The sequence below is a fragment of the Rheinheimera sp. B2H12 genome (genome assembly GCF_059620065.1).
The window spans coordinates 1,382,470-1,440,140 of record NZ_CM184363.1; the positions used below are offsets into that span (position 1 = coordinate 1,382,470).

General features: G+C 46.9%; 48 protein-coding genes and 10 tRNA genes (2 of these 58 only partly in view). 43 read left to right on the forward strand and 15 right to left on the reverse strand.

Annotated elements, in window-relative coordinates; all coding sequences use genetic code 11:
* Together AC53GJ_RS06160 and AC53GJ_RS06165 are read right to left on the reverse strand one after the other, a co-directional pair.
* Positions 1-192: the 5' end (the start) of a UDP-2,3-diacylglucosamine diphosphatase gene (locus AC53GJ_RS06160; RefSeq protein ID WP_496731661.1), read on the reverse strand. 588 nt of this gene lie to the left of the window's left edge; the window shows 192 of its 780 coding nt (coding positions 1-192); the start codon lies at positions 190-192; its stop codon lies beyond the left edge, outside the window.
* On the reverse strand, positions 185-679 hold the full coding sequence (locus AC53GJ_RS06165; protein ID WP_496731662.1) for a peptidylprolyl isomerase: 495 nt from the start codon (positions 677-679) through the stop codon (positions 185-187). Before AC53GJ_RS06165 ends, AC53GJ_RS06160 begins: the two co-directional genes overlap by 8 nt.
* A 187-nt stretch (positions 680-866) precedes the next feature.
* On the opposite strand from AC53GJ_RS06165, the gene cysS reads away from it, so the two are divergent.
* Positions 867-2,246, forward strand: a complete 1,380-nt coding sequence (gene cysS, locus AC53GJ_RS06170) for a cysteine--tRNA ligase (protein WP_496731663.1) — start codon at positions 867-869, stop codon at positions 2,244-2,246.
* A 102-nt stretch (positions 2,247-2,348) separates the two neighbouring features.
* On the opposite strand, the gene folD is transcribed toward cysS, so the two are convergent.
* Positions 2,349-3,209: a bifunctional methylenetetrahydrofolate dehydrogenase/methenyltetrahydrofolate cyclohydrolase FolD gene (gene folD, locus AC53GJ_RS06175; protein ID WP_496731664.1), complete on the reverse strand. Its 861-nt coding sequence runs from the start codon at positions 3,207-3,209 to the stop codon at positions 2,349-2,351.
* Positions 3,210-3,459: 250 nt separating this feature from the next.
* Between folD and AC53GJ_RS06180 the strand changes: the two genes are divergently transcribed.
* The 4 genes from AC53GJ_RS06180 (at position 3,460) to AC53GJ_RS06195 (ending at position 3,882) form a co-directional block, all read left to right on the forward strand.
* Positions 3,460-3,536: transfer RNA gene (locus tag AC53GJ_RS06180), tRNA-Pro, on the forward strand.
* A 38-nt stretch (positions 3,537-3,574) separates the two neighbouring features.
* Positions 3,575-3,651, forward strand: a tRNA-Arg gene (locus AC53GJ_RS06185).
* Positions 3,652-3,685: 34 nt separating this feature from the next.
* Positions 3,686-3,761, forward strand: a tRNA-His gene (locus AC53GJ_RS06190).
* 44 nt (positions 3,762-3,805) lie between these two features.
* A tRNA-Pro gene (locus AC53GJ_RS06195) sits at positions 3,806-3,882 on the forward strand.
* A gap of 160 nt (positions 3,883-4,042) precedes the next feature.
* Here the strand turns inward: AC53GJ_RS06195 and AC53GJ_RS06200 are convergent.
* Both AC53GJ_RS06200 and fadE read right to left on the reverse strand, forming a co-directional pair.
* Positions 4,043-4,408: a 2Fe-2S iron-sulfur cluster-binding protein gene (locus tag AC53GJ_RS06200; protein WP_496731665.1), complete on the reverse strand. Its 366-nt coding sequence runs from the start codon at positions 4,406-4,408 to the stop codon at positions 4,043-4,045.
* 268 nt (positions 4,409-4,676) lie between these two features.
* A complete protein-coding gene (gene fadE, locus AC53GJ_RS06205; protein WP_496731666.1) occupies positions 4,677-7,142 on the reverse strand; it encodes an acyl-CoA dehydrogenase FadE in 2,466 nt (821 codons plus the stop codon).
* Between the two features lie 229 nt (positions 7,143-7,371).
* On the opposite strand from fadE, the gene AC53GJ_RS06210 reads away from it, so the two are divergent.
* Positions 7,372-8,142: a class II glutamine amidotransferase gene (locus AC53GJ_RS06210; protein ID WP_496731667.1), complete on the forward strand. Its 771-nt coding sequence runs from the start codon at positions 7,372-7,374 to the stop codon at positions 8,140-8,142.
* Between the two features lie 67 nt (positions 8,143-8,209).
* Here the strand turns inward: AC53GJ_RS06210 and AC53GJ_RS06215 are convergent, their stop codons facing one another.
* From AC53GJ_RS06215 to AC53GJ_RS06250, 8 genes are all read right to left on the reverse strand, one after another.
* Entirely contained in the window at positions 8,210-8,995 is a 786-nt protein-coding gene (locus AC53GJ_RS06215) for a DUF3108 domain-containing protein (RefSeq protein WP_496731668.1), read from the reverse strand.
* Entirely contained in the window at positions 8,970-9,626 is a 657-nt protein-coding gene (gene purN, locus AC53GJ_RS06220; RefSeq protein ID WP_496732772.1) for a phosphoribosylglycinamide formyltransferase, read from the reverse strand. The genes AC53GJ_RS06215 and purN overlap by 26 nt, the downstream gene beginning before the upstream one ends.
* Positions 9,627-9,630: 4 nt before the next feature.
* Positions 9,631-10,683: a phosphoribosylformylglycinamidine cyclo-ligase gene (gene purM, locus AC53GJ_RS06225; protein WP_496731669.1), complete on the reverse strand. Its 1,053-nt coding sequence runs from the start codon at positions 10,681-10,683 to the stop codon at positions 9,631-9,633.
* Positions 10,684-10,812: 129 nt separating this feature from the next.
* The gene (locus AC53GJ_RS06230) at positions 10,813-11,223 is read right to left on the reverse strand and encodes a hypothetical protein (RefSeq protein ID WP_496731670.1); all 411 of its coding nucleotides are present in this window, start codon (positions 11,221-11,223) and stop codon (positions 10,813-10,815) included.
* The gene (locus AC53GJ_RS06235; RefSeq protein ID WP_496731671.1) at positions 11,223-12,131 is read right to left on the reverse strand and encodes a LysR family transcriptional regulator; all 909 of its coding nucleotides are present in this window, start codon (positions 12,129-12,131) and stop codon (positions 11,223-11,225) included. Before AC53GJ_RS06235 ends, AC53GJ_RS06230 begins: the two co-directional genes overlap by 1 nt.
* A gap of 38 nt (positions 12,132-12,169) precedes the next feature.
* The gene (cmoB, locus tag AC53GJ_RS06240; RefSeq protein WP_496731672.1) at positions 12,170-13,135 is read right to left on the reverse strand and encodes a tRNA 5-methoxyuridine(34)/uridine 5-oxyacetic acid(34) synthase CmoB; all 966 of its coding nucleotides are present in this window, start codon (positions 13,133-13,135) and stop codon (positions 12,170-12,172) included.
* A complete protein-coding gene (cmoA, locus tag AC53GJ_RS06245) occupies positions 13,128-13,898 on the reverse strand; it encodes a carboxy-S-adenosyl-L-methionine synthase CmoA (protein WP_496731673.1) in 771 nt (256 codons plus the stop codon). The genes cmoB and cmoA overlap by 8 nt, the downstream gene beginning before the upstream one ends.
* A 91-nt stretch (positions 13,899-13,989) precedes the next feature.
* A complete protein-coding gene (locus AC53GJ_RS06250; RefSeq protein ID WP_496731675.1) occupies positions 13,990-14,880 on the reverse strand; it encodes a DUF72 domain-containing protein in 891 nt (296 codons plus the stop codon).
* 147 nt (positions 14,881-15,027) lie between these two features.
* On the opposite strand from AC53GJ_RS06250, the gene AC53GJ_RS06255 reads away from it, so the two are divergent.
* From AC53GJ_RS06255 to AC53GJ_RS06355, 21 genes are all read left to right on the forward strand, one after another.
* Complete coding sequence (locus AC53GJ_RS06255) at positions 15,028-17,844, forward strand: transporter substrate-binding domain-containing protein (RefSeq protein WP_496731677.1); 2,817 nt, start codon at positions 15,028-15,030, stop codon at positions 17,842-17,844.
* A 75-nt stretch (positions 17,845-17,919) separates the two neighbouring features.
* A complete protein-coding gene (gene aspS / locus AC53GJ_RS06260) occupies positions 17,920-19,707 on the forward strand; it encodes an aspartate--tRNA ligase (RefSeq protein WP_496731678.1) in 1,788 nt (595 codons plus the stop codon).
* Between the two features lie 134 nt (positions 19,708-19,841).
* Positions 19,842-20,585, forward strand: a complete 744-nt coding sequence (locus tag AC53GJ_RS06265; RefSeq protein ID WP_496731680.1) for a YebC/PmpR family DNA-binding transcriptional regulator — start codon at positions 19,842-19,844, stop codon at positions 20,583-20,585.
* A 3-nt stretch (positions 20,586-20,588) separates the two neighbouring features.
* Complete coding sequence (gene ruvC / locus AC53GJ_RS06270) at positions 20,589-21,110, forward strand: crossover junction endodeoxyribonuclease RuvC (RefSeq protein WP_496731681.1); 522 nt, start codon at positions 20,589-20,591, stop codon at positions 21,108-21,110.
* Between the two features lie 56 nt (positions 21,111-21,166).
* Positions 21,167-21,790: a Holliday junction branch migration protein RuvA gene (gene ruvA, locus AC53GJ_RS06275; protein ID WP_496731683.1), complete on the forward strand. Its 624-nt coding sequence runs from the start codon at positions 21,167-21,169 to the stop codon at positions 21,788-21,790.
* A gap of 34 nt (positions 21,791-21,824) precedes the next feature.
* On the forward strand, positions 21,825-22,841 hold the full coding sequence (ruvB, locus tag AC53GJ_RS06280; protein ID WP_496731685.1) for a Holliday junction branch migration DNA helicase RuvB: 1,017 nt from the start codon (positions 21,825-21,827) through the stop codon (positions 22,839-22,841).
* A 694-nt stretch (positions 22,842-23,535) separates the two neighbouring features.
* Positions 23,536-24,222, forward strand: coding sequence for a protein TolQ (tolQ, locus tag AC53GJ_RS06285; RefSeq protein WP_496731686.1), 687 nt, complete (start codon positions 23,536-23,538; stop codon positions 24,220-24,222).
* The gene (gene tolR, locus AC53GJ_RS06290) at positions 24,222-24,653 is read left to right on the forward strand and encodes a protein TolR (RefSeq protein ID WP_496731688.1); all 432 of its coding nucleotides are present in this window, start codon (positions 24,222-24,224) and stop codon (positions 24,651-24,653) included. The genes tolQ and tolR overlap by 1 nt, the downstream gene beginning before the upstream one ends.
* 1 nt (position 24,654) lies before the next feature.
* On the forward strand, positions 24,655-25,647 hold the full coding sequence (gene tolA / locus AC53GJ_RS06295; RefSeq protein WP_496731689.1) for a cell envelope integrity protein TolA: 993 nt from the start codon (positions 24,655-24,657) through the stop codon (positions 25,645-25,647).
* Between the two features lie 71 nt (positions 25,648-25,718).
* A complete protein-coding gene (gene tolB / locus AC53GJ_RS06300; protein ID WP_496732773.1) occupies positions 25,719-27,017 on the forward strand; it encodes a Tol-Pal system beta propeller repeat protein TolB in 1,299 nt (432 codons plus the stop codon).
* A 41-nt stretch (positions 27,018-27,058) separates the two neighbouring features.
* On the forward strand, positions 27,059-27,568 hold the full coding sequence (pal, locus tag AC53GJ_RS06305) for a peptidoglycan-associated lipoprotein Pal (RefSeq protein ID WP_496731691.1): 510 nt from the start codon (positions 27,059-27,061) through the stop codon (positions 27,566-27,568).
* A gap of 34 nt (positions 27,569-27,602) precedes the next feature.
* Complete coding sequence (ybgF, locus tag AC53GJ_RS06310; RefSeq protein WP_496731693.1) at positions 27,603-28,454, forward strand: tol-pal system protein YbgF; 852 nt, start codon at positions 27,603-27,605, stop codon at positions 28,452-28,454.
* A gap of 249 nt (positions 28,455-28,703) precedes the next feature.
* Positions 28,704-28,779: transfer RNA gene (locus AC53GJ_RS06315), tRNA-Lys, on the forward strand.
* Positions 28,780-28,804: 25 nt separating this feature from the next.
* A tRNA-Lys gene (locus AC53GJ_RS06320) sits at positions 28,805-28,880 on the forward strand.
* Between the two features lie 19 nt (positions 28,881-28,899).
* A tRNA-Lys gene (locus AC53GJ_RS06325) sits at positions 28,900-28,975 on the forward strand.
* A 21-nt stretch (positions 28,976-28,996) separates the two neighbouring features.
* Positions 28,997-29,072, forward strand: a tRNA-Lys gene (locus AC53GJ_RS06330).
* A gap of 21 nt (positions 29,073-29,093) precedes the next feature.
* Positions 29,094-29,169, forward strand: a tRNA-Lys gene (locus AC53GJ_RS06335).
* A 71-nt stretch (positions 29,170-29,240) separates the two neighbouring features.
* Positions 29,241-30,299, forward strand: coding sequence for a quinolinate synthase NadA (gene nadA, locus AC53GJ_RS06340; RefSeq protein WP_496731695.1), 1,059 nt, complete (start codon positions 29,241-29,243; stop codon positions 30,297-30,299).
* Between the two features lie 116 nt (positions 30,300-30,415).
* Positions 30,416-30,505: transfer RNA gene (locus tag AC53GJ_RS06345), tRNA-Ser, on the forward strand.
* A 208-nt stretch (positions 30,506-30,713) separates the two neighbouring features.
* A complete protein-coding gene (locus tag AC53GJ_RS06350) occupies positions 30,714-31,904 on the forward strand; it encodes a tyrosine-type recombinase/integrase (RefSeq protein ID WP_496731696.1) in 1,191 nt (396 codons plus the stop codon).
* An 82-nt stretch (positions 31,905-31,986) separates the two neighbouring features.
* Positions 31,987-32,109: a hypothetical protein gene (locus AC53GJ_RS06355; protein WP_496731698.1), complete on the forward strand. Its 123-nt coding sequence runs from the start codon at positions 31,987-31,989 to the stop codon at positions 32,107-32,109.
* A 1,184-nt stretch (positions 32,110-33,293) separates the two neighbouring features.
* On the opposite strand, the gene AC53GJ_RS06360 is transcribed toward AC53GJ_RS06355, so the two are convergent.
* Entirely contained in the window at positions 33,294-34,199 is a 906-nt protein-coding gene (locus AC53GJ_RS06360; RefSeq protein WP_496731699.1) for a hypothetical protein, read from the reverse strand.
* A 551-nt stretch (positions 34,200-34,750) separates the two neighbouring features.
* Between AC53GJ_RS06360 and AC53GJ_RS06365 the strand changes: the two genes are divergently transcribed.
* The 11 genes from AC53GJ_RS06365 (at position 34,751) to AC53GJ_RS06415 (ending at position 51,119) form a co-directional block, all read left to right on the forward strand.
* Entirely contained in the window at positions 34,751-35,278 is a 528-nt protein-coding gene (locus AC53GJ_RS06365) for a hypothetical protein (RefSeq protein WP_496731701.1), read from the forward strand.
* Between the two features lie 119 nt (positions 35,279-35,397).
* Complete coding sequence (locus AC53GJ_RS06370) at positions 35,398-35,631, forward strand: helix-turn-helix transcriptional regulator (protein WP_496731703.1); 234 nt, start codon at positions 35,398-35,400, stop codon at positions 35,629-35,631.
* Positions 35,632-35,702: 71 nt separating this feature from the next.
* Positions 35,703-37,205 (forward strand): AICE element replication initiation protein, encoded by a 1,503-nt coding sequence (locus AC53GJ_RS06375; RefSeq protein WP_496731704.1) that lies wholly within the window; start codon positions 35,703-35,705, stop codon positions 37,203-37,205.
* Positions 37,206-37,484: 279 nt separating this feature from the next.
* A complete protein-coding gene (locus tag AC53GJ_RS06380) occupies positions 37,485-39,056 on the forward strand; it encodes a class I SAM-dependent DNA methyltransferase (protein ID WP_496731705.1) in 1,572 nt (523 codons plus the stop codon).
* The gene (locus tag AC53GJ_RS06385; RefSeq protein WP_496731706.1) at positions 39,046-40,431 is read left to right on the forward strand and encodes a restriction endonuclease subunit S; all 1,386 of its coding nucleotides are present in this window, start codon (positions 39,046-39,048) and stop codon (positions 40,429-40,431) included. Before AC53GJ_RS06380 ends, AC53GJ_RS06385 begins: the two co-directional genes overlap by 11 nt.
* Positions 40,428-41,639 (forward strand): toll/interleukin-1 receptor domain-containing protein, encoded by a 1,212-nt coding sequence (locus tag AC53GJ_RS06390; protein WP_496731707.1) that lies wholly within the window; start codon positions 40,428-40,430, stop codon positions 41,637-41,639. The genes AC53GJ_RS06385 and AC53GJ_RS06390 overlap by 4 nt, the downstream gene beginning before the upstream one ends.
* Before the next feature lie 141 nt (positions 41,640-41,780).
* Positions 41,781-42,830: a DUF4917 family protein gene (locus tag AC53GJ_RS06395; RefSeq protein WP_496731708.1), complete on the forward strand. Its 1,050-nt coding sequence runs from the start codon at positions 41,781-41,783 to the stop codon at positions 42,828-42,830.
* The gene (locus AC53GJ_RS06400) at positions 42,830-45,544 is read left to right on the forward strand and encodes an McrB family protein (protein WP_496731710.1); all 2,715 of its coding nucleotides are present in this window, start codon (positions 42,830-42,832) and stop codon (positions 45,542-45,544) included. Before AC53GJ_RS06395 ends, AC53GJ_RS06400 begins: the two co-directional genes overlap by 1 nt.
* Entirely contained in the window at positions 45,541-46,872 is a 1,332-nt protein-coding gene (locus tag AC53GJ_RS06405; protein ID WP_496731712.1) for an McrC family protein, read from the forward strand. The genes AC53GJ_RS06400 and AC53GJ_RS06405 overlap by 4 nt, the downstream gene beginning before the upstream one ends.
* Positions 46,873-46,887: 15 nt before the next feature.
* Positions 46,888-50,019, forward strand: coding sequence for a type I restriction endonuclease subunit R (locus AC53GJ_RS06410; RefSeq protein WP_496731713.1), 3,132 nt, complete (start codon positions 46,888-46,890; stop codon positions 50,017-50,019).
* A 104-nt stretch (positions 50,020-50,123) separates the two neighbouring features.
* A complete protein-coding gene (locus tag AC53GJ_RS06415) occupies positions 50,124-51,119 on the forward strand; it encodes a toll/interleukin-1 receptor domain-containing protein (protein ID WP_496731714.1) in 996 nt (331 codons plus the stop codon).
* Positions 51,120-51,431: 312 nt separating this feature from the next.
* On the opposite strand, the gene AC53GJ_RS06420 is transcribed toward AC53GJ_RS06415, so the two are convergent.
* Positions 51,432-52,016, reverse strand: coding sequence for a hypothetical protein (locus tag AC53GJ_RS06420; RefSeq protein ID WP_496731715.1), 585 nt, complete (start codon positions 52,014-52,016; stop codon positions 51,432-51,434).
* A gap of 580 nt (positions 52,017-52,596) precedes the next feature.
* On the opposite strand from AC53GJ_RS06420, the gene AC53GJ_RS06425 reads away from it, so the two are divergent.
* From AC53GJ_RS06425 to AC53GJ_RS06445, 5 genes are all read left to right on the forward strand, one after another.
* Positions 52,597-53,094, forward strand: coding sequence for a TIR domain-containing protein (locus tag AC53GJ_RS06425; protein WP_496731717.1), 498 nt, complete (start codon positions 52,597-52,599; stop codon positions 53,092-53,094).
* 149 nt (positions 53,095-53,243) lie between these two features.
* Entirely contained in the window at positions 53,244-54,410 is a 1,167-nt protein-coding gene (gene thcB4 / locus AC53GJ_RS06430) for a Thoeris type III anti-phage system protein ThcB4 (protein WP_496731718.1), read from the forward strand.
* Positions 54,407-54,994 (forward strand): Thoeris type III anti-phage system protein ThcA, encoded by a 588-nt coding sequence (thcA, locus tag AC53GJ_RS06435; protein ID WP_496731720.1) that lies wholly within the window; start codon positions 54,407-54,409, stop codon positions 54,992-54,994. The genes thcB4 and thcA overlap by 4 nt, the downstream gene beginning before the upstream one ends.
* Positions 54,995-55,260: 266 nt before the next feature.
* A protein-coding gene (locus tag AC53GJ_RS06440) for an IS3 family transposase (protein WP_496732760.1) occupies positions 55,261-56,435 on the forward strand; the annotation gives its coding sequence in 2 pieces (ribosomal slippage) (positions 55,261-55,528 and positions 55,528-56,435; 1,176 coding nt in all).
* A gap of 640 nt (positions 56,436-57,075) precedes the next feature.
* Positions 57,076-57,671 carry the 5' portion of a GGDEF domain-containing protein gene (locus tag AC53GJ_RS06445; RefSeq protein WP_496731722.1) on the forward strand. 619 nt of this gene lie beyond the right edge of the window, so 596 of the gene's 1,215 nt are visible here — the first part of the coding sequence; its start codon is at positions 57,076-57,078; the stop codon falls past the right edge of the window.

Genomic DNA, 57,671 nt, shown 5'->3' on the forward strand with positions numbered 1-57,671 from the left:
AGTTGCCACAGTGTTCAGCAGTGGGGCAGGGTTGTCATCGCCAATCCAGACCTCGAATAAATCGCCGAGAATATAAAGTGCGTCTGCCTGCACAGCATGCTGCTGTAGAAACGCCAGGAAAGCGGCGGTTATATCCGCTCTTTCCTGGCTTAAATGCAGATCAGCAATAACGAGGGTCAGACCCTTAGCCATGCAGTTCAGCTTTTTCGATGATCACGTTTTCAACCGGAACATCAGCGTGACCTGATTTGCGACCGGTTTTGACCGTCCGGATTTTATCCAGCACATCTAAACCTTCCACGACTTCGCCAAACACACAATAGCCCCAGCCAGACGCGTTTTCAGCAGTGAAGTTCAGGAAGCTATTGTCGGCGACGTTAATAAAAAACTGACAAGTGGCAGAATGCGGGTCATTGGTACGAGCCATGGCAATAGTGCCTTTTTTATTGGCAACTTTGTTATTGGCTTCGTTTTTGATTTGCGCTTTAGTTTCTTTTTGTTCCATATCCTGGGTGAAACCGCCACCCTGGATCATAAAACCATCAATCACGCGGTGGAAAATGGTGCCATCGTAAAAACCTTCCGCGACATAACTTTTAAAGTTCTCAACTGTCAGCGGCGCTTTATCAGCAAATAAATTCAGTTTAATCACGCCAAAATTGGTATGTAAGCTAACCATGATGTCTTCCTTCAATGGGGATGCAAAATTGGCGGCTAGTTTAGCGCAAGATCCCCGGAACACAAAGCTGGATCAAAGCAACTGCAAGGCGCAGTTTGCTGCCGAACTCTGTTGAACTGACCATAGCCTGCGCTTAACACCGGTGTTACACTATCGCTTTTTCGATTAGGCCTTGTCAGGGGAAACCATGTTACAGATTTATAATACGTTAAGCCGTCAAAAAGAGACTTTTGTTCCGATGCAACCTGGCAAAGTTGGCCTCTATGTGTGCGGTATTACGATTTATGATTTCTGTCATGTGGGTCATGCCCGGACTTATGTCGCTTTTGATGTGATCAATCGTTATTTACGCTTCAGTGGTTATGAGGTGACTTATGTGCGCAATATCACCGATGTTGACGATAAAATTATTCGTCGCGCCAATGAAAACGGTGAAAGCTGTGACGCATTGACCGCACGTTATACCGAGGCGATGCATGCAGATTTTCAGGCGCTGAATTTATTACCCGCCGATATTGAACCGCGGGTCACCACCCATATGGCGGAAATTATTGCGCTGATTGAGAGCTTACTCAGTAAAAAACATGCCTATGTCGCCGCTGACGGGGATGTGCTGTTTGATGTCAGCACTTATGCCGATTATGGCCAGCTCAGTCAGCAAAATCTGGAAATGTTGCAGGCGGGTGCCCGGGTTGAAGTGGATCAGGCTAAAGATGATCCGCTGGATTTTGTGTTGTGGAAAATGGCCAAACCAGGTGAACCGAGCTGGGATTCGCCTTGGGGCTCAGGCCGGCCGGGCTGGCATATTGAATGTTCTGCTATGAGCGCCAAACATCTGGGCAATCATTTTGATATTCATGGTGGAGGTTCGGATTTGCAATTTCCGCATCATGAAAATGAAATTGCCCAGTCTTGCTGCGCGCATGGCACGCGCTACGTCAATACCTGGATCCACACCGGTATGGTGCAGGTTGATAAAGAAAAAATGTCGAAGTCGCTGGGCAATTTCTTTACAGTGAAAGATGTATTAGCAGAGTACAACCGGGAATCAGTGCGTTATTTCCTGATCTCAAGCCATTATCGCAGCCAGCTGAATTATTCAGCTGAAAACCTGCAACAGGCGCACGCTGCGTTAGGACGGCTTTACACCGCTTTGCGGGGCGTCACGCCCTCGAGTACCGTTTCGTTGGATAACGGCTACGTGACGCAGTTTAAACAAGCGATGGATGATGACTTTAATACTGCACTGGCGTTACCAGTGTTATTTGAACTGGCACGGGATATCAATAAAGAAAAAACCACAGATCCGGTGAAAGCGGCTGAGTTGGCGGCGGTATTGATTGAACTGGGGGCTGTGCTGGGTATTTTACAAGGCGAAGCGGAAGCTTTCCTGCAAGCCGGTGGTTCAGAAGATGACGTGGCTGAAATTGAAGCTTTAATTGCAAAGCGCAACGCTGCTCGTGCTGCAAAAGACTGGCTGGCGGCTGATGCTGCCCGTGCCGCCTTAACGGCAAAAGGCATAGTGGTTGAAGATAAAAATGGCGTGACCAACTGGCGACGTGGTTAAGCGAGCTATTGTCTGGCCTTTATCCCGCTTTTGCGTACTAAAGGCCAAGGATAAAAAAAGCGGCAGTCGCCGCTTTTTTGTTAAATTGCGATAAGCAAAGGATTATTGTCCGTCGTGGAACTGCTCACAGGCTTCTAAGGTATTTTCAATCAGGCAAGCCACTGTCATTGGGCCAACACCGCCAGGGACTGGGGTGATAAAGCGGGCGTGCTCAACGGCTTTGGTAAAATCGACATCGCCAACCAGTTTGCCGGATTCCAGCCGGTTAATCCCAACGTCAATCACCAGCGCACCAGGTTTGACCCAGTCCCCCGGAATAAATTCAGCTTTACCGACCGCGACCACCAGCAAATCAGCCCGTCGCACTTGCTGTTCCAGATTCTTGGTAAATTTGTGGCACACAGTGGTGGTGCAACCGGCCAGTAATAATTCCAGCGCCATAGGCCGGCCGACAATATTCGACGCGCCAACCACCACCGCATCCATGCCACGAATTTGAACGCCAGTGCTTTGCAGCAGTTTAATGATGCCTTTGGGCGTACAAGGCCGCAGGGCTGGCATCCTCTGTGCTAACCGGCCAATGTTGTAAGGATGAAAACCATCGACATCTTTGAGCGGGTTAATCCGTTCCAGAATGGCAGACGCGTCCAGGCCAGCTGGTAAAGGTAGTTGCACCAGAATGCCATCCACCGCAGTGTCCGCGTTCAGTTGGTCAATCAGCTCGATTAACTGCTGCTGGCGGGTGTCGGCCGGTAAATCATAAGAGAAAGAGACAAAACCGACTTCTTCACAAGCTTTGCGTTTGCTACCCACATAAACTTGTGAAGCCGCATCAACGCCAACCAGCACTACCGCCAGGCCTGGGGCTCGTTTGCCGGCGGCCAGTCGTTGTTGTACCCGTGCCGCTACCTGGGATCTGGTTGCCTGTGCAACCGCTTTACCATCAATAATCTGTGCTGCCATCAAAGCGCCTCTGTCTGATTTGAAAAGTTGCGGCATTTTCTCATGGTCGGGCCATAGCGCCAAGCATTAATCAGTAGCCAGTGCAGGGAGTACGAAAACCAGTTAAAAATCAGCCATATTGTTGCCTTTCTGCACAAAAATGCAGTTAAGGGCTCAAATTATAATCAAACGAAATTTTTCGCTAAAAAAATGTTTGACGCATTCAGGGCTGAGTTGTAAGATGCGCCCCGTTGCAGTGATGTAACTCAGTCGGTGATTAGCGCAGCTTGGTAGCGCACTTGGTTTGGGTCCAAGGGGTCGCAAGTTCGAATCTTGCATCACCGACCATCTTTTAAGTTAGTATGCGCTCTGTGACTGCACTTGTTGCGTCCGTAGCTCAGCTGGATAGAGCAACGGCCTTCTAAGCCGTGGGTCATAGGTTCGAGTCCTATCGGACGCGCCACTATCTTAATTGAAACTGTAAAATTGATACCGTGGTGGCTGTAGCTCAGTTGGTAGAGCCCCGGATTGTGATTCCGGTTGTCGTGGGTTCGAGCCCCATCAGCCACCCCAATCAGTTTTCAGGATTTTCTGCTCAAGGTTCCAAAGATTAAAGTCGGTGATTAGCGCAGCTTGGTAGCGCACTTGGTTTGGGTCCAAGGGGTCGCAAGTTCGAATCTTGCATCACCGACCATCTCTGTACGAGATGTCTGATTATCTTCCGTTTTTTCTCTAGTTCCTCTTTCTATTTGCTTCCTTTTATTTTTTAAATCACAGCCTTAATGCTTCAACAAAGCCGCTGCGGCATAGCTTATCAGTTGCGCTGATCAGTGAGCTTGCTTGCTGTTAGTGCTTTATCCTGTTGATGAAGCATCATACCTTGGCTTGATGGCAACCATTGAGCCACTCGCTGACAGCGGCGCAGGTAAAATTTTTACCACGCTATCGGCGCAGATTTTGTGCTGACAGGCCAGAAAAATCCCCTGTGATAGCTCTGCTGCCGTTAAGCTGAGTGCCTCAGCGGTGGAGGGGGCATCCAGCTGGCCACTCAGCAACTGACAACGACACAAGCCACAACAACCGACATTACAGCCGTGCGGTATCTCGATGCCATGCGCTTTGGCTGCTTGTAGTAAGGTCTGCTCCGGTGTAATCGGTAACTTATAAGGCCCAATGCTGAGCTGAAAATATTGTGTTTTGCGCCACCAAGCAAAGGCCATTACCACCTCCATGCTATGTTATGCCAAGCCTGAAATCACTACAGTGTAGCTGAATTTTACCACTGGTTATGTCGCAGACTTTTTGCCAATGACCATGCCAGCCTGATCTTGGCAAAGCGGCAAAAGCCTGGATTGGTAAGGCGGGGCAAAGGCAGTAGCACGATATGGCACTGGGGGGAGCTAAGCGGGATGGTCGGCGGGAGGCGGCGTTGCTGTTACGATAAAAAAAGCCCGGCGAACCGGGCTTATTTACTGAATGAAACGACTATCAGGCTGCTTGTTCGGCTTTATCCACAGTCGTCGTCGTGAGCAGTGACTTATCGGCCATCAGCGCTGCCGGATCGAAGTCATCAACGTTGATTACGTGCAAACGGCCAGCTTCGGCGATCCGTAGTTTTTCTGCTTCAGCCTGGCTTAACACACCAAGTTCTAAGCCAAGGGCTGCAACTTCACCCAAGCGGTAGAATGGCAACCTTTTGTTGGCTGCGTGCACCACTTTATCAAACAGCGGTTCTGCCGCCAGAATGTCAGTCAGGGCCTTTTCCAGTAAGCCTAACTGGTTGTTTGGCTCCTGCGTCAGGTACAAGTGGCTGCCCAGTCGGCTGCGGGCTTCGCAAGGTGTTTGCATAATGCGGGCAACTTTATGGTCCAGGCTGTCAGCCGGACGACGTAAAGTCCGACCCCAAGGGAACACCACGCGTTTGAGCACTGCACCCACCAGTCGGTTCGGGAAGTTATCAAACAGCTCATCCAGCGCATGCTGCGCTTTGCTCAGACTGTCTTCACAAGCCCATTGTACCAGCGGTAAATCCTGCACCTGACGACCTTCATCGTTGTACTTTTTCAGCACTGTTGAAGTCAGATACAGCATCGACAGAATGTCACCTAAGCGGGCTGAAATACGCTCCCGCCGTTTTAAATCACCACCCAGTGTCGCCATCGCCACATCTGACATCAGTGCCAGCGCTGCACTGAAACGATTCATTTGTTTGTAATAACGCGCCGTTTCGTCACTGTAAGGTGCCTGGCTAAAAGCTGCGCCACTGACAGATAACCAGAATGTCCGGAAGAAGTTGCTGATACTAAAGCCAATATGACCAAATAACGCCCGGTCAAACGCGGTCACTGCCGCCCGTTCATCTTCCAGCTGTGCGGCTTGTAATTCCGCCAGCACATAAGGATGGCAGCGGATAGCGCCCTGACCATAGATAATCATATTGCGGGTCAGGATATTAGCGCCTTCAACGGTAATTGCCACAGGTGCGCCCTGATAACCACGGGCCAGATAGTTATTTGGTCCCATACAGATGCCTTTACCACCATGCACATCCATCGCATCGATAATGGCCTGACGCATCCGCTCAGTCATATGGTACTTGGTAATTGCCGAGATAACGGACGGTTTTTCACCCAAGTCAATAGAACCAACCGACATCGTGGTCGACGCATCGGCCATGTAGGCATAACCGCCGATCCGTGCCATTGCTTCTTCTACGCCTTCCATTTTGCCGATCGGCAGTTTGAACTGACGACGAATACGGGCATAAGCACCTGTAGCCAGCGCTGCTGCTTTGATACCGCCTGTGCTGTTCGAAGGCAAAGTAATAGCACGACCGACAGATAAACATTCAACCAGCATGCGCCAGCCCTGGCCTGCCATTTTGGGTCCACCGATGATGTAATCCAGTGGTACAAAAATATCTTTGCCCTGGGTCGGACCATTCTGGAACGGCACGTTGAGTGGGAAATGGCGACGACCAATTTTCACACCAGGTGTGGTGACCGGGATCAGGGCACAAGTGATGCCAAGTTCTTCTTTGTCACCTAATAATTTTTCCGGATCCTGCAGTTTAAACGCCAGACCCAATACAGTGGCGATAGGTGCCAGCGTGATATAACGTTTATCCCAGGTCAGGCGCATACCCAGTACTTCTTTGCCTTCCCATTGGCCTTTACAGACAATACCAACATCCGGAATGGCACCGGCATCAGAACCGGCTTCCGGCGAGGTTAAGGCAAAACAAGGCACTTCCAGGCCCTTCGCCAGGCGTGGTAAATAATAATCTTGTTGTTCTTTGGTGCCATAATGTTGCAGCAGCTCACCAGGGCCTAATGAGTTCGGAACCCCGACAATGCTCGACAACACCATGCTTTTGCTGGTCAGTTTTTGCAGCACACAAGATTGGGCGAACGCAGAGAATTCCAGACCGCCATATTGTTTTTTGATGATCATGGCGAAGAAGCCCTGATCTTTTAAATATTGATACACTTCAGGGGATAAATCGGCGCGCTCATGGGTGGTGTGCCAGTCGTCGACCATGGCCAGCAGCGTTTCTACCGGACCATCCAGAAATGCCTGTTCTTCCGCGCTTAAGCGTGGTTTCGGGAAGTTATGCAGCTTGTGCCAATCCGGATTACCGCGGAATAAATCGCCTTCCCACCAGGTTGTACCGGCATCAATGGCTTCTTTTTCTGTGGTCGACATTTCCGGCATGATCTTACGGTACAGTTTCAGCAGCGGTTTGGTCAGGTACTGTTGACGGATACTGGCAATATTCAGCGGCAGGACAATAGCAGCAAAAATCAACCAGCCAACTAAACCAATCACATCTGCTATGGTCGCAATGGCTAACACGGCAGCAATCACGGCGCTGAACAGGGTGAGGCTGGCTCTGTGGTAAGCCAGTACACCAACAGCCAGCAGCAGGCTGAGGCTAAAAATTAATAAATCCATATTTGTCTCCTGATAAGAGGTCTGACCACTAAAAGCTTAAGGGTAAAACGCTTCGGCATAAGATGCAAGAGATTCCTGCAACAGTGTAGTCCGATGGCTGTCAACTTTTCTGTTATTCACTGCGCAGGCCGTTGTTTTCCTCAGTTTATGCCAATTGAGTCTGTTTATTCGACCAGAGCCCTGTTAAGGTTCACTCATTACTTCATCATTTTTGCATGCAATTGAATCTATGTGCGAATTACTCGGCATGTCGGCCAATGTACCAACTGACATTTGTTTTAGTTTTAAAGGTTTAAAAGAGCGGGGCGGTAATACCGGTCCGCATAAAGATGGCTGGGGTATTGCTTTTTACCAAGGCAAAGGGGTGTCCACCTTTAAAGATGCCCAGGCCAGCCATCAATCCGAAGTTGCCAGATTAGTGACTGATTATCCGATTAAAAGTAATGTGGTGGTGGGGCATGTCCGGCAAGCCAATCGTGGTCGGGTTGCGCTGGAAAATACCCATCCTTTTACGCGCGAACTGTGGGGCCGCTACTGGACCTACGCTCACAATGGTCAACTGAGCGGGTATCAACAGTTAGCGCTGGGGCGATTCCGGCCAGTTGGCACCACCGACAGTGAACATGCGTTTTGTTTTATCTTGTCTGAACTGGCAAGGCGTTATCCGGATAAACCACCTGCGCGCCAAAGATTGTATCGAGTGGTCAAACAGCTCAGTGATCAGTTGCGCCAGTTGGGAGTATTTAACTTGTTGCTGTCAGATGGTGCCTCGCTGTTTTGTTATTGCAGCACCAAGTTACATTACATCACCAGACGGGCTCCTTTTGGTCATGCCCAATTATCGGATGTGGATGTCGATATTGATTTTAGTCGTGAAACCACACCAAAGGATGTAGTGACTATCGTTGCAACTTTACCGCTGACGTCGAATGAGCAATGGACAGCGTTGCAACCAGGGGAGGCTTGTTTATTCCAGCGCGGAGAATTACAACTGCTGTAACTGCAAGTTTCGCGAGCCAAGCTTCACCAGCCTTCAGTCTGGCGGAGCTTGGCTCGCGGGGTTTATTTCAAGGCGTTGGCTGATAACTTTTCAGCTGTACATCAAACTGTTCGACGTTATCTTCGGATTGCCAGAGCCGTACTAACAAATAATCCAGCTCCGGTGCTATCCAGGCATACACCTGTTTATCCGGGCTTTGACCGTAACGTTCAATCCGCAACGCTTTAATTTTGCCGTAAGGCAAAGACAACCATTCTTCGGTCGCGACTTTGTACTTGTAATTACGGGTTTCACCATGCCGATTCAGCACATCGTAGACAAAGTCAGTTTTGCCAGCTTTTAAATCAAGCACGATCTGACTGTGAAAGCTGAGCAAATCCAACCACTGCGCATTCCACTGTACTTGTTTAAGCTGTTGTGTTTTGTCTACCCGCAGTTGTTGTTTGCTCCAGTCCAGATTCAGTTCATAGTGCCGGTTCGGGCCAGTACCACTACGCTGCATCTGATAAAAAGATGGCTGAATGCGGCCGTTGACTAAGCTAAAACGCGATTTTTCGTTGCGCTCATCCTTAAATAAAAACCAGCTGACTTTGCTGTGATAACCCAACTCATACTGGCCGTCCTGCTGTTTCAGATAGCGACTGGCTTCGCCATGTTGTTTGCCGGAGCGAAACACCTGATAACCAGCCTCAAAGCTGCGCAGCAAGGGGGCATGATTTTCGGCTTGTGGCGTTGCCACCTGAGGCGCGGCGGCAGTTGGCAGTGGTGTCTGAGCTGCGGATACTGACAGACAACTCAGGTAAAAAAAAGGCGCCCACAGGCGCCAGTTATGCTTCATTGTGATCTTCATCATCGGCATATCCGTTGGCTGATAAAATCTGGCCATCTAACAATGCCTTATCTGACTGGTGTTGTAAACGGTCCTGACAAAACCAACGCACAACCAATGGATAAATCCGGTGTTCCTGTTCATGTACACGTTCTGCCACCACTGTGACATCATCGCCGGCAAAAATTGGTACTTTCGCCTGCAGCACCACAGGGCCGCCATCCAGTTCCGCTGTGACAAAATGTACACTACAACCATGCTGCTGATCACCGGCCTCTATAGCCCGCTGATGGGTATGTAAGCCCTGATACTTGGGCAATAACGACGGATGAATATTCAGCAGCCGGCCCTGATAATGGCCGACAAAAGCGGGTGTCAGGATGCGCATAAAGCCAGCCAGCACCACCAGATCCGGTTGGTGCTGGTCAATCAGTGCCATCAGCGCAGTATCATAAGTCTGGCGGTCAGCAAATTGCTTGTGGTCCAGCACTAGTGCCGGTACGCCGGCATCACTGGCTCGTTGCAAACCATAGACATCTGCTTTGTTAGAAATAACGGCGCTGACCCGACCGGCAATAAAGCCGGCCGCGCATGCATCCAAAATCGCCTGCAGATTAGAACCGCTGCCAGAAATCAGTACGACTATTGATTTCATAGGATCAGGCATTCACTCCGGGAATAATCACCTGGGCTTCGGTGGCGCTAGCCGTTTGGATTTCGCCTAAATGCCAAGCAGTTTCGCCAGCGTCTTGCAGGAATTGTAATGCCGTGGCCAGGTTGTCCGGGCTGACCACCACAATCATGCCAACGCCACAGTTAAAGGTGCGATACATTTCATGGCGGGTCACATTCCCTTGTTGTTGCAGCCAGTCAAAAATGGCTGGCCACTGATAACTTTGTTCGTTACAGACGGCTTTGGTCAGTTCTGGCAGTACCCGTGGGATATTTTCCCAGAAACCACCGCCAGTGATATGGCAAAGCGCATGCACTGGCACCGCTTTAATCAGATCCAGCAGGTTTTTCACATAAATGCGGGTTGGAGCCATCAGATGATCCGCCAGTGGTTTGCCATCCAGCAGTGCATCTGGGGTCTGACCGCTGACTTCCAGAATTTTGCGGATCAGGGAAAAGCCATTGGAATGTGGGCCAGAAGAGGCCAGCGCAATGATTTGATCGCCAGCTTTGACTTTAGAACCGTCAATAATGTCAGCTTTTTCCACCACACCAACGCAAAAACCAGCGATGTCATAGTCGCCTGCGTGGTACATGCCAGGCATTTCGGCCGTTTCACCGCCAACCAAGGCACAACCGGATAATTCACAACCATTGGCAATGCCGTTGACTACACTGGCCGCAACATCAACATCCAGCTTGCCTGTGGCGTAATAATCGAGGAAAAACAGCGGTTCAGCGCCTTGCACCACGATGTCATTGACACACATCGCCACTAAGTCGATACCCACACTGTCATGACGGTTTAAATCAATTGCCAGGCGCAGTTTAGTGCCAACACCGTCGGTGCCTGACACTAATACCGGCTCTTTGTAACCCGCCGGAATTTGGCACATAGCACCAAAACCACCGAGACCACCGATCACTTCTTTGCGGGTCGTGCGTTTGACGGCGCCTTTGATCCGATCGACCAAAGCCTCACCGGCATCAATGTCTACGCCTGCGTCTTTGTAACTTAAGGAAGTTTTTTGCTCGCTCACGGTAATCCTCGATGGCTGAAATAAATACGGGTCAAAAAATCCGGCGCATTTTAACCTGTTCTGGCTTCAGACAAAAGGTTTATGGCTATCCGGATGGCAGATTTGTCAGTGGACGCTGTTTCCACAGCTTTATTGCGTGTTGTTATGCATGGCTTGTTGCAGATATTTTTCCAGGCTCAACGCAGCATCATCGACAATTTTGTGATAACACAAGGATGCTAGCGGGTATTGTTTGTCACGGTATGCCACACATAAATGAGGCGCACCTTGTTCGGTGCGCAGCTGGATCCATTCCCCACCAATCCGATCGATAAAAATTTGCCCCAGATAAGCGGCAAATAACGAACTGAGGGTAAATAAATGTTCATCACTGAATCTTTTCAACTGATGCCGTAAATGGCAGCTGTAAAGAATGTGATCAACCTGACTGACACTTTCCAGGCTGAAATCCAGCGTGATCAAATGTTCAGCGGCGGCATAGTGCACAGCATCACTGGCGCTTTGTTGCATCAGTTCTGCCAGTTCGGATTTAGCAATCATCAGAGGACCTCAGCTTTGCCATGAAGAGCAAGGATTAATTGACGCAGCTGCCGGCTGCCCGGCCCAAGTTTTTCTTCTTTGGGGGTGAGTAATGACATCGGGACCAAGCGCTCAGAACTTTGTTGCAGTGGTAAACGGCAAAGTAAGCCTTGGGCCAGATAAGGTTCAGCCAGATGTTGCGGCAACCAGCAAAAACCAATGCCGCTTTTTAAAATTTCAATGGCTTCATAAAAGTTACTGACAGTCCAGCGTTGTTCAGCTTTGAGCCAGCCGCCGGGCCCATCCTGAGGTTTACTGGCCGTATCGCGGATCACAATTTGCAAAAACTGACTGAGCTGTTCCAGCCCAAGACTGCTTTCGGCTGCCAGTGGGTGAGTGCTGCCAGTCACCGGGATCAGATGCGCGATGTACACGGGTTCTCCCAGATAACCTTTTGGGATCACGCCAGTGGCTGCAATCACTAAATCCGCTTTGGCTTCAAGGATCATTTCGGTGGTACCGGTGATCACAGTGTCAATGATCTGAATACGGCTGCCACGGCTTTGCGGATAAAACTTTGCTAATGCTTGATATAAATAGTTTTTCGGGTAAATCAGTTCAACCGCAATCCTGATCTCCGGTTCCCAGCCAATATCAATGCTGGCCGCCAGCAATTCAAGATCTTCAATTTGTTGCGTCAGCAAACGCGAACGGCGCAGCATCACTTCACCGGCATCGGTCAAAAAAGCTTTGCGGCCAATCACCTGCAACAATTCCACCCCAAGCTGATTTTGTAACTTGGCGACGGCATGGTTCAGACTGGACTGGCTTTTATTCAGCAGCTCGGCCGCCTGGGCGTAACCACCAGCATCCACTACCGCCTGTAAAATCCGCCATTGTTCTAACGTTGATTTGGGGCGGTACGGCATATGCTTCCTGTTTTCAGGGCTGGACCAGCCAAAACTGATCAGACTGTTGCAATGATCACAGCACGCAAAGGTGCCGGATAACCTTCAATGGTTTTACTATGATCAGTTGGATCAAGAAAATCAATCAGACTTTCATTTTCCATCCAGTTGGTTTTACGCTGTTCATCCAGCGATGTCAGATTCAGGTCCACCACTTTGGCGTCCTTAAAACCGACCCGTTGCAACCAGCCCAATAATGCAGCACAACTGGGAATAAACCAGACATTACGCATTTTGGCATAACGCTCGCCGGGTACCAGCACTGTGGTGGCATCGCCTTCGACCACTAAGGTCTCCAGCACAAGCTGGCCGCCAGGGCGCAGTTGGTTTTTTAACTGGGCTAAAAAATCAATTGGTGAGCGACGGTGATACAACACGCCCATCGAAAATACCGTATCAAAGGCTTTCAGCTCTGGCATCTCATCAATGCCAACCGGAATTAAGTGCACGGCTGGATCCGGATTAAAATGTTTAATGGCCTGAAATTGGGCATAAAACAGCTGACTTGGGTCGATGCCGACCACAAAAGTGGCACCAGCGCCGCGCATCCGCCATAAATGGTAACCACTGCCACAACCGACATCCAGCACATAGCGGTGCTCTAACGGTGCCAGATGGGGTAACACCCGATCCCATTTCCAGTCGGAACGCCATTCGGTATCAATATGCAGGCCGTGCAGGGTAAAAGGCCCCTTACGCCATGGCATCAGTTGGCGTAACAGCACTTCCAGCCGTTGTTTAGCGCCGTCCGATAGTTCGTCCGGCCGACCAAAACTAACCTGGTTGCTGATATCGATGGCTGAACTTTGACTAACCGGCAGATTGGCCAGCACTTTTTGCCACTGCTTAAAATCACCATGTAAGGCTTCCCGCTGCCAGTTGGCCAGTTGCGCTGGTAAAGTTTGCAACCAACCACTGAGTGGTGTTTTGGCAATTGCAGCAAAAAAATCATTAAAATCAAGCATGCACTGGCTCCAATGCTTTGATAGCAACCATAGAGCAAAAATTAAAACATTGAAACCAGACCACACTGCTGGCAAAACCGGCTGTGGCAAAGCGCTGCTGATGCTCGGCCAGGGTATCCGGTCGCATCACGTTTTCCAGCGCAGTGCGTTTTTGACTAATTTCCAGTTCGCTATAGCCGTTGGCTCTTTTAAAATCATGATGCAAATCGATTAGCAGTTCGTGGGTCAGCGGATCGGCTTCGACAATTTTTTCCGACAAAATAAAAATGCCCCCAGGTTTTAAGCCCTGGTAAATTTTTGCCACCAGTTGATCGCGGTGTTGTTTCGGTAAAAATTGCAAAGTGAAATTACTGACGACCATGGCTGCCTGTTGGATATCAGCATCGCGGATATCCGCCAGTTGCACTTCGACGGGTACCTCAGAGCGGAACGACTGCAGATGACGCTGACAACGCTCGGCCATGGCCGGGCTATTATCAATGGCGATAATTTTGCTCTGGTTATCATCCAGTTGACGGCGCATGGCCAGACTGGCAGCCCCCAGCGAACAACCTAAATCGTAGTAGTTACTCTGAGGCTGTTGATATTTTTGCGTTAATTTACCAATGGTCTGGATGATGGTCTGATATCCAGGCACAGAGCGCTGGATCATATCCGGGAAAACTTCAGCCACTGTGGCATCAAAACAAAAGTCCTGCACCTGCGCCAGTGGTTCGGCGTAAATAAAATCTTTTTGCATAAAGACAAAATCGTCAATGTTCATCAATTGTTGGCTAGTTTACCCGATTTAAGCCGCTTGCGCTTGGTCGGCGTGGCAGATTTGCCGGGAAATGCAGCCAAAACCGGCCGCAAGCTTAAGTGGTAAATAACGGCAACTGGTTGGCTGAGGCCACTGCGGTGCTGGCAGGCCAGGGCTGAAGCACGGGATGGGAAGGCCCCCCCAGTACCAACAAATCACTGGCAAATTGCCGGGCTAATTGAGGGGCGAGTCTGTTGTCCGGGGTATGAAAAAAAGCCGTTGGCTGGTAACCAAGCGCGAGCCATTGCAGCATTTTTTGCAGCCAGGGTTGGTAAAATTGCCGGTTTGCCGCCAGATCATCCAGTCCGATAAACCGAAAGACCGGTTGACCGGTCAATGCTTTGACATGCACAGGTAACCGCGGTTTTTTCCGTTGTGCTTCCTGTAACTCTGCGCTGTCTGGTGCGACTGAAAATAAGGCCCTGCTGTCGAGGCATATTCTTTCACACTGATACTGTCGCAGTAATTGATGCAGCGCCTGTTCGGCAGTCGCTTTGTCAAAAAATGCCGGATGACGGATTTCGACAGCGCACGGATAGTGTCGCCGGATGCATTCGAGCAGCGGTTCCAGCGTGGCTAATTGCGCCGGACTAAAAGTCGCTGGTAACTGCAAATGAATAAAGCCGATCTGCTGCTGCAGCGGTTGCAATAACTGTAACCACTGCGCTAATGCTTCGGCACCAGCGCCCTGATGACTGATCCTTTTCGGGACTTTAAAATCAAAGCAAAACCTGCTGGCCGGATTTTCTGCCTGAGTTACAGCGCTTTGTTCTGCCCAACGGGCTATGGTTGGTACAGTTGGATCGGCATAAAAAGTGGTATTGCCTTCTACTGCATTGAAAAAACGACAATATTGGGCTAAAAACGTAGTTGAATGACTGCCTTGCTGATATAGGCTACCCTGCCAGCGATCATTGGCCCACATAGGGCAACCTAAAAAATACATAACCTGACCTGTGACCTGCGACGCTTGTACCAGTTTACAGAATAAGCGGCTGTGATGCCGTGAAACGGCCAGTTATGTGGCCGACAACAGAGTAGCATTATGATACGAAAGTGGAAACAACTGTGGTTGCTATGGTCAGGACTGGCCATGCTGTTCGCTGCAAATCTGGCTCCCGCCGCGGTACAGCCCTCAGCAGTACAGCCATTGACACTGCAAACATTGAAGATTGCCATCAGCAATGACAGTTTCCCTTACATGTATTTGGATAAGCAGGACCAACCAGCCGGGTTAGTGGTCGATTGGTGGAAAGCTTTAGCCGAGCCAGTTGGTCTCAGATTGCAGTTTGTCACCGTGGACTGGGCCGATATTTTTCAGCTATTAGACAGTGGTGCTGTCGATGTGATTGGTGGTTTAGCTATCACGCCGCCACGGCAGCAAAATTATTTGCTTGGCCCCGTGATGGCAGAAGTGTATAGCAATGTGTTTTTACACCGTGATTTACAACAGCTCAGTGAGCTGAACCAGTTAAAGCCACATGTGATTGGCGTGGTAAAAAACTCCGGCCACATCGCTTTTATCCGCCAGCATTTGCCGGATTTGTATTTACGCGAATTTGATCACACTTCGGCGATGTATGATGCCGCGCTCAGTGGCGATATTAAAGCTTTTATCAGCCTGGACCGGCTGACGCCGCGCTATCGGCAGTACAGTTTGCTCAATCAGCTCTATCCAATGTTTAAAAAACTGCCACTGCAAAAAATCGCCCTGACCTATGCGGTGCGCAACTCAGAGCCTGAACTGGCGACTGAGTTACAGCGTCTGGCGGCCGCGATGGCGCCGGATCTGGCGGATAAGCTACAACGCCGCTGGCTCAGTGGCATCAGCAGTGATGAAACTCTGGTCTTGTCGATGTCAGTCGGCAATCCGCCATTGATGAATGTATCCGCCACAGGCGCCCCTCAGGGTTTACTGGTGGATTTGTGGCAACTCTGGTCAGAAAAAACCGCCACGCCGATCGCGATAGTGCCGGATCCTGCCACTGCTGGTTTAAAAAGCCTGCAACAAGGCCGGGTTGATATTCACATGGGCTATCCTGTTGCGCCAGATCAGCAGACCGAAGTCAGAGCTGCGCATCAGATTTATCATTTCAGCTCGTCATTTTATTACCCGAAGAATTATCCGCTGCGACAATTCTCCGAGGTTGATTTGCCGGTTGGCGTCTTTGCGACAGCCTCTTATCGCCAGCAGTTGCAAAAGCAATTCCCAGCCTTACAAGTGCGGACTTTTGCCAAGTTAGAAGAGATGTTGCACGCGCTGGAACGCAAGGATATCGCTGGCTTTTTTGCGGCAGATTTGTTGATGCAGCAACAGATACAGCAACAGCAGAGTTATGGCCTCAGACAATTAGATTTTCCGCGTTTTAGCAGCCCAATGCATGTGCTGGTGCGCAAGGGGAATAGCGTGCTGGAGAAAAAAATCCGCCAGGGGTTTGCCAGTCTGACGCAGGATGAACTGGAAAATATTGAACGGCGCTGGCTGCCGAGTCTTGAATTTGGTTATTTTGCTAAATTTCGCCAGCATGTCCCGCTGGATCCAGTGGAACAGCAATGGTTATCTGGCCATGCGGAGTTGCGGGTCGGGGTGTTAGCCAACTGGGCGCCGATGGAATTCGTCGATACAGATGGGCAGGTGCGTGGCGTCACCGCTGATATTCTGCAAAAGCTCAATCAGCGGCTTGGGGCAAATTTTGTCGCTGTGCCTTATCAGGAATGGCCGGCACTGGAACAAGCATTTAAAGCGGGTGAGCTGGATCTGGTGGCGAACATGTCTGATTTACCGGAACGTCATCAGTATGCCAGTTTCAGCCACAACTTCTGGCCGTTACAATGGACCTTGATTAGTCATAACAGCAGCGAAGATATCAATCGGCTGGCGGCGTTAGCTGAACGCAAAGTGGCAGTGCTGAAAGATTATCAGATCGTGCGTTATTTCCAGCAACATTACCCGAAAGTGCAGCTGGTGTTTACTGACAGCCTGCAGCATGGCATCGACTTGTTGCAGCGTGGTGAGGTCGGTTTTGTGGTGGATACCATGGTTTCTTCGGGTCGGGCATTGCGTCAGACCGAAAACAGCAATCTGCGGCTGCATTTACCAGCCGATATGCCCACTTACCCAACTTTATTTGCGGTGCGTAAAGATGCCCCACAGTTATTAAACATATTAAATAAAGGACTGAAGACGCTGACCGAAACTGACAGAACTGAAATTCTCAATCGCTGGTTTTCGGTTGAAATCCGTCAGGGGGTAGAGCGGGAGCAAGTGGTCACTTTGGTATTGCAGGTCATTGGTATTGGAGGATTTTTGTTGTTATTGGTATTTTTCTGGAACCTATCGCTACGGCGCGAAATTGGTCTAAGACGGGCGATGGAACAGAAAATGCGTTTTATGGCCACCCACGATGATTTGACGCAACTGGCCAATCGCAATTTATTAGAAGAGCGACTGACCCAAGCGCTGCATCAACATGCCCGTCATCAGGAAAAACTGGCGTTGTTGTTTCTGGACTTAGATGGTTTTAAAGCGGTGAATGATCAATTTGGCCATTATGTCGGTGACGAATTACTGGTCAAAGTGGCCGCAGTGCTGCAGCACTGCGTCCGCAAGTCCGATACCGTGGCTCGTTTCGGCGGCGATGAATTTGTCATTTTATTAACCTCGCTGCTGGATAAAGACGACGCGGCTATTGTGGCGGAGAAAATTCTGCAGCACCTGGAGCGACCTATCTTGTTATCGGCCTGTCAGGCTGAGGTTGGCGTGAGCATTGGCATCGCCTTATATCCGGATGATGCAACTGACAGTGCACAGATGATGCAGATAGCGGATGGCCTGATGTACAGCGCTAAACAACAAGGCAAAGGCTGTTATCGATTCAGTGAGGCGGGAATTCCTGCGCAAGGGCAGTGACTTTAACCATCTTTTCTATATAATTGGCGCTCATTTTCAGCGTTAAGCTCAAGAACCGGTAGAAAGGATCAGTGCATGCGTAGTCATTATTGCGGTCAGTTGAACGCACAACATGTCGGGCAACAAGTTTCTCTGTGCGGTTGGATCAACCGTCGTCGTGACCTCGGTGGTCTGATTTTTGTCGATCTGCGCGACCGTGAAGGTCTGGTGCAGGTGTTTTTTGATCCGGATCTGACCGAGATGTTTGCGCAAGCGGCCGAGCTGCGGAACGAGTTTTGCGTGCAGATCACGGGGACTGTACGGGCCAGACCTGAGTCACAAATCAATCAGGACATGGCGACCGGCGAAGTCGAAGTCTATGCCTCTGCTTTAACCATTCTGAACAAAGCCCCGGCGTTACCGCTGGATTTTAACCAGAACAACAGTGAAGAACAGCGGTTAAAATATCGTTATTTAGATATCCGTCGTCCAGTGATGAGCGACCGGTTGAAATTCCGCGCTAAAGTCACTAGCTTTGTGCGTAACTTTATGGACAGCAATGGCTTTTTAGATATCGAAACGCCAATTTTGACCAAGGCAACGCCGGAAGGCGCCCGTGATTATCTGGTGCCAAGCCGGACCCACAAAGGCCAGTTTTTCGCCTTACCACAATCGCCACAGCTGTTTAAACAGTTGCTGATGATGGGTGGTATGGACCGTTATTATCAAATCGTCAAATGCTTCCGCGACGAAGATTTACGGGCAGATCGTCAGCCTGAATTTACCCAGATCGATATCGAAACCAGTTTCATGACTGCTGAGCAAGTGATGGCGGTGACGGAAGAGATGGTGGTGTCGATGTTTAAAGCAATGCTGGGCGTTGATTTAGGCACTTTACCGCGGATGACGTATTTTGAAGCGATGCGGCTTTATGGTTCAGACAAACCGGATTTACGTAATCCAATGCAGTTTGTCGACGTCGCTGACTTATTAAAAGAAGTCGATTTTAAAGTGTTTTCTGGCCCGGCGAACGATCCGAAAGGTCGGGTAGTGGCGTTAAAAGTGCCAGGCGCGGCTGATAAAGTATCGCGCAAAGATATCGACACTTACACGGCTTTTGTTGGTATTTATGGTGCCAAAGGTTTGGCCTGGTTAAAAGTCAATGATGTCTCGCAAGGACTGGAAGGTATTCAGTCGCCGGTGGCTAAGTTCTTAACTGCTGAGATTGTGGCAGAAATTCTAACGCGTACTGGTGCACAAAATGGCGATTTGATTTTCTTCGGTGCCGACCGTGCCAAAGTCGTTTGTGAAGCCATGGGCGCGCTGCGGTTAAAACTGGGCGAAGATTTAGCTATTACCCAGCCTGGCTGGAAGCCGTTGTGGGTAGTGGACTTCCCAATGTTCGAAGAAAATGATGACGGCAGCTATTCTGCGGTGCACCATCCATTTACTTCCCCACTGGACACTGCCGCTTTCCTGGCGAAAAATACCGGCGAGCTGGAGCTTGGCACTTTATTATCCAATGCCTATGACATGGTCCTCAATGGCACTGAGTTAGGCGGTGGTTCAGTGCGGATCCATACGCCTGAAGTGCAGGCGAAGGTATTCCAGTTACTGGGCATCAGTGATGAAGAAGCAGCCGAAAAATTTGGTTTCCTATTAGAAGCACTGCGTTATGGTGCGCCGCCGCATGCTGGTCTGGCTTTTGGTCTGGATCGGCTGGTGATGCTGATGACGGGGGCCAGCTCAATCCGTGATGTGATGGCTTTCCCTAAAACTGCGACTGCTGCATGTCCACTGACTGATGCACCGGGATTTGCCAATCCACAGCAACTCGCTGAGTTAGGCGTGGCCGTAGTCGCCAAAGCTGAAACGGCGAAATAACGCTGGTTGCAAGCTACAGGCTGCGGCTGTCATCAGGTCGTTGCCATTCCATAACGGCGACACTCGGTCGCCGTTTTTATCTGTGATAACCACCACGGCCCGAAGGTCGTGGTGTGCCAACAAGGAGAACAACAATGGCAGGTCATAGTAAATGGGCCAATATGAAACACCGCAAAGCGCGGCAGGATGCTAAAAAGGTGAAAATTTTCACCAAGCTGATCCGCGAGCTGACGGTGGCGGCCAAACAAGGTCCGGATCCGGATGGCAATCCGCGCTTGCGAACTGCTATTGCCAAAGCGCTGGTCAACAACCTGTCACGGGATGTGATTGAGCGAGCTGTCAAAAGAGGGGCTGGTGACAGTGGTGGCGAGAATTTTGAAGAACTGGTGTATGAAGGTTATGGCCCGAATGGGGTAGCCATTATTGTTGAAACCCTGACCGATAACCACAAAAGAACAGTGCAGGATGTCCGCAGTGCCTTTACTAAATACGGCGGTAATCTGGGCACCAGCGGTTCGGTAGGGTATTTGTTTAATCGCCAGGGCTTGTTAAGTTTTGCCCCAGGCGTCAATGAAGACCTGTTGATGGAACTGGCGCTCGATGCGGGTGCCGAAGATGTGCTGGCGCATGACGATGGCTCTTTTGAAGTGCTGACCACGCCGGAAAGCTTTGTCGATGTAAAAGAAGCGCTGGAACAGGCGGGTTTGACCGCTGAGCATGCTGAAGTCAGTCTGGTACCCTCGACCAAAGCAGAGATTGATGCCAGTACTGTGGTGAAGTTTTTCAAACTAATTGATATGTTAGAAGATTTTGACGATGTACAGAACGTTTACCACAATGCTGAGATTGCGGATGATGTGTTGGCACTGGTCGAGTAGCAGGTGAATATTATTCTTGGTATTGACCCCGGCAGCCGTTTGACCGGTTATGGCGTGATTCGACAGCAAGGCCAGAAATTTGAGTATATCGCCAGTGGTTGTATCCGGATGACATTAGGTGAAATGCCGGATAGGCTGAAACAAATTTTTGATGGCGTCAGTCAGATTATTACTCAGACCCAACCGACCATGTTTGCCATTGAGCAGGTGTTTATGGCGCGTAATCCGGATTCAGCGCTGAAATTGGGGCAGGCAAGGGGCGCGGCTATCGTTGCTGCCAAAGTCGCCGGTTTAGAGGTGTATGAATATTCAGCCCGGCAGGTGAAACAATCGGTGGTCGGCACTGGTGCAGCAGATAAAGCTCAGGTGCAGCATATGGTGAAATCCTTGCTGAAATTACCGGCGAATCCGCAGGCGGATGCGGCGGATGCGCTGGCAGTGGCATTGTGCCATGGCCATACCTGGCAAAGTCTGCTGGCGATGTCGGGTCAGGCCAGCAAAACAGTCCGCGGTCGCTTAAGATAAACCGGACTGTTGCTGAACATAAACAATCACAGGCATAAAACTGTTTTAGGATCAAAATGATAGGTCGATTACGAGGCATTATTGCCGAAAAACAAGCACCGGATCTGCTGATTGAAGTGGGTGGCGTTGGTTATGAAGTGCAGTTAACGCTGACCAGTTTTTACGCTTTACCTGCGGTTGGACAAGAAGCAGTGCTCTATACCCATTTTGTCGTGCGGGAAGACGCGCAATTATTGTATGGCTTCACTCACCCGACCGAGCGTAGCTTGTTCCGGCAATTGATCAAAGCCAATGGCATAGGACCCAAGATGGCGCTGACCATTCTGTCAGGTTTAACCGCCAGTCAGTTTGTGCGTTGTGTGCAGCATGATGATATCAGCACGCTGGTGAAATTGCCCGGTGTTGGTAAAAAGACCGCTGAACGGCTGTTGGTTGAAATGCGCGATAAACTCAAAGATTGGGGCTTGCCGTCAATGACGCCTGTCACCGATCATCTGGTGCTCGGTGAAGATGAAGTGCAGAGTTTTGAACTAAAAGAAAGTCCGGAAGCGGATGCCTGTAGTGCGCTGGTATCGCTGGGTTATAGTCAGGCGCAGGCTGCTCAGGCGGTAAAACGGGTGTTTCATGCCGGTCTTAGCAGTGAACAACTGATTAAAGCTGCCTTAAAATCGATGATTTAGTCGGACGTTACAGCGTCACACAGAGAAGATTGCAATGATTGAAGCGGATCGTTTAATGGCGCCGGCTGCCAGCCGGGAAGATGAAGTGATCGATAGAGCGATCCGGCCAAAATCTCTTGCCGATTACACCGGCCAAAGTCATGTTCGGCAACAGATGGCTATTTTTATCGAAGCGGCTCGTGGTCGGGGCGAGCCACTGGACCATTTACTGATTTTTGGCCCGCCGGGTTTAGGCAAAACCACGCTGGCGATGATCGTTGCCAATGAAATGGGCGTCAATATCAAACAAACATCTGGGCCTGTACTGGAAAAGGCGGGTGATTTAGCCGCCTTACTGACCAACCTCGAACCGAATGATGTGTTGTTTATTGATGAAATTCATCGCCTGAGTCCGGTGGTTGAGGAGATTTTATACCCGGCGATGGAAGACTATCAGTTGGATATCATGATTGGCGAAGGACCAGCTGCGCGCTCGATTAAACTGGATTTACCGCCATTTACCTTAGTAGGCGCGACCACCAGGGCTGGCGCTTTAACCTCGCCGCTGCGTGATCGCTTTGGCATAGTGCAACGACTGGAATTTTATAAAGTCGATGAGTTGGCGCAGATTATTCTGCGCTCAGCCCACTTTTTGAATTTGCAACTGGATTTGCCGGCGGCGACCGAGATTGCCAGACGCTCACGCGGTACACCGCGGATCGCCAATCGATTACTCAGACGGGTGCGCGATTATGCTCAGGTCAAATCCAATGGTGAGGTATCGATGGAGATTGCCAATCAAGCGCTGTTGATGGTGGATGTTGATGCGCAGGGGTTTGATTATATGGACCGCAAATTATTACTGGCCATTATTGAGAAATTTATGGGGGGGCCGGTTGGTTTGGATAACCTGGCGGCAGCTATCGGGGAAGAAAAAGAAACCATCGAAGATGTGATAGAACCGTTTTTAATTCAGCAGGGTTTTATTCAGCGCACACCGCGCGGCCGTATTGCGTCCGCTCATGCTTATAAACACTTTGGTTTTGATCCACCAGAATCAGGCAAAGTCTGAGTCTTTGGCGTTCTGAGCAGGTAGATGGTGGTCAGAGCACAATCATTTTAGCTTGGGTTGTCAAGCATTCGAGTTCTGAAACAGAAATTGCAGCAAAAAAAAGCCCGCTCAAAGAGCGGGCGAATGCAACAAGTTGAAGCAGAGCTTCAAAAAATCCAGGGAACATGCTGACAGTCCGGTTGGTCGTTGGAACAACCCAACTGTCTGTGATCTTTACTACAGTGAGACACCCTCGCGTTTCACCGTTGCGCTAGCTCAGAACACGAGAGATATAATAGGGAATTAGAATAATTACTTCAAACGAGAAAAATTGACTTTTTTCATTAGTTTTTCTAATGAGAATAATCATGCATAAAACCTGAATATCAAACATTGCAGAACTGTAATATATGAATTTACTGGCTTAGCACAGATCCGATGAATGCATACTGAATTTCAGGGATTACTTTTTTGTAAGTTTAATTTAGGAAACCCCATGTTTCTGTCGCTTATCGCTAAAAATCAAAGCTTCATCGTAAAACCTGAACTTTTTGCCAGCTAAGCTCTCTATTTCTGTGCCATAAGCCGCTAAAAATCAGCGGATAGAATTATTTTTGCCAATGCAGCGGTAACGCTGTTGAGTTAGTCGGTGCTGTCCAATATCATAGCGCCCAAATTGCTAGTAATAATTCGACATTTTTAGAGGTGTTTTGCGGTGACTGGTCAACTTTCAATTCTCGATCTGATTATTCATGCCAGTTTTGTGGTGCAGTTAGTGATGGCAATCCTGCTGACTGCTTCTGTGGTGTCCTGGGCCATGATCATCCAGCGGAACAAAGCGTTGAAAGAGGCGATAGAAGATTCACGTAAATTTGAAGATCGTTTCTGGTCTGGGGTGGATTTATCCAAGTTATATAACGAAGTCAGTGCCCGCGCCAATGTCAGTGGCATGGAGTCACTGTTCAAAGCCGGTTTTAAAGAATTTGCCCGTTTGCATAAAACCAATGCCAGACAGCCAGGCGCTGTGATGGAAGGGACCCAACGTGCGATGCGAGTTGGTTTATCGCGTGAAGTTGAGCGACTGGAAATGCATTTACCATTTCTGGCAACCGTTGGTTCTATTACGCCTTATATAGGCTTGTTTGGTACTGTTTGGGGTATCATGAATTCATTTATCGCATTAGGCGCGGTGCAACAAGCCACCATGGCTATGGTGGCTCCGAGTATTGCCGAAGCCTTGATTGCAACTGCGCTGGGTTTATTCGCGGCCATTCCAGCTGTTATCGCCTATAACCGTTTTTCGCATCGGGTTGAGTTGTTAGAGAATTCATATGCGAATTTTGTGGAAGAATTTTCGAATATCCTGCACCGTCAGGCAGTTAGCGGCGGAGATGGTCAATAATGTACGTGCGGAAAAAACGCCGCATGGTGGCGGAAATTAACGTAGTGCCTTATATCGATGTGATGTTGGTGTTACTGATTATTTTTATGGTAACAACCCCCATCATTACCCAGGGCGTGAAAGTTGAGTTGCCAAAATCAAAAGCTGAACCTATTGAGCAAATGAATGATGGCAAAACACCCATTGTTGCCACTGTTGATGAAGCAGGTTTGTATTATTTTGAGAAAGATGGTGTCAATAAAGGTCCATTTAATGCTGAGCAGTTGCAGGCAGAAGTGATGAATTCTTTATCGATTGAACCTGGGACTCAGGTAATTATCAAAGCAGATGGTCGGGTTGATTATAATTCCGTGATCCAACTGCTGAATATGTTAAAACAGGCAGGTGCGCCAGCTGTTGGTTTGATGACAGAAGACGTGGAGTCTAAGTAACATGGAGCCAGCGTTTAAAAGGGCGCTGCAAATATCGGCTTCGGTTCACTTTTTGATTGCCTTAGCGATGTTTGTAAATTTTAATTTCTTCAGCAAAGAAGAAGTCATTGTGGTTCCTTTGTATTCATCGTCAGACGCGCCATTACAGGCGAGTATGATCGATAATCCGAAGTTAAAAGAAGCGGAAAAAGCCACCCGCCGCAAAGAAGAACCGAAAAAAGAACCGCCGAAAAAACAGCCTGAGGAAAAGGAACCACCAAAAGAAGAACCGCCAGAAGAAGACTTGTTGAAAAAACAGCAAGAATTACAAAAGCAGGAAGAACTGCAAAAGCGGGAAGAAGCGAAAAAGCTACAGGCGGAAAAAGAAATACTGGTGAAAAAGAAGCAGGAAGCTGACGCCAAAAAGAAAAAACAAGAAGCTGAGATTGCGCTGAAAAAGAAAAAAGAGCAGGAACAGCTAAAAAAAGAACAAGAAAAACTGAAAAAAGAACAAGAGAAACTGAAAAAAGAACAGGAAAAGAAAAAAGCGGCAGAAAAAGCTAAACAGGAAAAGAAAAAGCAAGAAGAATTAGCCAAAAAGAAAAAAGCCGAAGAGCTGAAGAAAAAGAAAGCGGAAGAACGTAAACGACAGCAGGAACTTGAGCGCGCTGCCGAAGAGCAACTGATGGACGAATTCGCAGAAGAAGCGGATGAAGCACGTCGGGCGGCCCGTCAGGGCCAGATGCTGACCGAAAAACAACGTTATATTGCGATGATTGTTGAGCGGGTTAGGCAAAGCTGGTTTACTGATGACACCATGAATGGCAAAGAGTGTGTGATATCATTGCGGCTCGCCAGTAACGGTTTTGTCACCAACCTGACCGTTGAAGGGGGTGATGCCGGTGTTTGTAATGCCGCGGTGAATGCGATTAACCGGGTTGGACGTTTTCCGATGCCAGAGGATCCTGATCTGAATGATCAGTTCCGAGAGCTAAAGTTACCATTTAAAAAATAAGTTGAGAGCTGACAACAATGATGTTCAAGTGGATAAACAAAGCGCTGATACTGACAGCGGCACTGGTGGCAATGCAGGCCAGTGCCTCGCTGGAAATTGTGATTACAGAAGGTGTTGACAGCGCCAGACCTGTGGCGATAGTGCCATTTTCTTTTGTTGGCCAGAATCCGCCAACCCAAAATGTCAGCCAGATTGTCGCTGCGGATTTAATGCGCAGTGGTAAGTTCAATCCGGTCAATGCGATGAGAATGCCGCAACAACCGCAGAGCAGCAGCCAGTTTAACGCTGCCGTCTGGGCGAAGACTGGTATTGAAGCTGTGGTGATGGGCACCGTCAAAGAAGTTGGCCTGGATCGTTATACCATCAGCTATGAATTGGTTGATGTGATAAAAGCCAATGGCGGTGTTGGTCAGCCGATGATGAATGCTGCCGGTCAGTTAGTTGCAGGTGGCCAGCATATTCTTCACAGTAGTCAGATTACCATTACCGGCAAACAATTCCGGCAGTATGCACATCACATGAGTGATGCGATTTATGAAAAACTGACCGGTGAACGTGGCGCATTTTCTACCAAGATTGCATACGTACTGGTTCGTGATAAACAAGAATATCGCTATCAATTAATTGTCGCTGATTATGATGGTGAAAACGAGCAGGTTTTATTGCGCGCTAAAGAGCCGCTGATGTCACCAACCTGGTCACCGGATGGGACTAAACTGGCATACGTTACTTTTGAACGGAAACAGTCGCAAATTTATATCCAGGATGTTTATACCGCACGTCGTAGTATCCTGACATCATTTAAAGGTATTAACAGTGCGCCGATCTGGTCACCGGATGGCCGTAAGATGGCGATGACTTTATCAAAAGATGGCAATACTGAAATATATTCAATGGATATTGCCAGCAAAGCACTGACAAAATTAACGAATCACCGTGCTATTGATACCGAGCCAAATTGGAGTCCTGATGGTCAGTCGATTATTTTTACCTCAGAAAGAGGCGGCAATCCGCAACTTTATTCGGTTGATATCAACACAAAAGCGACAACTCGTGTTACTTTTGAAGGTGAAATGAATTTGGCGGGTAAATTTACTCCAAACGGCCAAGCGATTGTTATGGTAAACCGGACTAACGGTCAGTATAATATTGCGCGCATGGATAGGACTACCCGTCAAATGCAAGTGCTGACTCGCACTTATCTGGATGAGTCACCAAGCATTGCGCCAAATGGCTCAATGATTATCTATAGTACTTTGCACGGTTCGTCACAAGTACTGGCACTGGTATCCATGGATGGTCGTTTTAAAGCAAGGCTACCGGCAGTTGATGGTCGTGTTAAATCACCTGCCTGGTCACCGTTTTTATAAAATACAAAAATTTGGTTAATCGTTTTACTAAGGAAAAAATCATGAACTTAAATAAAGTTTTAAAAGGTTTGTTAGTAGCAGTGCCAGTGCTGACTTTAGCTGCATGTAGCTCTAACAATGAAACTGATGCTGGCGATGCAAACGCAAACACCAACACACCAGTACAAACTGTTGACCAAGGCATGAGCGATGCAGAACAACTGCGTCAGCAATTAGAAGCACTGCGTCAGCAAAACACTATTTACTTCGACTTCGACAAGTCAACAATCCGTTCTGAATTCGCTTCAGTACTGGACGCACACGCTGCTTTCCTGCGTGCTCGTACCACTATCTCTGTCACTGTTGAAGGTCATACTGACGCTCGCGGTACTCCAGAGTACAACATTGCACTGGGTGAGCGTCGTGCTCAGTCAGTTCAAAGCTACCTGGCTAACCTGGGTGTAGCTGCTGGCCAACTGTCAGTAGTTTCTTACGGTGAAGAAAAGCCAGTTGACGCTGGTAACACTGAAGACGCGTTTGCTAAAAACCGTCGTGCTGTTTTAGTTTATTAATTCTGAGTTGTGAGTGTGCATGGACGTTAAGAAGTTGCTAATTGCTACCTTATCTTTGGTCGCTGTTACTGCTGTCGCTGACCCGGCGCCTGTCGCCGATTTAAGTCGCAGCAGCAATCAGGTGTTTGCCGGTCAGTCCGCCAGACCTGGTTCTGTTGAAGAACGGTTATCAGCCCTGGAAAGGGTAGTAGAAGCACGTGCTTCGGCACAGCTTAGTTTGCAGCAACAACTGGCAACTTTACTTGATGAAGTGAGCGAGTTGCGTGGTGCAACCGAAATGCATGCTTACAAACTAGAAGAGATATTACAGCAACAGCGTGATATCTATCAGGAAATTGACCGCAGAATGGGTGGCCAGACTGCCGGAACTGCATCACAGCCTGCTGTGAATGCAGATCCTGCTGCTAGCGCCAGTGTTCCTGCGGGCAATCCTGCTGCTGTTGTTGCCGCTGATCAGCTGGCAGCAACAGAAGCAGCAGCTGCGCAAGCTGCTTCTGCCAGTACCGCCGGGATGTCTGAGGCCCAAGTGTACGAGCAGGCACTGAATTATGTGATTAAAGATAAAAATTATGCTGCGTCTATTCCGGCATTTGAAGCCTTTATCGCCAGTTACCCGAAATCAACTTATCGCGCCAATTCACATTATTGGTTAGGTCAGCTTTATTATCAGAAAAATGAGCTGGCAAAGTCGAAAAGCAATTTTGAAGTGGTGGTGAAGCAATTCCCGAATAATTCTAAGGTGCCAGATGTGCTGGAAAAGCTCGGTCTGGTGTCTGAAAAACAAAATGATGCTGCTGCAGCCAAACGCTACTACAACCAGTTGGTGAAAAGTTTTCCAAAATCCAAAGCGGCTGCCCGTGCCCGGATTAAGCTAGAATCGTTTTAAGCTAGCCAGTAGTGAAGAAGCCCGCCTTGAGCGGGTTTTTTTATTGCCATTAACGGTCCACGCCATTGTTCGATAATGGCAAAAAAGCACCATAAAGAGCTGATGGTAATTTCAGCACTGACTGTCGATTAAAGCAGCGTCGCATGAGGTTGTGCTGTGATTTTGAGCAGTCAGTGCGTCAATATCACCTTTTTGGCAGATTTTGGTTGCACTGGCCGCGTAAATAAGTAAGATATGCCTCCGCGACAGGGGTCATTAGCTCAGCTGGTAGAGCAGCGGACTTTTAATCCGTTGGTCGATGGTTCGAATCCATCATGACCCACCACTTTCGCGCAAACATTTGTTGGACTGGGTCATTAGCTCAGCTGGTAGAGCAGCGGACTTTTAATCCGTTGGTCGATGGTTCGAATCCATCATGACCCACCAGTCCAGTCAACTCATGTTTGGGTCATTAGCTCAGCTGGTAGAGCAGCGGACTTTTAATCCGTTGGTCGATGGTTCGAATCCATCATGACCCACCACTTACTTGTTAGTCCCTTCGGGGGTCATTAGCTCAGCTGGTAGAGCAGCGGACTTTTAATCCGTTGGTCGATGGTTCGAATCCATCATGACCCACCACTTACTTGTTAGTCCCTTCGGGGGTCATTAGCTCAGCTGGTAGAGCAGCGGACTTTTAATCCGTTGGTCGATGGTTCGAATCCATCATGACCCACCAATCTCCTGATAGTTTTGCTTCCGCCTAAAGACGTGTATAATGCGCCACCTTTTTATCCTTGGATGGTCAGCATGAATCAAGCACTGCAGTTTAATGAACTTGAGTATGTCTTCCCAAAAAAACCGTTGCCTTTAAGCGCTGACGACAAACAAGCCTATAAAAATCGGATTAAACAATTATTACAACAGCGTGATGCCGTGCTGGTGGCACATTATTACACTGATCCGGAAATCCAGGCGCTGGCCGAAGAAACCGGAGGTTGTGTTTCTGACTCGCTGGAAATGGCTCGCTTTGGTAATCAACACCCTGCCAAAACCCTGATAGTGGCCGGGGTGAAGTTTATGGGCGAAACGGCGAAAATTCTGACGCCGGAAAAAACTGTATTGATGCCAACGCTGGAAGCGACCTGTTCGCTTGACCTTGGCTGTCCGGCCGACGAATTTGCCGCTTTCTGTGATGCTCACCCGGACCGGGTAGTGGTGGTGTATGCCAATACCTCGGCGGCGGTGAAAGCCAGAGCTGATTGGGTGGTGACCTCATCGATTGCACTGGATGTGATTGAGCATCTGGATAGTGAAGGCAAAAAAATTCTGTGGGGCCCGGATCGGCATTTAGGCGCTTATGTGCAGAAACAAACCGGCGCTGATATGCTGTTATGGCAGGGCGCCTGTATTGTGCATGACGAGTTTAAAGCCAATGCGCTGGTTGAACTTAAAAAGCAATATCCACAAGCCGCTGTGCTGGTGCATCCGGAATCGCCAGCGGCGGTGGTTGATCTGGCCGACGCGGTTGGTTCAACCAGCCAGTTGATTAAAGCCAGTCAGATCATGCCGAATGACACTTTTATTGTCGCCACTGACAAAGGCATTTTCTATAAGATGCAACAAGCGATGCCGGACAAGACCTTTATTGAAGCTCCAACCGGCGGTAACGGCGCAACTTGCCGCAGTTGTGCACATTGCCCCTGGATGGCGATGAACGGCTTAAAGGCGATTGAAGAGGCGTTAACGGATGGCGACGGCCATGAGATCTTCGTGGATGCCGCATTGCGTGAACGCGCTTTGTTACCCCTGGATCGGATGTTAGGCTTTGCTAAAACCAACAGAGTTGCGGTCAAAGGCAACGCTTAACTTGGTATTATGCCGGCTTTGTTGAAAATTACAGCGAAAAGCCGGCATTTTGCAATTTGTTGTTGCGCGACGTGCTGAATTTCCCTAGTATAGCCGCGCTTGCTGTAGCAAGTCCCGGAGAGATGGCTGAGTGGCTGAAGGCGCACGCCTGGAAAGTGTGTTTAGGTTAATCCCTAACGAGGGTTCGAATCCCTCTCTCTCCGCCAAATTCCAGACTAACCAAGTCTAAAATGGTCCCGAACCCCGCGTAATTGCGGGGTTTTTTATTTCCCTCCTGTATAAACTGGTCTATCTTAAACCAACAAGTACCACCAATATCTGGGGGTATATTTGGGGTATTTACCGGATATGGTTTATTGCATACCCCCAAATTGACTGTAGCCTTGTGGAATCAAGGTTATCCGGAGGGTAAAAATGACGCTGACTGTACTGCAGGTTGAAAAAGCGAAAGCCAAAGAGAAAGACTACAAGCTCAGTGATGAGCGGGGCATGTATCTGCTCGTCACAAAAGCAGGCGGCAAACTTTGGCGTCTGAAATATCGTATCGATGGCAAAGAAAAAGTGCTGTCTATTGGTGCCTATCCAGAACTAAGCCTCAAAGATGCACGTGACATGCGTGATACCGCGAGAAATCAGTTGGCCAATGGCATTGACCCGTCAGCAGAGAAACAAGCTAAAAAAGCCAGCCACGCGCAATCCCATGCAGATAGCTTTGAGCTTCTTGCCAAAGAGTGGTTCGCGACCCGAATGAATGACAAGAGTGAAAGTCATAAGGCCCGCACGCTCAGTATCCTAAATACTTATTTATTTCCATATATTGGGAATAAGCCTGTTAGCTCAATCACTACTACCATGTTGTTGGATACTCTTCGTAAAATGGAAGCCAAAGGAATTGTTGAAACAGCACGACGAACTAAGCAGATTGCCAGTCAGGTCTTTCGTTATGCTGTGATCACGTGCAGGGCTCAACATGATCCGGCTGCAGATTTAAAAGATGCATTGCAAACCCCTAAGAAAAAACATTTTGCAGCGCTCACCAATCCAAAGAAGGTTGGAACATTGATGATGGCGATTGATTGCTATCACGGCTCATACATTGTTCAAACTGCGCTTAAATGCTCTGCACTTTGGTTTTGTCGCCCTGGTGAGTTGCGCACTATGCGTTGGGAAAATGTAAATTGGGAAGAAGCCCGAATAGAATATAAGGTAGGAGAAACCGAACAAGAGCATATTATTCCTCTATCCAGCCAGAGTATTGAATTGTTGAAATCACTGCTGCCTGTTACAGGGCAGGGGCGTTATATTTTTCCGTCAAATCGTGGTTTTAGCCGTCCTATGTCGGAAAATACGATCCGAGTTGCTTTGCGCACTATGGGATATACCAACGACGATATGACGGCTCATGGCTTTCGGGCAATGGCCCGAACGTTATTGGATGAGGTGCTTAATTACAGGGTGGAGTGGATAGAGCAGCAATTGGCGCATATGGTAAAAGACGCCAATGGTCGTGCATATAACCGCACTAAGCATTTGGCGCAGCGTTTTGAAATGATGCAGCGATGGGCTGATTATCTGGATGAGTTGAAAGCTTTAAAACTGAGCTAATACCGCACCGAATACGACGTTTGTATTTTCCCAATCCAGTAGTAATATCAACCGAACAGACTTTGAAAGAGAGGTAGCCATCATGAGCATTGTGCAAATTTCAGTACTAATTTCGATCGTTGGTTTTAGCTTAATCGGCCTTGTCTTGTTTGCGGCTTATAAGGTTGCCGAGAAAAAAGATCTTGAAAATGAAAAGTTGAAGTAAAAAAACGCCGGATTTTTTATGGTCGATCTAATTCTGCCGGTAATCGCTTTTGAACTTAAAACTCATACAAGGATGTTTGGATAAAACCTGGCCTCTTTGGGGCTAAAAGAGGCCAAACAGGCCTTTGCATTAAGTTGATACCCACTTCATAAATCAGTCATGGCCCAATAGGGCCAATATGGCCCCAAATATCACCTTTTAGCTAACGTTGTTCAAATGTCGCTGCCTAGTGTTGCAATCTGTGAGCTTTTGGAATGTCCTTCAATCGGCAACATGTTTGCTGACTCCCCGAACATTTGAATTTAGGCAAGTTGCATTAAAAGGGGCGATAACAATGTCCGATGAGTACAGCGTATTCGATAATTTTTATAAACGTCGCGCTGAAGCTCGCCAGTATTGGCTTTGACTGGAATCGCTCTAAAACCAGACAATAAATAATCGAATACGTGTCCTGAGAATATTTGTGTATACGTATGATGTAGGAAATAAAAACTTAGTTTAAGTTACTGAATTTAAAGCGTTGTTAATGGTTTTCCATTTGTATTTTTAATCTGTTTAGGCCTTAGCGTGATGCCATTACTGGATGTAGCCGTCAACCGGCAACAAGGATGAGTATTTTACCGGGGAATTCTTAAAATGACCCCAAAATAAAATGCATCTACATGTATGCAGGAATGCTTTCTATCCATGGGCCGAAGCCAATGGAAATAAGGGGAGTGCGCAATTTACTAATTTTTTTGTATAACTTTTAGCGCGATACGTGTTCTCCTGAACATTTCCGAATACAGATAATATATATACGGAATTTGAAAAAAACGATGTTGGTTAATTGCACATCATTTACCGTGTGTATTTCGGTATGATTCGGCCAGTCGTTTCGATATCGTCTGGACACCCATTTCGGTGTCAACTGCACAACAGCGGCTGGAACTGTTATCTGACATCGATCTGCTCACGGTCGACGGGTTTGCTAAACCGCTGTGTTTTTGTGCCATGCTGAACAATTTAAATAGTTGGCGCAGCGCTGGATCTAGAATGTTCAATAAAAAAACGACCAGCATGCCCATCAGGTGGGTGATGTCGTTCAGCGCGCTTGGGCCGACGCCCCAACATCTAATCTCTGATTTGCCTTGAGATGGCGGCGAAGGCCGCCAAAACAACGATTTAGTTTTCACGAAAGATTGTTATTTTTCAAACCTAAGCTCTTCCCCATTTTTCGTTGCAAATGCATAACCAAGATTGATTCTCTTTCCGCCTTTGCTATCGAATGTTACTAATTTAAACGATTCAGGAAATATCATGTAAGCATCAAGATCTTTCATCTCGCCAAGGAAAGCAGTCCCTGTGAATATTTCACCGACTACAATTGCACTCATCACTCCGTCATTGACATAAAATCCAGATATCTTAAGTTCGATATAAAAGCCACAGTATTCGTTAAACGAACTTTCTTCATAAAATATTGTGCCATTGTTCATCATTGCTTTTGGTGTGTTAGTTACATCACGATAATGAACTTTTAGCGAGTTGTGGCATTTAGAGGTATTAAACGCATACGTTACATTCGTAGAATCACCAATTCGTGTATAAGAACCGTACCATTGAAGATCATCTACCGAACGTCTAAGGGATTTTTCTATTTTGGTTCCTACGGCAAGTTGCGCTTTTTTCAGGTCATACTTACCAGCTAGTATTATGTCTTCAACTGGAATAAAAAAAACAAAGCTTGGATTCCAATCCAGCATCGAATTCACATCGCTATTCAACACGCCCATAGAAAGCACACCAAAAGCCCCCATGCTAGCAAAACCTAACGCTGAATCGAACAATTGCTCTCCTGCACCGACTCGGCCTGTCTTCGCGTGAGTCCCTACCGCAAAGTCTTCCATGCCAACACCAACGCCAGCTGGCTGCGCCATCCTGGCAACGTTGAGCGCTTCAGAGATTGAGTTGTCCCAAACATAGGTTTTGTCTGACAAAACCTTTAACTCTGGGAAAACTGGTGTTTTCTTTGATGGCGTAGTAGAGGCACAGCCACTGATTGATAATGCCAATATTGAAATTAGGCCGAACGTTCCAAAATGTTGCATTTATTTTTCATCCATTAATAAGTTGCATACATAGTAACCAAATTACGCCGTAGCACAATATTTCGACCACCACAAAATTGGGCCTACCGGATATTCAAGGTCCGGCTGTCATAATCCTCGAGCGGCAAGCCTTAAACAAATCAGCCAAATGTTGAAACCTTTAACGCCCTGAGCACGTTATTGACGTTAGAAAATTCTGAGTGCTGTCATATTTTTTAAAATATATATCTATCAATTACTTATGCGGTAATAGCTGATTGCATAAAACTGAATGCCTGTAGGAAGGCATGACTTTGAACTCGGCCAATAGGGTTTGATCAGCCAGAGTTAGAGAGGTGTTTGCAACTAATTGTCTAAAGAAAATCTGCGCTTAATTAATACTAAGTTAAACAAGGTTTATTTTAAGATATTGTTTTTATTGCTTATTTTTCAATGCATTTGTCTCCAGCTTTATTGGGATATTAGGCCCTGCGAAACACACCTCCCCAATCTGAATCGGCTTGTTTATTCGAATTATATTTATGGCGAATTCAAAAATGAGAGGTTGAAAAATGCAGCAATTAAAAACTCTAGACCGTGCGTTACAGGAAATTTTACAGCAACGGACTGATTTGACAAAACAAATTGCTTTTGTCCTGAGCGATTATTGGGATCAATTTGTTGAAAATAACATGCTTATTAACCAGCAGCGGAAAATTGGCATGTCCAACTTGCAACCGGCGCATATTGCTCCGGTTCTGGAATTGAAAAAATCGGTAGCTAAAAAAAATACTGCGGGAGCAGCATCAGAGCAAAATTACTCGTCAAAATATTACGTTATTTGGAAACTTTTTGACAATTCCTCGTACCGTCGCATTAACCGGCGGGCCAGTCGACATATTCCGGTTTCAAAACCGGAAAACATCATTAGCGTGGTCGGGAAATATTGCAGTTGGGATTTCCACATGTTTTGTGAAACCGAAAAAAAATTGGCTTTACTGCGGATCGAGCTCGATGGGCTACACGAGGCAGAAGTAAAAATCCGTTCAGCTCAGCGTAAACTCGCACGACGGATGAATCAATTAGCGGAACAAAATTAGCTCAAAATTTCAGTTTTCGCTCAAATGAAAACAGATAAAACCGTTCGCGATCAAGACCATATGTAATCTGGTCGCCACATATTTTTATTTTCCAAAAATGTCATTAAGAGGTTTTTGATATGTCGATTCAATCCCCTAAACCTATGCGCATTCTACGCATGCCGGATGTTCAGAAAAAAATTGGCCTGTGCAAAGCTTCAATTTACAACCGAATTGCAAGCGGCACATTTCCAAAACCGATTTCTCTCGGAGGCCACAGTGTTGGTTGGCTGGAATGCTCGTTAGACCAATGGATCTCCGAGCGTTGCAATGTAGTCAACGCAGGCGAGGAGGGCGACTGTGTTGAACAGTAAAAAATGGATTTTTACATGTCATGTGAAATGCCCGATTGTGCAACCGTCTGTGGTTTCGCAGGAGTTCCACCATGCCAGTCAGTAACAATACGCAAGTAACAGATCAGCAAAAAAAGGAATCGGCCTCGGGGGATGACGACAAATCTCAACTGGATTTGGTGCTGAAATTCGCGTTAGCAGAATTCAAACTATTTCATGACGACATTAAAAATTGTTATGCGAAAAACCTGAAATCAGGCCTGGTTTGGCGTCTGGATAGTACTGCATTTCGGGATTTCGTTTGCGTTTCGTATTATGAAACACATCGACGTGCACTAAGGTCAGCGATCCTGACTGAATGTATTGCTCAGTTATGCGCGTTTGCCCGTTACAAAAACGAGAAACGGACCGTTTTTTGCCGAGTCGCACAACATGATGGTCGTTATTATCTGGATCTGTGTGAGTCGAATAGCACTCGTGCAATTTGCTGGTATCGTCATGGCTGGGAAATCATCCATAGACCACCAGTTGAATTTGTTCGCACGGATGCTATGCAGCCGCTGCCAGTACCGGTTGAATACGGTGACATTGAACTATTGTGGCAATTTTGCAACGTACCCACCCGGATGCGTATTTTCGTCGTTGCTTGGATCATTGATACCTGGCGCCCAGATACGGTTTATCCTGGCTTGGAGCTTATCGGTGAGCAGGGATGTGGCAAAAGCGCTACTTCTGACTTCATCCGTACGCTTGTAGACCCTAATTCATGCAACCTACGCAGTGCCCCCAAAACGAGTGAGGATGTTTTTGTTGCAGCCAGAGCGAATCACCTGCTCGTGTACGAGAATTTGTCGCATCTCACGCCCGTTATTCAGGACACCTTATGTGTGATCTCCACCGGCGGCGGATTAGCAAAACGTAAGCTATATTCCGATGCTGACGAGCATATCATCAGGGCTAAACGGCCATGGTTAATCAATTCCATTTCTGCGTGTGCGACACAGCAGGATTTGGTAGATCGTATCATTAGTATTGAATGCCCATTGCTTACGACACGCGTCGCCGAGCGCGAACAGCTGCAGCTTATGACATTAAAACTGCCGGAAATCATGGGGGCGTTGCTAGATATCGCATGCAATGCAGAAAAATTGCTGCCATCTGTTGATTTACCTCGGGAAAACCGCCCTCGGTTATTGGAATACTGCCTGCTGGGTATGGCCATTACTGAGCATCTATATCAAGATGCCAATAAATTTCTCAATGCATTTAATCGTGAACGCCGGGAATTAGTTAGCCGAACCATCGACACCAGCCCTGCCTGCAATGCACTTATTGAATTGCTATCGAGTGAAAAACTAATTGAAGCACCGTTATTCGTTATCCTGCAACGGCTGCAAAAACCAGAACACAGTGACAATTGGCCCCGTTCGCCTAAAGCGTTGGGCGATTTACTGCGACGTCATGCGCCAGCACTTCGTCAATATGGTATCCAATGCCAATCACTGGGGAAAATTGGCAGTCATGTATTGTGGCGGGTGAGTAAACAAGACTGCGAAGCAAGTCGTGAATGTCTTGAAGTCGTCAACGATGCTTAAGACATCACGACATGCACGACATAGATCACAAAGATATTTTACCAAAGTAAGATCAATCGCTACGGATATTGTTCTTGCACAAACGGTCATCACTTCAAATGTTATCGCCCTCGCGCAAGGCCGGATAGTGGGCGACTATTCAACAAAATCCCAATTCGTTCAGGGATTAAGTTGCTAGCCTGTTGTTTCCAAATACGTTAAATTATCTGAAAACCACTGGCATCCTTGCCAGCTGAGACAGACGCGTGCGCGATGCTCGCGATAAGGAAATTCCCCACCATGCTCCAAGACATCAAAAAAACACTCTGGTTGACTGCTGACAAACTACGCGCCAACGTCGATGCAGCTGAATACAAACACATTGCTCTTGGTCTGATTTTCTTAAAGTTTATCTCTGACTCATTCTCAAGCCGTCAGGCGGAGCTGCGTAAGCGTTTGGCAGATAGTAACGATGAACTCTACTTTGCCGATGCAACTGCTGAAGATATCGATGCCGAGCTGGAAGACCGCGACTACTACAAATCGGCCAACGTGTTCTGGGTACCGGAAACCGCGCGCTGGGAAGCCTTACGCGCTAGCGCCAAGCAAGCCGATATCGGCAAGCGCATTGATGATGCGTTAGCGGCCATTGAGCTGGAAAACCCAAGCCTCAAAGGCATTTTAGATAAACGCTACGCCCGCGCCCCGCTGCCGGATGGCAAGCTCGGTGAGTTGGTGGATTTAATCTCCACCATCGGTTTTGGCGAAGACCAATCCAAAGCCCGCGATATCTTGGGCCAAGTGTACGAATACTTCTTAGGTCAGTTCGCCAGCGCCGAAGGCAAAAAAGGCGGTCAGTTCTACACGCCACAGTCTATCGTCAACACCTTAGTTGCCGTTCTCGACCCGCACCAAGGCAAGGTCTATGACCCATGTTGCGGCTCGGGCGGTATGTTCGTGCAATCAGAGAAATTCATCGAAGCACACGGCGGCAAACTGGGTGATGTGTCGATTTATGGTCAGGAATCCAACCCGACCACATGGCGCTTGGCAGCAATGAACCTCGCCATTCGCGGTATCGACTTTAACTTAGGCCGTGAACCAGGCGACACCTTTACCAAAAACCAGCACAGTGATTTACGCGCCGACTATATCCTCGCCAACCCGCCATTTAATATCAGCGACTGGTGGCATGGCAGTTTAGAAGGCGACCCACGCTGGGTGTATGGCAACCCGCCACAAGGCAACGCCAACTATGCTTGGTTACAGCATATGCTGTATCACCTAAAACCCACTGGCCGCGCCGGTATTGTGCTGGCCAATGGCTCGATGTCATCCAACCAAAATAGCGAAGGCGATATCCGCCGCGCCATGGTCGACGCCGACGTGGTGGAAGTGATGGTGGCACTGCCAGGCCAGCTGTTTTTTAACACCCAAATCCCTGCCTGTTTGTGGTTTTTAACCAAACAAAAAACCACCCGAAAAGGCGAAGTGCTTTTTATAGATGCCCGCAAACAAGGCAGGATGATTAGCCGTGTGCAAAGCGAGCTGGACCAAGCCGCCATTGACCGCATTGCCAACACCGCCAAAGCGTGGCGCGGTGAGTATATGTCGGGAGTAGAAGGCTTCGAAGAAGGTTATCAGGACATCGCCGGTTTCTGTCGCAGCGTGCCACTGAGTGAAATTGCCGAGCATGGCCACGTGCTGACGCCTGGCCGTTATGTTGGCGCAGAAGAAGTGGAAGATTGCGACGACGCCTTTGCTGACAAAATGACCATGCTCACTGAAAAGCTGGCCGAACAAATGGCCAAAGGCGCAGAGCTGGACCAGTTAATCCGGCAGAAGTTGGGAGGGCTGGGTTATGAGTTCTGAGTTGAATGAAACTGTATATGGTTTGATGCCTGCTGAACTTAAAAGAGCAAAGCTCGGCGAGCTATGTACGGAAGGTGGCGTTCAAACTGGTCCATTTGGCAGTCAGTTGCATAAAGAGGATTATGTCGAGGTTGGAACGCCTATCATCACGGTAGAACATTTGGGTGAAAACAGGATTGTTCACTCTAACTTGCCAAAGGTTTCCAGTGATGATTGTCTGCGACTTACCAAGTACACGCTTCGACAAGGCGACATTGTTTTCAGTCGTGTTGGCTCAGTCGACCGCCGTGCACTCGTGCAGGTTAGCGAAGATGGGTGGCTATTCTCTGGACGTTGTCTACGTGTTCGTCCGCGACAAGATGTGCTGGACAGTGAGTGGTTATCTTATTTTTTTGGCTTACCGTCTTTTAAGAACTATATACGCGGCATTGCGGTTGGCGCCACTATGCCTTCGCTAAACACAAAATTATTGAGTGACGTTCCTATTTATTTCCCACTTGTAGACGTTCAGCGTCAGGCAGCTCGCACGCTATCACTACTCGATAATCGTATTACCTTGCTTCGCGAAACCAACGTCACTTTAGAGACGATTGCGGAGACGTTGTTTAAATCGTGGTTTGTTGATTTTGATCCAGTGCACGCCAACGCAGGCACCCAAGCCCCCAGCTTGCCCCCAGAAATACAGGCCCTATTCCCAGCAACCTTCACCGACTCCCCCCAAGGCCCACTACCTGATGGGTGGTTTGCAACGGTCCTCGGAGATGTTTGTAAAAACAATGGTGGATTCATTCAAACAGGTCCATTTGGTAGTCAGTTACATGCTGAAGACTATGTATCTGTTGGCACACCAGTTGTAATGCCTAAAGATATTGTTAATCGCAGAGTTGAGCCTTTATCAGCAGCAAAAGTAGGCGAATCAGATGTATCTCGATTGGCGAAGCATCAACTACAACCTGGCGATATAGTTTTTAGTCGCAGGGGCGATGTAGAAAAGCATGCATTAATCGGAGCTATTGAGTCTGGGTGGATCTGTGGTACAGGATGTTTGCTGGTTCGTCCTGGCATGAAATGTCTATCGTCCTCCTTTATCTCAAGAGCTTTAGATTTACCAACGACACGCCAATGGCTCGTCCGTCATGCAGTTGGCGCTACGATGCCAAATTTAAACACAGGTATTCTGGCTGCAGTGCCAATCATCCAACCTAATCCAGATGTATTAGTTGCTTTTGATAAATTGGTCGGCGAAATTGATTTCGGAATTTCACACAATCTAGAGAAAATCAGAACCCTGATGCTTTTGAGAGACACATTATTGCCACGCCTCATATCCGGACAACTACGCCTGCATGCCACCGAACAAAAGGAGGCCCCGTGATTAAACTTCTCGTAAATGGAAAGCCATTCAACCCCAGTTCGTTTCAAGAGCAAATCATGAAACAAATTATGGAAGCAGCTGCTGAGCAATTGCGTGACGAAATAGGTGCTATTCGCCATCCTGAAACTGGAGAGTTCCCAACAATAGTTGTCTCAGCAACTTCCTTGGAAGATATGCAGTTACACATTGAGGGTTCACCTGAATTATTGGATTTGGTTAATACAAGATTAGGGACCGACTCTGAAATGGAGGAATCTGATTTGTCAGCAGAAAATTCAACGCCAAGAGTATTTCTCAGCTACACCTGGGATGACGGCGACATTGCTAAACAGATCGCTGAATCTTTAATGGCAAACGGAATCGATACATGGTGGGATAAATGGTGTATTTCTGCCGGTGACAGTTTTCGGCAAAAAATCGATGAAGGACTGGATGACTGTACACATTTTTTAGTCTTGCTGACCCCTAATTCATTGTCCAAACCTTGGGTCAATCAAGAAATGGATGCAGGGCTGATGCGCAAATTACAGACAAAATCAAAGTTTATTCCGGTCCGTTATCAGGTTAAGCCTGCACAGCTCCCTGCATTGTTGCAAGGTATGCATTCCCCGGAAATTGTGAATCCAGCTGTCGATATCAAGCAATTAATTAATGACATTCATGGTGTCAATAAAAAACCTGCGCTAGGTTCCCCGCCTGCCGTGGCTGGTAATTACCTGTTAAAAACGGGGTACTCTCCTGCGGCCAATACAATTGCCAAAATATTTGTCGAACAGACACAGCATGCACGTAAATTCGATCCACAAATGTCTTTACCTCACATAATTGAACTAACTGGTTTAACACGCGACGATGTGGTTGATGCAATTCATGAGTTATCCGGAATGATAACGATTCGTTATGCAGATCTAATTTATCCAGAGAGTAAATTGTTTACCGTGTTTGATTCATTCTGGATGTCGTGGAATCCAGCTGATGACGCGTTAAAAATAGCTGCAGATATGATCAATGACGCAGATTATCCAACAGATCCAGCCTTAATAGCTGCTCGGTATCAATGGGCTGCACGCCGTCTTAACCCCGCAATCGCGTATCTTGTCGACCGTAGTTTAATTCGAACACTTGAATATCACTCTCCTGGCAATTGGATATCAGCCCATTTAAGCAAAACTGACGCGACGCGCCGATATGTAAAGAGCCGGACGTGATTAGCTTGATTTCGTTAACGCAACAAGATATCAAATAATAAAGTATACATTTTATAAAACAGGGATGTCGGATGACAGAATTACAAGAGCTTGAAGTATCGCTGGGTCTGCTGGATGCTGTTGTTTATGAAGGTATTTTCTATGGCATTAATTGACTGGCTGGATGTAAAAGCCGATTTTAGTGACACATTAATTGTCGGCAATGGTGGAAGCCTCGCCCTAAGCAACAATTTCCAATATACACATCTATATCGTTTTGGCTGCGGAAAACATCTAATCAGTAGTAGGGCACAAAAGGTATTTGAACAGTTCGTTAAAGATAACCGTGATTTTGAAAGTGTCTTATACCGGTTATGGCAAACCGACTTTATTAACAAAAAATTCGGTGTAGCACCGACTCAACGTCAAAAAGTAAGAAAAGCATATACTGATGTACGCAGCGCACTCATAAATACTATCAAAGATGTTCATCCTGAGCGACGATCGCTTCAATACGATAAGTTACGAAATATCAGCAGGTTTATGGCTGGCTTTCAAACTATATTTAGCCTCAACTATGACCTGATCGTATATTGGGCACTACTTGATTCAGAGAATGTGGGTGAAACACGATTTACAGATGGCTTTGTGAAATCGCCAAATCGTAAGCAAACCAGCAGTGTTTCAAAGTTACTTTTTGAAATTGGCATTCAGCGCCAGTCTGTTCCGAAAAAAACTTCTGTTTACTATCCGCACGGCAACTTGGCGCTCTATCAAACCAAAGGTGGCGAAGAAAGTAAGCTTCTGAGCAAAGATGATGGTCTGATCAACACAATTACTAAGCGCTGGGCTGACAATGACGGCCAACCCTTGTTTGTATGTGAGGGCTCAGCCAAAGACAAAATAACCACGATTGCGAAATCCAAATACCTATCACACGTGTTTCAACAAGTGCTGCCCGAGAAAAAGGAAAGTGTCACCATTTTTGGTTGGGGGGTTGGCCAACAAGATACGCATATTCTGCAGCAACTTGCACTCTCTGGCTGCAAACGAGTGGCAATTTCTGTATATCCAATAGGGAAAACACAACAGCAAAAGGATAAAGAAATAGACTATATGCATGAAATGCTTAAAGAATATGCAGGTATTCAAGATGTAAATTTTTTCGACGCTACGAGTGCTGGCTGCTGGGCGAATGAGGTAAAAATATAATGCCTGTAAGTCGTGATGGATATAAAGAATACTTAACCGGTTTGTACAATGATAACAGTTTGCGCCGTTATTCAGATGGGTCAATTAACAGCTATTGCTCCGGTCTTAGCCATGTCAAAGAAGCGCTTGGCGTGGATATCTGGACCCTTGCAGATAAAAACAAAATTCGTCAGCTTGTTGCTGATTGTAGCCCGCACGGTTCTCATGCGGTAGTCGGCGCTTACGGCAATCAGACTGCATACAATGCATTAAAGCAATGGGCTGATTACGTCGCGAGCGAAGAGCCCACTCATCTTGTGTATTCCTTGTTGTGGGCTTCAGATCGTGTGCTGCGGGTGGATGGTCAAGGATCTGCCGAACTTATTACCGGTGCCGAGTTTTCGATAACTTGTGACCACAAACAGCCAGTAATCGGCGATACGGTTTATTTAATGCGATATGACCCAACACCAAAAGGCATTGTCGCAAAAGCCGTGGTGACGAAGCCCTCGTTTGATGCGCCCTATTGGAAGGACCAAACGAAAACCTGGCGCTACATCGGCATCAAAATCCTTGAAGTTCGGCAGACAGTAGCTGAAGGTTTACTGCCAAAAGTTTTGATTGAGCGAATTTGTGATCGGCATGAATCTGAATTTAAGCCATCGTTGCTTAAGCCGGGCGTACTAGTGCCAGTGGCAGTCGCTAAAGAGATAAACCGGATTTGGTCGAATAGCCAAGATGTGCATAGTCTTCGGCAGTTTATTGAGTGGACTCAGCAAGATGAAGTGTATTCGGGGGCAGAGTGGCTTCAGCAGTATCAGTCTCGGTTAAAGGAGGCAGAGCTGTTAAAGGTAGCTAATACGCAAATTCAAGACGAAGAACTCAAGTGGATTTGGGCTGACACTTTTAATGGCATCTGTAGTGTTGGTCTCGGAGCTCTGCGTCCTCAAGAATTCAATGATAACCTGCAGTTATTGCGGGATCTCACGAATTTAATTAAAGACAATCCAAGTGCAGAAACCTTAAAAAAAGTTTACGAGATATGGTCGAACGCAAAACGTGAAAAAAGGCTGTCGAGAAACTTATATTTACTTATCCATCGGGTGTTTGCGACATTTGCGCCAGGGCTTTATACAACATTAGTGAAGATAGAAGACGGCAAGTTAGTGTTAAAAACTATCAAAGATGAATTTTCTATAGATGTTGAGATTACTGACGATTGGACAGCCCAGAATACTTTTATCCTCCATAGTTTGCAGGATGCAGGGGTTGAAATGGAGAACATCGCAGCCAACAACGTAGCGGTTTGGCAGTTATACGAAGCTTTGGAAGCTCGCAACAAAGTGAAAAAACCAGGGGTTGTAGATGTTGACGAAATGCAACGAGAGAATCAGATGCCGCAAGATGAATCTGTGCAATTAAACCAAATCTTCTTCGGCCCACCAGGTACTGGCAAAACTTTCATCACTATGGAAGCCGCGGTGCGGGCTGCAGAACCGAGTTTCCGCTGGAATATCCGCGACGAGCTGAAGGCTAAGTACAAAAAATTAACCGATGCTGGCCGTATAGTGTTTGTGACTTTTCACCAAAGTTATAGTTATGAGGACTTTGTTGAGGGATTGACTGCCAGCAGCGATAGCGGGCAAATTCAGTATGCGCCGAAAAACGGTGTATTTAAAAAGCTGGTACAAAAAGCCAAAGACAACCAACACAGTGGTCAACAACCAATAAGCAGGTCTTTCGACCGCTGTTGGGAGCTGTTTTTGCAGCAGTTATCCAGTCAGACAGAAGGTGTGACGATCACTACCCGTCGTTCGACGTTTTTGATTACTGAGGTTGATGACAATACTATCCGGTTTGATAAAAGCGGTGGTGACTCGGTTCATTCACTATCCGTGACTACCTTACAAGCGGTCTTTAACCAACAGCGTGTGATTAAAGGTGGCTTACAGCCTTATTACGAAAGTTTGATAAGCCATATCAAAGCCTTGGGCGAGAAGCAAAGCACTGTGGCTGTCGAGCGTCAGAACTTTGTCTTGGTCATCGATGAAATCAACCGAGGCAATATTTCCCGTATTTTTGGTGAGCTGATTACGTTAATTGAACCGTCCAAACGATTAGGTGGCAGTGAGCCTTTAGAGGTGGTGTTGCCCCTCACTGGCGACAAGTTTTCGGTACCGGATAACCTCTATATTATTGGCACCATGAATACTGCTGACCGCTCATTAGCGGGGCTGGATTTGGCGCTGCGTCGGCGGTTTGATTTTATTGAAATGCCACCGCAGCCAGAACTGCTGGCCGAGGTGTTTGTTGAAAATGTGATTGACCTAGAGTTGATGCTTAAAACCATCAATGAGCGGATCAGTGTGCTTTTGGACAAGGACCACTGTATTGGCCATGCGTCATTTATGCATTTGCATCCGGAGTATCGCCCAGCAAATTCATTAGAGGCAGCAAATCTTGCTGAGTTAGCGCAGGTGTTTCAGCACAAGGTATTACCTCTATTGCAGGAGTATTTCTTTGAGGACTGGCAGCGCATTGCCTGGGTTTTGAATGACCAAAATAAAACGGCGGAGATTGCTTTTATTCGCAAGGTTGCCGGCAAACCAATTACAGAGTTGTTTAAATGCGTGTCACAAATCAAGGCGCGTGATCGCTGGGAGATAAACCAAGACGCGTTTAAGAGCATCAAATCTTATCAGCTGATTTATCAGGATGAGGTCATTACGGCATGAGTAATGCCGTTGTAGTGCGCGAATACGCCCGTCTCACTTTTGCTGAGCTGGCCGAAAATACGCTGGACCGCGCGCAGATCACAGCCAGCGCTTTTCGTTGGTTAGTCGAGCTTGGCCAGCAATTTCGTGCAAATGGCTTAGCCCTGTTGGAGCTTGATAATCAGCAGTGGTTACGGCTGGATAACTTTGTTGGGGTACTGGAATCACCCTGCGGGCAAGTGATTGAGATCCTGCCAAAACATCGAAGCGCAACAAATTGTATTGAAAGCGCCAGAAAGCTCTTATGCAAATTGATTTGTAACGCGCTTGATATTAATAGCCGTAATACCAGCCATGCCAGTATTGAGCGCTTTGATAGCGCCTTACCGGAATGGCTGATGCGGCAGTTTTTACAAGAACTGGACATGCTCTATAAGCGTGGGCTGCGCTTTGAATACCACCGAATTGAAGAGCAGCAACGGTTTTTACGGGGGCGCCTGGATGTGCAAAAACAACTGCGGCAACCACCAGGTCGTGAACATTTGTTTCATATTCAACATGATGTGTTCAGTGCTGACCGACCCGAAAACAGGTTGTTAAAAACGGCTTTACTTAAAATTTGTGTAACCACACAAGACAGCGAAAACTGGCGCTTAGCACATGAGTTACAAAGTTTGCTGCACGACTTACCGGAATCAACTGATATCACGCATGACTTCCATTGCTGGCAGGATATCCGCCTGATGGCGCATTACCAGGCGATAAAGCCATGGTGCGAATTTGTGCTCAATCAGCATATTCCGATGGCCGTGCAAGGCGATTGGCGTGGTTTAAGTTTGTTATTCCCGATGGAAAAGTTGTTTGAGAGTTATGTGGCCTCAGAACTGACGAAAGCTGTCGCGCAACAACCTGGCCAAGGCAATCATGTGCAGACTCAGCTTGCTTCACACTCGTTATGCAAGCACTTACAACAAGACATGTTCCTGCTCAAACCAGACCTTTCTCTGAGCCTTGGACTTGCCCGAGAGTCGACACAGCGTTGGATTTTGGATACCAAATGGAAGTTATTAGACGGCGCGGCCAAAGATGACAAATATGGGCTAAGCCAGCAGGATTTTTATCAGATGTTTGCTTATGGCCATAAATACCTAAATGGCCAAGGCACCTTAGTACTGATTTACCCGGCCTGGGATAAATTTCCGGCCAACGCTGAAACACTGCACTTCTCGTTTAGTCCAGACTTGCAGTTATTAGCGTTACCTTATGATTTAGAACATGAAAATGCCGCGAAAAACTTGATTTCATCGCTGCAACAAGGTATCAAACAGATTAGTACGGCAGCGGCATAAAAACAGGGACGAAGTATGACCGAAGATCAGTTAGAACAGGAAGTTTTGCAGTGGTTAACTGATACCGGTTATGCCCATGTTTCAGGGGTTGATCTTGCACCCGATGGTTCTGCTCCGGAACGGGCAGACTACGTACAGCCAGTCCTTATTGAACGACTTCGTTACGCTATTGCGCGAATTAATCCACAGGTTCCTTTGGTGGCGCGGGAAGATGCTATCAAGCAGGTGTTGGATTTAGGTATTCCGTCGTTACTCACAGCAAACCGCCATTTTCATAATTTGTTGGTGAATGGTGTGCAGGTGCAATATCAGAAGGACGGCGAAACTCGTGGCGATTTTGTTTATCTGATTGATTGGGAAAACCGCCAGGGCTTCAATGAATTTTTAGCGATAAACCAATTTACCCTCAAGGGACCAAAGCATACCCGCCGTCCTGATATTATTTTGTTTGTGAATGGTTTGCCGCTGGTGTTGCTGGAGCTTAAAAACCCAGCTGATGTGAATGCCAATATCTGGAAAGCCTATGACCAGATCCAAACCTACAAAGAACAAATCCCTGATGTGTTTCAGTACAACGAAATTCTTGTTATTTCCGATGGCTCACAGGCGCGGATGGGTTCTCTGTCCAGTAATGCTGAACGATACATGCAATGGCGCACCGTTGATGGAGTCAAATTAGATCCACTCGGACAGTTTAATGAACTGGAAACAATGATCCGTGGTGTATTTGCACCCGCCTATTTACTCGATTATTTACGCTTTTTTGTGTTGTTTGAAGATGACGGCACTTTGGTCAAAAAGATTGCCGGTTATCACCAATTTCACGCCGTGCGAGCGGCAATTGTTCAGGTGGTGACCGCTTCCCGCACCGATAATGTGTCGACGCAAAAAGGCAAAGGCGGCGTGGTCTGGCACACCCAAGGCAGCGGTAAAAGTATTACCATGACCTGTTTTGCTGCGCGTGTGATGCGTGAAGCGGCGATGCAAAACCCGACAATTGTGGTCATTACTGACCGCAATGATCTTGATGGCCAACTGTTTGGCGTGTTCTCGTTAGCACAAGATTTACTGCGAGAGCAGCCGGTGCAGGTTGAAACACGCCAAGACCTAAGAGCCAAACTCGCCAACCGGCCCTCTGGCGGTATCGTGTTTGCCACCATTCAAAAGTTCGCACCAGGCGAAGATGAGGACGTATTTCCGCTCTTGTCTGACCGGCATAACATTGTGGTGATTGCTGACGAAGCACATCGTACCCAATATGGTTTTGAATCCAAGCTCAAAGAAAAAACCTCGCATTCAGCCACGGGTGAAGTGACTGGGAAATACCATGTCTACCAAGTCGGTTATGCCCAACATTTGCGCGATGCACTGCCCAACGCGACCTTTGTCGCTTTCACCGGTACTCCGGTTTCTAGTGAGGATCGTGACACCAGGAATGTGTTTGGTGATTACATCCATGTTTACGATATGCAGCAAGCGAAAGAAGATGGAGCGACGGTGGCCATCTACTTTGAATCCCGGTTAGCCAAACTCAGTTTAAAAACCGAAGACTTGCCGCAAATTGATGAAGAAGTGGATGAGCTGGCTGAAGATGAAGAAGAACAAAATCAAAGCAAGCTGAAATCAAAATGGGCGGCACTGGAACGAATTGTTGGTGCAGAGCCACGTATTGCGAAAGTTGCCGCTGATTTGGTGGCGCATTTTGAAGAGCGCAATCAAGCACAGCAAGGCAAAGCGATGGTTGTGGCGATGAGCCGCGATATCTGTGCCCATCTCTACAATGAAATCGTCAGGCTGAAACCAGAATGGCATGATGAAGACCCTGAAAAAGGGGCCATCAAAATTGTGATGACCGGCTCGGCAAGTGATAAAGCATTATTGCGTCCGCACATCTATTCCAAGCAGGTTAAAAAGCGACTGGAAAAGCGTTTTAAAGATCCAAAAGATCCACTGCAACTCGTGATCGTGCGGGATATGTGGCTGACTGGTTTTGACGCCCCTTGCGTGCATACGTTGTATGTTGATAAGCCGATGAAAGGCCACAATCTCATGCAGGCGATTGCCCGGGTAAACCGCGTATTTAAAGACAAACAAGGTGGTTTGGTCGTTGATTACATTGGTATCGCCAATGAGCTGAAATCGGCTTTAAAGGAATACACTGCCAGTAATGGCCGCGGTAAGCCAACAGTCGATACGGCCGAAGCCTGGGCGGTGCTAGAAGAGAAAATCGATATCCTGCGTGGCCTGATACACGGCTTTGACTACAGTGATTTTGCAAAAGGCAGTATGAAATTACTTGCTGGTGCTGCCGATCATATCTTGGGCTTAAAGGACGGTAAAAAACGGTTTGCTGATAATGCGCTGGCCATGAGTAAAGCGTTCAGCCTTTGCTGCACCATGGATGAAGCCAAAGCTGTCCGTGATGAAGTGGCATTCTTGCAGGCAGTTAAAGTGATTCTGACGAAGAAGGATGTGTCGGATAAAAAGCGTAGCGATGAAGAAAAAGAGCTCGCTATCCGGCAAATCATCGGTCAGGCCATTGTGTCCGATCAGGTGGTCGACATCTTTGCAGCCGTCGGTTTAGAAAAACCGAATATTGGCCTGCTGGACGATGAATTCTTAGCGGAAGTGCAAAACCTGCCCGAGAAAAACCTGGCAGTTGAACTACTTGAACGGCTGCTTGAAGGCGAGATTAAGTCGCGCTTTTCGACCAATATTATTCAGCAAAAGAAGTTTTCAGAACTCCTCAGCAACGTCGTCACCCGTTACCAGAACCGCAGCATTGAGACGGCGCAGGTGATGGAAGAACTAGTCGAAATGGCCAAGAAATTTAAAGAAGCCGCCAAGCGCGGTGAGCAGTTGGGACTGTCTGATGACGAAGTGAAATTCTACGACGCATTGGCCAACAACGAAGCCGCTGTGCTGCAGCTTGGTGATGAAACCCTGAAAAAAATCGCCCATGAGCTCACCGATAACCTGCGCAAAAACATCACCATCGACTGGAGCAAACGCGAAAGCGTGCGCGCTAGTTTGCGTTTGATGGTTAAACGGATCTTGCGTAAGTATAAGTATCCACCGGATTTGGCTGATGACGCGGTGCAGTTGGTGTTGGCGCAGGCGGAGAGCCTTGGGGAAGAGTGGGTTTAGCGACATAGCCGACGCTCAAATAAAATATTGAAAATGTATTAAATCAGGTGCTTTTAGGTATGACGACTCAATAAAGCTAGCGGTATTTCTGAGGTGACAGTTTTATGCTAAAAATAAAACGCGGTAGTGTATTTGATGAAAAATGTGACTTAGTAGTATTACCATGTAGTTCAGTAGGTTCTGTGACTAGTTGGGTTGAAAGTGAAATTGTACAAAATAATTTGCCTTTTCCGAGTGAGCATATGCCATTTGGAAGTCTACGAGCGCAATCAACAGAAGCTCGGTATGCAAAAGCAGATTTTGTAGGGTATGCAGCATCTGTAAATCCGAAAATTGTTAGATCAGAAATTTGGGTAATCGAAAAAATATCTTTAGATATTGTTAGGTTTTGCAATGAAAATAACTGTTCGATTGTAAACATCCCTTTGCTTGGCACAGGTGCGGGCGCGCTAGATCCTGAAGATGTATATGAAGTTTATCAAAGAGTTTTTAGTAACGAAGCACTTAGCGTTAATGTATATGTTCCTGACAAAAGAGTATTTCATATTCTATCTGACAGAAACTTAAATGAGAATCCGCACGATGATAGTGTAATTGAACATCCTCGCGTATTTATTTCATACTCTTGGAAAGATGAATCTATCAAAAATTGGGTTTATGAACTCGCATTGAGACTGTGTGAAAACGGCGTCGACGCTCGTCTTGATAGATTTCATTTAAGGCCAGGTATGGACTTGCCACAATGGATGACTAACGAGCTAATCAAAGCAAGTAAAGTTCTTCTAATTTGTGACTCGCATTACGCAGAAAAGGCAGACATGAGAAAAGCTGGTGTAGGGTGGGAAACCATGATTATCCAAGGCGACATGATGCTTCAAGGGGAGATGAATACAAAGTATATTGTAATTGCTTGTGGTGATTTTGAGAAGAATACTCCTATTTACATGAAATCCAAACTTGCAATACCTAAGTTAGATATTGATTCGGATCTAAGCACATTACTACTTCATCTATTTGAAATTGATTCTGCACCGAAACTTGGCGAAGTTCCGGCATGGATTAAAGAAAAAGTGAAAGGGAAAAGGGGAGCAAGTAATTAAATTCCACTTCAAATGCTATAGCATTTGTGCTTCACCACAACATTACATGATTAAAGTTGAACAGTTTTAACTGGCTCCGCAGCGTCCCCCTGACGGAAAATGACGCGGTTTATCTTGCTGATAGACTGCTGCCTGATAGCTATTATGGCCATAAGATAGTTTTAATCTATCGACTTCCGATACGCTTGGAGGCCTTTGGTTTTAAGACCCTAAGCGGGGGAAATGTGAGTTCGCAGCATCGAATTGTTGAGTTGGAAATAAATGAATAATATCGGCTAATTGTTCAAAAAATTAGCCGATAAAAGCTGGACTCTAATGGTCTTCGTGGTCTCCGTTTATATAGCTTTCAACTTCATAGAGCCTGTTTAACCAATGGTAGATAGCGCTGCTGATGTTATTCAGATAACAACCATCTTCGATTTTGTAGTCCAACGCCACGTTTACTAACGTTGATGTCGGCTCTGAAACCAGGTGCAAATCTGGGAATTTCGCACGAACTGGGTCGAGCATACCAACGCTTATGTTTTCAAATAGAAAATTAAGTCCAATGTGTTCGCTGCCAGAGTGCGGGGTGTTCCATGCTGATTGTGTCTTACTGTAGACACACAATCTGCCAAAATTAATTTTCCACTCTAGCAACACACCGATGTCTTGATTAGCGCTGATTGGGCTAAATACCAGGTCGTATCTCGCAAGCATCAGAAGGCAAAATACTTTGGGACTGATGGCAATAATGCTGTCCTCGCACGGATCATCGCCACTAATTTTGCCATTTAACGCGCCCTGATGTTGCAGGTATAAATGGCTGCTGAGGTTTTTCATTTCTTCATGGTGGCAAAAGACGCGAGGATACTCCTCGTCAAAATCGTCTTCGTCGTCGAAAAGTGAAATGTTCATCAATATGTGCTCCTTTGGTTGTTGAACCGGTCAATAGGAACACGAAAGAAATTTCACGCAACAAAGTAGAATTCGAGTTTTCCGTACAAGTTTGTGGATTGCCTTTGCAGTCAAAGAGAACACGGACTGACGTTCTTTGATTAAGAAGGGAAGTTAGGCCGAAGTCATATCGTCTAAAAATAGTCTCGGATACAAAAAATTCCCCAAAGTCATAGAAAACCATACATTAATGGTGGTGCTGGTCAACTACATTTAAATTTGAAAGATATAGAAGTTAGCAGTGTTCTTAAGCGGGTCGACATTTTGTGTCGGTAATGAAAATCATGAGTTTTACATACATACTCTGAGTCCCGAGTTCGAACGCGATTAGAGATCCTCATTGCAACATCGATTTTAAACACCGCTAGATTTCTTCTGAACACACCAAAATTTTTATGATGCTCACATTTACTTGAACGATTAGGTTAAAGATCCATGTATAGCAAGTCGTACCTAAAAAAGTAAATTTCACTTGAAGTTTCATTCGGATAAATATATTTTTATTAAGATTAGTATTTTTGTAATATGAATGGAGAGTGTCATGGCAAGACAAGTTTTCTATAGCTTTCACTACATACCTGACAACTGGAGAGTTTCCCAAATACGTAATATTGGTTCGATTGAAGACAACAAACCAGCAAAAGATAACGATTGGGAGGCAGTAAAAAGGGGTGGTGATGTCGCGATCCAGAATTGGATTGATACGCAACTTAGTGGCAGGACTTGTACCATTGTCCTGATTGGTGCAGAAACAGCAAAACGCAAGTGGATCGATTACGAAATCCAGAAGTCATGGAATGATGGAAAAGGTGTTTTAGGTGTGTACATACACAATCTTAAAAATGCACAAAGTGAAAAATCGAAGAAAGGTGCCAATCCGTTTGTTCATTTTCAAATGAAAAAAGATAACAAAAAACTAGATTCAATTGTTAAGACATACGACCCTCCTTACAGTGATAGCAAAGAAGTGTATGATTATATTTCTAAAAATCTCGACAGCTGGATAGAGACCGCAATAAAAATCAGAAAAGACTACTAGAGTATTTGCGAGTTTTTTGTTGGTGGCCGTTTATTGTAATAGATGGTCATTACTCTTGATGATTTTCTAGTTATATTAATAATTGCCTTGCAATCGACTCGTAATTATACAAAAAGCTGAGTTTATGCACCGCGTTAAGGTTTTTATATATGAACAAAAGCTACTATCAAATAATAGCATTGGGTGTTTTAGATCAGCGTTTCATTGACCTTCGGAAATTAGTGTCTCGCAGAGCTGACGATCTTGGTTTGTCATCGGATAGTTTCTCATTCTTGGGCGAGACCAACATTTCGACTTACGATCGAAACAAGCCTGCAGTCGCTGTTTATTTTGGCAACCGCGCTCCAGCCACCTCATTGTTTCTTGATAAGCTGTTAGACGACTCAATAGTTGTTGTTCCGGTTGTGTCTTCGAAGTTAGTTGTTTCGCAAGAAATCCCTCCCAACTTAATGCATATAAATGTGCTCGAATTGCCGGTGAATGGCGGCAATTTGCATCGACTTGTTTCGTTAATATTTGAAGTATTCAGATTACTACGTAAAGAACGGGGCATATTCATCAGCTATCGGCGTAAGGGGTCTCAACCACTTGCTGACCGTTTATACGAGGAGTTAGACAAACGTGGTTTTGATGTTTTTATTGATGTCAGGTCTGTACCTCCCGCTGTAGATTTTCAAGCAGAGTTGTGGAGTAGAATGTCAGATGTTGATGTGATTGTGCTTATTGATACTCCTGGGTTTCGCGAAGGAAGATGGACAAAAGCTGAACTTGCTCAAGCAAATTTGCTGGGTATTCAAACACTCCATTTACTTTGGCCTGGTCAGAAGGAAGATTCTGCTTTCGCTTTCAGCCGCTTTATGAAACTCGAAATTTCGGACTTTAATCGAGCTAACCCTGGTCGTGGAGCCTCAATCAAAGACTACGTCCTAACAGCGATTTGTGAACGTGCAGAAGAGTTGCGAGCGCAAGCTATTGCACTACGTTATGCCCATCTTGTTGATAACTTTTGTGATGCGGCAAGAGATATTGGCCTCACGCCAGTTGTTCAACCTGAACGATGGATTTCAATTAGCGCACCTGGCCACTCTGTTGCTGTAGTACCTGCTGTTGGGCGCCCAACTTCCGATCGGATTAATGTAATATTTAATTCTATTACGTCTGTTAGAAATTCCTCGGACCCTATCTGGGTAATATACGATAGCCGAGGCCTACATCAGAACTGGGTAAAACATTTACGTTGGTTAGATGACCATTTGCCGATTAGAAACATATGTATGTCGGAGATACCCACCGTTCTACAGGAGCTAACTCGATGAAACATATATTCTTATCTGCTAGTGTACCACTGCCTGAACGTAATCGTGTTTATTTCAAAACGGCTGATGTTTTTCTGATTAGGGAATCAATTAGAGCGTTGATTGAAGTAATTGCTCCGATCGGTACATTGACTTTCGGTGGACATCCCGCAATTACTCCATTGGTGTCATTATATTTTGCAACTACAGGTTATCCTAAAGAGCGTATAACCGTATTTCAAAGCGAGTTGTTCCCTCGTCAAACGGGCAACGGACTTATTAATTTTTCAGATATTAGGTATACGCCGGCAGTTAGTGGAGATCTGGACCTTAGCTTAACTTTGATGAGAAATGAAATGATCCGAAGCCGGAATTTTGATGCTGCTGTAATAATTGGAGGAATGGAGGGAATTGCTGAAGAGATTAAAATGTTTAGAAAGATACATCCACATGCTCTGGTTTTACCTGTACCCTCTACAGGCGCAGCAGCACGGATGCTATACAACAAGGTAGATTTTCCTGCTGATATCGAGAATGAAATTTCATTTGCTAGTATGTTTCGCAGATATTTGTTGCCTAACCCCAATTCCATTGGAATTGGTTAAATTTAGGTAATTTATTTTTAGCTACATTACGATAGAAGAGCTAAAAAACACAATCTCAGTCAGGCATACACAATAGGAACGAGAAATACGTTTACAGTCCATTAGATTTGGATGCACTAACACAGCCATTAATCGTTAAAGTTGCATTCGCGAAAAATAAATCGTTCCTGATTTTTTCATTATTGGATTCCTTTGTAGTGGCACACTGAATTTGGCCACCTGATTAGAGGTGTTATGCTATACCTCGTAAGCAATTAGGTGACATGATGAACAAAAAGACAAGACCTACTTTTAGCCCAGAATTTCGTCTGGAATGTGCCCAACTGGTGCTCGACCAAGGTTACTCGGTTGCTAAAGCAGCGGCAGCGATGAATGTTGGTAAATCCACCATGGATAAATGGGTTCGGCAGTTGCGTGAAGAGCGCTCAGGCATCACGCCCAAAGCCACACCGATGACGCCAGACCAACTTAAAATTCGCGAATTAGAGAAGCGAATCAAACAGATAGAGCTGGAAAAAGAAATCCTAAAAAAGGCTACAGCTCTCTTGATGTCGGACTCGCTGAACAATTCACGATAATTGCTCAGCTCAAGCAGAGTTATGCCGTGGCGCAGTTGTGCCGGGTGTTTGAAGTCCATCGCAGCAGCTTTAAGTATTGGAAAAAGCCCAAGGCGATTCAGCCAGAGCAGGTTGTTCGGCTAAGCAAAGTCCGTGAGCTGTTTGATGCCAGCAATGGCTCCGCAGGCTCTCGCAGCATTGCAACGATGGCAAGCACTCAGGGTGTTAAAATGAGCCGATACCTGGCGGCTAAATGCATGGAAAAACTAGGGTTTATCAGCTGCCAGCAACCGGCGCATTCATATAAAAAGACAGGCAGTGAACGGATTGATATCCCAAACTTGCTGGCGCGCCAGTTTGCCGTAACCAAACCAAATCAGGTGTGGTGTGGCGATGTGACCTACATCTGGACAGGCAACCGCTGGGCTTACTTAGCTGTAGTGATGGATTTATTTGCAAGAAAACCAATTGGTTGGGCCATGTCGTTCTCGCCTGACAGTGAATTAACCGGCAAGGCGCTTAGTCATGCGTTTGAATCCAGAGGTCGGCCTGAAGGAGTGATGTTCCATTCAGACCAAGGCAGCCATTACACCAGTACCAAGTTCCGGCAATTGCTGTGGCGCTTTCAAATTCGGCAAAGCATGAGTCGTCGTGGTAATTGCTGGGACAATAGCCCGATGGAGCGCTTCTTCAGAAGCTTAAAGACAGAATGGGTTCCGACCGTAGGTTACAGCTCATTTGCTCAAGCAGAACGAGAGATACTGAATTACATGCTGGGCTATTACAGCCAGCTCAGGCCACATCACTATAACGGTGGTTTGGCTCCGAATGAATCCGAGCGCAGGTACTGGCTTGGCTACAACGATGTGGCCAAAATTAGTTGACCACTACACTTTGACTATCCGTAAATTTTATAACTATTTATATACATAACAACGATTTCGGAAAATACAGCAACAAAGCTGTTTTCGGTACGAATTCGTTAAAGGACTTTAAACCTTGTTTAGCGAAATTTCCCATCAGGATTTTAGACAACAGACAATTTTCATGAAATGAATTGGTGTGCCTTTGTCACCCAGTTACGCAACAAAATCCTTTTGCGGATGCAACTCGCAGTCAATTCTGGTAAATTTAAACCTAATTGGCTAATCCGAAAAAAGGAATTGATGCGGATTTGTGCATCGGATTCGATTTTACCCCGTTAAAAAATGCGGAAGTGAAAAGATATTTTTTTAGGTGGCTTGGGGGTTTTATTGGGGGTGTTTTGATGTTTTGCAATTATGAAAATCATTCAATTTCAGCTGCTTACACCTTAAGTTTGAAGGCCTCTCTCTCCGCCAGATTCAAAAAAGCCCACGTATTGACGTGGGCTTTTTGCATTTTAAGCCCACTGATAAACTTCGGCAACAAGGCTGATGCGAGACTCGGGCCCGTAGCAGAAGCCGAAGCTGTGACAGAACTCAGAAACATTTCGCTAGTTGAGCAATTCTTGATTATGCTGACACTAACGACTTAGGGTACAGAATGACATTTATGCTGCAACTGACCACTGAACCGGCCCGGTTATTGTTACTTGTGATCTGTTTGTTAAATCTGGTTTCAGCGTTGGCCTGGTTATTTTCTGCTTATGGCATGCGGGTTTGTTTCAGAGCCAGCCGTTATTTTTCGGTGGCGAACAGTCTGAGTTTTGTTGCCGTGATCTTGCTGATTTATCGCGAGTTACCGGCTAGTTTCTGGACTTGGTCTTTATCAGATGCATTGTTGCTCAGTGGTTTTTTCTGGTTTTACCTTGGGCTGCGCACCTTGTTTCGCCAGCCGCCGTTGCCGCGCTGGCCATTGCTAAGCTTTACTGCCGCCATTTTATTGTTGTGGTGCTCGCAACTGAGCTTGGGCTCAGAAAAAATGGCTGCTGTGATTTTTTCCGGCATCAGTCTGACGCTACTCAGTGCTTGTACTATGGCGACTTATCAGCCGATGCGCTTGCTGTATTCAGTCCGCACCGCTGCTTTTGTCTGTTTTCCGCTGGCGATGATGAGTTTGTTTTTTTTGCTGCGCCTGCTGTTGGTGTTGGCCGACAGCCCGCTGATTGTTTATAACATGAATATGACCAGCCTGCAGGC

Coding starts and splice junctions, on each gene's coding strand:
- AC53GJ_RS06395 (WP_496731708.1), top strand. CDS start 41,781: ATGGCATTAATTGACTGGCTGGATGTAAAAGCCGATTTTAGTGACACA.
- fadE (WP_496731666.1), bottom strand. CDS start 7,142: ATGGATTTATTAATTTTTAGCCTCAGCCTGCTGCTGGCTGTTGGTGTA.
- purN (WP_496732772.1), bottom strand. CDS start 9,626: ATGAAATCAATAGTCGTACTGATTTCTGGCAGCGGTTCTAATCTGCAG.
- AC53GJ_RS06215 (WP_496731668.1), bottom strand. CDS start 8,995: ATGATGAAGATCACAATGAAGCATAACTGGCGCCTGTGGGCGCCTTTT.
- AC53GJ_RS06255 (WP_496731677.1), top strand. CDS start 15,028: ATGCTGTTCGCTGCAAATCTGGCTCCCGCCGCGGTACAGCCCTCAGCA.
- cmoA (WP_496731673.1), bottom strand. CDS start 13,898: ATGAACATTGACGATTTTGTCTTTATGCAAAAAGATTTTATTTACGCC.
- AC53GJ_RS06165 (WP_496731662.1), bottom strand. CDS start 679: ATGGTTAGCTTACATACCAATTTTGGCGTGATTAAACTGAATTTATTT.
- tolR (WP_496731688.1), top strand. CDS start 24,222: ATGTACGTGCGGAAAAAACGCCGCATGGTGGCGGAAATTAACGTAGTG.
- AC53GJ_RS06415 (WP_496731714.1), top strand. CDS start 50,124: ATGCTAAAAATAAAACGCGGTAGTGTATTTGATGAAAAATGTGACTTA.
- AC53GJ_RS06230 (WP_496731670.1), bottom strand. CDS start 11,223: ATGATTGCTAAATCCGAACTGGCAGAACTGATGCAACAAAGCGCCAGT.
- ruvA (WP_496731683.1), top strand. CDS start 21,167: ATGATAGGTCGATTACGAGGCATTATTGCCGAAAAACAAGCACCGGAT.
- AC53GJ_RS06405 (WP_496731712.1), top strand. CDS start 45,541: ATGAGTAATGCCGTTGTAGTGCGCGAATACGCCCGTCTCACTTTTGCT.
- AC53GJ_RS06400 (WP_496731710.1), top strand. CDS start 42,830: ATGCCTGTAAGTCGTGATGGATATAAAGAATACTTAACCGGTTTGTAC.
- AC53GJ_RS06380 (WP_496731705.1), top strand. CDS start 37,485: ATGCTCCAAGACATCAAAAAAACACTCTGGTTGACTGCTGACAAACTA.
- AC53GJ_RS06200 (WP_496731665.1), bottom strand. CDS start 4,408: ATGGCCTTTGCTTGGTGGCGCAAAACACAATATTTTCAGCTCAGCATT.
- AC53GJ_RS06265 (WP_496731680.1), top strand. CDS start 19,842: ATGGCAGGTCATAGTAAATGGGCCAATATGAAACACCGCAAAGCGCGG.
- aspS (WP_496731678.1), top strand. CDS start 17,920: ATGCGTAGTCATTATTGCGGTCAGTTGAACGCACAACATGTCGGGCAA.
- thcA (WP_496731720.1), top strand. CDS start 54,407: ATGAAACATATATTCTTATCTGCTAGTGTACCACTGCCTGAACGTAAT.
- thcB4 (WP_496731718.1), top strand. CDS start 53,244: ATGAACAAAAGCTACTATCAAATAATAGCATTGGGTGTTTTAGATCAG.
- AC53GJ_RS06365 (WP_496731701.1), top strand. CDS start 34,751: ATGCAGCAATTAAAAACTCTAGACCGTGCGTTACAGGAAATTTTACAG.
- AC53GJ_RS06250 (WP_496731675.1), bottom strand. CDS start 14,880: ATGTATTTTTTAGGTTGCCCTATGTGGGCCAATGATCGCTGGCAGGGT.
- AC53GJ_RS06420 (WP_496731715.1), bottom strand. CDS start 52,016: ATGAACATTTCACTTTTCGACGACGAAGACGATTTTGACGAGGAGTAT.
- folD (WP_496731664.1), bottom strand. CDS start 3,209: ATGGCAGCACAGATTATTGATGGTAAAGCGGTTGCACAGGCAACCAGA.
- AC53GJ_RS06410 (WP_496731713.1), top strand. CDS start 46,888: ATGACCGAAGATCAGTTAGAACAGGAAGTTTTGCAGTGGTTAACTGAT.
- AC53GJ_RS06370 (WP_496731703.1), top strand. CDS start 35,398: ATGTCGATTCAATCCCCTAAACCTATGCGCATTCTACGCATGCCGGAT.
- AC53GJ_RS06210 (WP_496731667.1), top strand. CDS start 7,372: ATGTGCGAATTACTCGGCATGTCGGCCAATGTACCAACTGACATTTGT.
- pal (WP_496731691.1), top strand. CDS start 27,059: ATGAACTTAAATAAAGTTTTAAAAGGTTTGTTAGTAGCAGTGCCAGTG.
- ruvB (WP_496731685.1), top strand. CDS start 21,825: ATGATTGAAGCGGATCGTTTAATGGCGCCGGCTGCCAGCCGGGAAGAT.
- AC53GJ_RS06385 (WP_496731706.1), top strand. CDS start 39,046: ATGAGTTCTGAGTTGAATGAAACTGTATATGGTTTGATGCCTGCTGAA.
- AC53GJ_RS06355 (WP_496731698.1), top strand. CDS start 31,987: ATGAGCATTGTGCAAATTTCAGTACTAATTTCGATCGTTGGTTTTAGC.
- AC53GJ_RS06235 (WP_496731671.1), bottom strand. CDS start 12,131: ATGCCGTACCGCCCCAAATCAACGTTAGAACAATGGCGGATTTTACAG.
- AC53GJ_RS06425 (WP_496731717.1), top strand. CDS start 52,597: ATGGCAAGACAAGTTTTCTATAGCTTTCACTACATACCTGACAACTGG.
- AC53GJ_RS06350 (WP_496731696.1), top strand. CDS start 30,714: ATGACGCTGACTGTACTGCAGGTTGAAAAAGCGAAAGCCAAAGAGAAA.
- cmoB (WP_496731672.1), bottom strand. CDS start 13,135: ATGCTTGATTTTAATGATTTTTTTGCTGCAATTGCCAAAACACCACTC.
- tolB (WP_496732773.1), top strand. CDS start 25,719: ATGCAGGCCAGTGCCTCGCTGGAAATTGTGATTACAGAAGGTGTTGAC.
- nadA (WP_496731695.1), top strand. CDS start 29,241: ATGAATCAAGCACTGCAGTTTAATGAACTTGAGTATGTCTTCCCAAAA.
- AC53GJ_RS06360 (WP_496731699.1), bottom strand. CDS start 34,199: ATGCAACATTTTGGAACGTTCGGCCTAATTTCAATATTGGCATTATCA.
- AC53GJ_RS06375 (WP_496731704.1), top strand. CDS start 35,703: ATGCCAGTCAGTAACAATACGCAAGTAACAGATCAGCAAAAAAAGGAA.
- cysS (WP_496731663.1), top strand. CDS start 867: ATGTTACAGATTTATAATACGTTAAGCCGTCAAAAAGAGACTTTTGTT.
- tolA (WP_496731689.1), top strand. CDS start 24,655: ATGGAGCCAGCGTTTAAAAGGGCGCTGCAAATATCGGCTTCGGTTCAC.